Annotated in this window: 33 protein-coding genes; 19 read left to right on the forward strand and 14 right to left on the reverse strand. The window is 36.6% G+C overall.

Annotation, left to right across the window (positions count from 1 at the left end):
• Positions 1-137: 137 nt before the first annotated feature.
• On the reverse strand, positions 138-413 hold the full coding sequence (locus IM797_RS27705; protein ID WP_194130480.1) for a hypothetical protein: 276 nt from the start codon (positions 411-413) through the stop codon (positions 138-140).
• 520 nt (positions 414-933) lie between these two features.
• Between IM797_RS27705 and IM797_RS27710 the strand changes: the two genes are divergently transcribed.
• The 10 genes from IM797_RS27710 to IM797_RS27755 all read left to right on the forward strand — a co-directional run bounded on the left by IM797_RS27710 (position 934) and on the right by IM797_RS27755 (position 14,868).
• Positions 934-2,652 (forward strand): class I SAM-dependent DNA methyltransferase, encoded by a 1,719-nt coding sequence (locus IM797_RS27710; protein ID WP_194130481.1) that lies wholly within the window; start codon positions 934-936, stop codon positions 2,650-2,652.
• A complete protein-coding gene (locus IM797_RS27715) occupies positions 2,652-4,046 on the forward strand; it encodes a restriction endonuclease subunit S (RefSeq protein WP_194130482.1) in 1,395 nt (464 codons plus the stop codon). Before IM797_RS27710 ends, IM797_RS27715 begins: the two co-directional genes overlap by 1 nt.
• A gap of 46 nt (positions 4,047-4,092) precedes the next feature.
• Positions 4,093-7,107 carry a type I restriction endonuclease subunit R gene (locus IM797_RS27720; protein ID WP_194130483.1) on the forward strand — a complete coding sequence of 1,005 codons (3,015 nt, stop codon included), beginning with the start codon at positions 4,093-4,095 and terminating at the stop codon, positions 7,105-7,107.
• 9 nt (positions 7,108-7,116) lie between these two features.
• A complete protein-coding gene (locus IM797_RS27725; protein WP_194130484.1) occupies positions 7,117-8,043 on the forward strand; it encodes an endonuclease NucS domain-containing protein in 927 nt (308 codons plus the stop codon).
• Between the two features lie 14 nt (positions 8,044-8,057).
• Positions 8,058-8,756, forward strand: a complete 699-nt coding sequence (locus tag IM797_RS27730) for an FRG domain-containing protein (RefSeq protein ID WP_194130485.1) — start codon at positions 8,058-8,060, stop codon at positions 8,754-8,756.
• Between the two features lie 85 nt (positions 8,757-8,841).
• Positions 8,842-9,120 carry a transposase gene (locus tag IM797_RS27735; protein WP_194130486.1) on the forward strand — a complete coding sequence of 93 codons (279 nt, stop codon included), beginning with the start codon at positions 8,842-8,844 and terminating at the stop codon, positions 9,118-9,120.
• A 151-nt stretch (positions 9,121-9,271) separates the two neighbouring features.
• The gene (locus IM797_RS27740; protein WP_194130487.1) at positions 9,272-9,595 is read left to right on the forward strand and encodes a hypothetical protein; all 324 of its coding nucleotides are present in this window, start codon (positions 9,272-9,274) and stop codon (positions 9,593-9,595) included.
• Positions 9,596-9,829: 234 nt separating this feature from the next.
• Positions 9,830-12,928 carry a DEAD/DEAH box helicase gene (locus IM797_RS27745; RefSeq protein ID WP_228099173.1) on the forward strand — a complete coding sequence of 1,033 codons (3,099 nt, stop codon included), beginning with the start codon at positions 9,830-9,832 and terminating at the stop codon, positions 12,926-12,928.
• 237 nt (positions 12,929-13,165) lie between these two features.
• On the forward strand, positions 13,166-13,813 hold the full coding sequence (locus IM797_RS27750) for a DUF4433 domain-containing protein (RefSeq protein ID WP_194130489.1): 648 nt from the start codon (positions 13,166-13,168) through the stop codon (positions 13,811-13,813).
• Positions 13,813-14,868 carry a macro domain-containing protein gene (locus tag IM797_RS27755; RefSeq protein WP_194130490.1) on the forward strand — a complete coding sequence of 352 codons (1,056 nt, stop codon included), beginning with the start codon at positions 13,813-13,815 and terminating at the stop codon, positions 14,866-14,868. The genes IM797_RS27750 and IM797_RS27755 overlap by 1 nt, the downstream gene beginning before the upstream one ends.
• 154 nt (positions 14,869-15,022) lie before the next feature.
• On the opposite strand, the gene IM797_RS27760 is transcribed toward IM797_RS27755, so the two are convergent.
• The 8 genes from IM797_RS27760 to IM797_RS27795 all read right to left on the reverse strand — a co-directional run bounded on the left by IM797_RS27760 (position 15,023) and on the right by IM797_RS27795 (position 28,699).
• Complete coding sequence (locus IM797_RS27760; RefSeq protein ID WP_194130491.1) at positions 15,023-17,368, reverse strand: hypothetical protein; 2,346 nt, start codon at positions 17,366-17,368, stop codon at positions 15,023-15,025.
• Between the two features lie 14 nt (positions 17,369-17,382).
• Positions 17,383-20,160: a P-loop NTPase fold protein gene (locus IM797_RS27765; RefSeq protein WP_194130492.1), complete on the reverse strand. Its 2,778-nt coding sequence runs from the start codon at positions 20,158-20,160 to the stop codon at positions 17,383-17,385.
• Positions 20,161-20,774: 614 nt separating this feature from the next.
• Positions 20,775-21,083: a hypothetical protein gene (locus IM797_RS27770; protein ID WP_194130493.1), complete on the reverse strand. Its 309-nt coding sequence runs from the start codon at positions 21,081-21,083 to the stop codon at positions 20,775-20,777.
• 542 nt (positions 21,084-21,625) lie between these two features.
• On the reverse strand, positions 21,626-24,019 hold the full coding sequence (locus IM797_RS27775) for a UvrD-helicase domain-containing protein (RefSeq protein ID WP_194130494.1): 2,394 nt from the start codon (positions 24,017-24,019) through the stop codon (positions 21,626-21,628).
• 96 nt (positions 24,020-24,115) lie between these two features.
• The gene (locus IM797_RS27780; RefSeq protein WP_194130495.1) at positions 24,116-25,066 is read right to left on the reverse strand and encodes a DUF3883 domain-containing protein; all 951 of its coding nucleotides are present in this window, start codon (positions 25,064-25,066) and stop codon (positions 24,116-24,118) included.
• A gap of 70 nt (positions 25,067-25,136) precedes the next feature.
• Entirely contained in the window at positions 25,137-27,170 is a 2,034-nt protein-coding gene (locus IM797_RS27785) for an ATP-dependent helicase (protein ID WP_194130496.1), read from the reverse strand.
• A gap of 132 nt (positions 27,171-27,302) precedes the next feature.
• A complete protein-coding gene (locus tag IM797_RS27790; RefSeq protein ID WP_194130497.1) occupies positions 27,303-27,668 on the reverse strand; it encodes an HIT family protein in 366 nt (121 codons plus the stop codon).
• Entirely contained in the window at positions 27,668-28,699 is a 1,032-nt protein-coding gene (locus IM797_RS27795) for an HNH endonuclease domain-containing protein (protein WP_194130498.1), read from the reverse strand. The genes IM797_RS27790 and IM797_RS27795 overlap by 1 nt, the downstream gene beginning before the upstream one ends.
• A 279-nt stretch (positions 28,700-28,978) precedes the next feature.
• Between IM797_RS27795 and IM797_RS27800 the strand changes: the two genes are divergently transcribed.
• Complete coding sequence (locus tag IM797_RS27800) at positions 28,979-29,245, forward strand: hypothetical protein (RefSeq protein WP_194130499.1); 267 nt, start codon at positions 28,979-28,981, stop codon at positions 29,243-29,245.
• A 443-nt stretch (positions 29,246-29,688) separates the two neighbouring features.
• A complete protein-coding gene (locus tag IM797_RS27805) occupies positions 29,689-30,291 on the forward strand; it encodes an HNH endonuclease signature motif containing protein (RefSeq protein ID WP_194130500.1) in 603 nt (200 codons plus the stop codon).
• 230 nt (positions 30,292-30,521) lie between these two features.
• Here the strand turns inward: IM797_RS27805 and IM797_RS27810 are convergent, their stop codons facing one another.
• On the reverse strand, positions 30,522-31,517 hold the full coding sequence (locus tag IM797_RS27810; RefSeq protein WP_194130501.1) for a hypothetical protein: 996 nt from the start codon (positions 31,515-31,517) through the stop codon (positions 30,522-30,524).
• Between the two features lie 600 nt (positions 31,518-32,117).
• Here IM797_RS27810 and IM797_RS27815 point away from each other — a divergent pair.
• The 3 genes from IM797_RS27815 to IM797_RS27825 all read left to right on the forward strand — a co-directional run bounded on the left by IM797_RS27815 (position 32,118) and on the right by IM797_RS27825 (position 35,601).
• Entirely contained in the window at positions 32,118-32,735 is a 618-nt protein-coding gene (locus IM797_RS27815; protein ID WP_194130502.1) for a hypothetical protein, read from the forward strand.
• Between the two features lie 1,045 nt (positions 32,736-33,780).
• Complete coding sequence (locus IM797_RS27820) at positions 33,781-35,148, forward strand: hypothetical protein (RefSeq protein WP_194130503.1); 1,368 nt, start codon at positions 33,781-33,783, stop codon at positions 35,146-35,148.
• 3 nt (positions 35,149-35,151) lie between these two features.
• Entirely contained in the window at positions 35,152-35,601 is a 450-nt protein-coding gene (locus IM797_RS27825; protein ID WP_194130504.1) for a hypothetical protein, read from the forward strand.
• Positions 35,602-35,691: 90 nt separating this feature from the next.
• On the opposite strand, the gene IM797_RS27830 is transcribed toward IM797_RS27825, so the two are convergent.
• From IM797_RS27830 to IM797_RS27845, 4 genes are all read right to left on the reverse strand, one after another.
• Positions 35,692-36,297 (reverse strand): hypothetical protein, encoded by a 606-nt coding sequence (locus IM797_RS27830; protein WP_194130505.1) that lies wholly within the window; start codon positions 36,295-36,297, stop codon positions 35,692-35,694.
• An 87-nt stretch (positions 36,298-36,384) separates the two neighbouring features.
• Complete coding sequence (locus tag IM797_RS27835) at positions 36,385-36,789, reverse strand: hypothetical protein (protein ID WP_194130506.1); 405 nt, start codon at positions 36,787-36,789, stop codon at positions 36,385-36,387.
• Between the two features lie 30 nt (positions 36,790-36,819).
• The gene (locus IM797_RS27840; protein WP_228099174.1) at positions 36,820-37,536 is read right to left on the reverse strand and encodes a DUF2625 domain-containing protein; all 717 of its coding nucleotides are present in this window, start codon (positions 37,534-37,536) and stop codon (positions 36,820-36,822) included.
• Positions 37,537-37,568: 32 nt separating this feature from the next.
• A complete protein-coding gene (locus tag IM797_RS27845; protein ID WP_194130507.1) occupies positions 37,569-38,111 on the reverse strand; it encodes a hypothetical protein in 543 nt (180 codons plus the stop codon).
• 386 nt (positions 38,112-38,497) lie between these two features.
• On the opposite strand from IM797_RS27845, the gene IM797_RS27850 reads away from it, so the two are divergent.
• From IM797_RS27850 to IM797_RS28810, 4 genes are all read left to right on the forward strand, one after another.
• Positions 38,498-39,649 carry a hypothetical protein gene (locus tag IM797_RS27850; protein ID WP_194130508.1) on the forward strand — a complete coding sequence of 384 codons (1,152 nt, stop codon included), beginning with the start codon at positions 38,498-38,500 and terminating at the stop codon, positions 39,647-39,649.
• 160 nt (positions 39,650-39,809) lie between these two features.
• Positions 39,810-40,496: a hypothetical protein gene (locus tag IM797_RS27855; protein WP_194130509.1), complete on the forward strand. Its 687-nt coding sequence runs from the start codon at positions 39,810-39,812 to the stop codon at positions 40,494-40,496.
• Between the two features lie 379 nt (positions 40,497-40,875).
• On the forward strand, positions 40,876-41,160 hold the full coding sequence (locus IM797_RS27860) for a hypothetical protein (RefSeq protein WP_194130510.1): 285 nt from the start codon (positions 40,876-40,878) through the stop codon (positions 41,158-41,160).
• Entirely contained in the window at positions 41,126-41,359 is a 234-nt protein-coding gene (locus tag IM797_RS28810) for a DUF1573 domain-containing protein (RefSeq protein ID WP_194130511.1), read from the forward strand. Before IM797_RS27860 ends, IM797_RS28810 begins: the two co-directional genes overlap by 35 nt.
• Positions 41,360-41,428: the final 69 nt, after the last annotated feature.

A 41,428-nucleotide genomic window follows, 5' to 3' on the forward strand; every position in this document is an offset into this window, starting at 1 on the left:
GGATTTTGTTACCCCTTGCTAAGATTTTTATACGATTGAAACGTTCTCCTTTTTCATACGGTTGAGTAAAGTAATAGGCGGCATTTTATTCATCTGGTTGTTTCCAGTAAATGGAGCTACCTTTTGTAGGGTGGTAGCTAATTGCGATATCGTCTGATAATTAGATCCATTATATCAATCTCATAGTCAGAAAATGCCGAATCATCAAATTCTGCTATTGAATTGTGGTCAATCGTCTTATTCTGATCTTCAGTAAGCCAGGTTATGGGTACGCCAGAGTGGTTCATGGCATATTCATTTGCAAGTTGTAAAAGCTTACGGATTTTAATATTTGAGGGAGAAGGTATGCGATCCTGAAAATATTTAATTGCATTTTTTACTTTGGCTGCAGGTGTGCGATCTATAGTCATCATAACGGTTTTCTACAAGGATAGATATTACCTGTGCAACCTATTTGCATAGGTAAAGATATCTTATTTCCTACTTACCGGTCAAAAATACTTTGTAATTCTACGGTAAATATATATGGCAGGCTGATTTCAATGTCAATAATCGTGATTCTTATGGCAAAAGACTAATCTGGACCAAATATTCACACTGTTCTTCTCGGTACTGCAATTTTAGATGAAGTATAGTTGTTTATCATATGGGGTGTTGTGTTGATTTGTTTAATAAAATGGTACCCTTAAAATATTGTCTTTTTGTCTAATTATGTTGATGTTTTAGAATTTTTTTGAAAATTAATGGGCATATTGCATATACCTGAGAGTACAATAAAATACATACATATCTGTCTGTAGATCAAATGTAAAAGCAATTATGCTATGTTGGAACCTTTTTAAGGTTTCTTTTAACAAGATAATAAATTTAATTTGATAGGCTCATTGTAGTTTGTTAAGGTACCTTTGGACTAAAGTAATTTTTTGCGAAAAAATGAAGAATTTTAAAGAAACAGCCAATTTTATTTGGGCAATAGCCGACTTATTGCGTGGGGATTACAAACAAAGTGATTATGGTAAGGTGATACTTCCACTAACGGTATTACGGAGACTGGATTGTGTCTTAGAAAAAACGAAAGCTGATGTATTAAGAAAGTACGAGCAATCGACTGTTATGAAAATTCAGAATATCGATCCGATTTTGAATAAGGTTGCAGGTTATAGTTTTCATAACCGAAGTAACTTTGATTTCGACAAGCTAATTGCCGATCCTAATAATATTGCCGCAAACCTGCGTGATTATATAAATGGTTTTTCTGCTGAGGCTAGGGAGATTATAGAACAATTCGAATTCGAAAATCAGATCAACCGTATGGATGACAATAACCTCCTATTTATGGTGGTAAAACGTTTTCAGGAAATTGATTTGCACCCTGATAAGGTGAGCAGCATGGAAATGGGTTATCTATTTGAAGAATTAATTCGAAAATTTGCGGAGATATCTAACGAAACAGCAGGAGAGCACTTTACTCCTCGTGAGGTTATTCGCTTAATGATTAATTTGTTATTCTTAAACGATCACGATATTTTAACCAAAAAAGGAATTGTAAAAACCATTTACGATTGCTGTGCAGGAACAGGAGGGATGTTAAGCGTTGCCGAAGAATATTTAAACGAACTTAATCCCAATGCCCGTTTAGAAGTCTTTGGTCAGGAACTTAACCCCGAATCGTATGCTATCTGCAAATCGGATATGTTGATTAAAGGGCAAAACCCAATCAACATTAAAAAGGGAAATAGTATATCTGAAGACCACTTAGCTGGCGAACAGTTTGATTATTTGATTACCAACCCGCCTTTTGGAGTAAAATGGGAAAAGATAGCCAAAAAAGTGAAAGCCGAGCATGATGAAAAAGGATTTGGTGGGCGATTTGGTGCAGGGTTACCCTCAACAAGTGATGGCTCATTTTTATTTTTAATGCATCTTATTGCGAAAATGAAACCGGAGGGTTCTCGTTTAGCCATTGTGTTTAACGGTTCTCCAATGTTTTCAGGTAGCCCTAGTAGTACCAAAAATGAATCTAGTATCAGGCAATGGATTATAGAAAACGATATGTTGGAGGCTGTAATTGCTTTACCCAACCAATTGTTCTACAACACAGGAATTAGCACCTACATCTGGTTAATTTCTAATCATAAACCTAAAAATAGAAAAGGAAAAGTACAGTTAATCAATGCGGTCGACTTATTTAAAAAGATGAGTAAATCGCTTGGTAATAAACGTAACGAATTAGCAACAAACCACATTACTTCCATTACTGAAACTTATGGCGATTTTATCGCCAACGATTACAGCAAAATATTTGATAACAAAGATTTTGGATATTCGAAAGTCACCGTTGAAAGACCAGAACGTGATGCCAAAGGAAATATTAAGTTAGATAGAAAAGGTTTACCAAAAGCGGATAGTAGCTTGCGGGATACGGAAAATATACCACTGAAAGAAGATATCAAAGCTTACTTAAAAAGAGAAGTACTGCCTCATGTACCCGATGCCTGGATAGATGAAAGCAAAACTAAAATTGGCTACGAGCTGAACTTTACCAAATACTTTTACCAATACAAGCCCTTACGCAGTTTAGCCGATATCCGTAAAGATATTATGGCTTTAGAAAAAGAAACTTTGGGTTTAATTAATGAGGTGATTGCCTAATGAAGAGATACGAAAGTTATAAAGATTCTGGTATTGAGGGTATTGGAGAAATACCAAGTCATTGGGAAACGAAGAATTTACAAGCATTAGCAAAAAATGAAAAGTATTCTTTTACTGGAGGCCCGTTTGGCTCAGATTTAAAATTTGACGATTATACGGTGGAAGGAGTTAGAATTATCCAACTTCAAAATATTGGTGACGGGACATTCAACGACGATTATAAAATATATACTTCAAATGAAAAGGCTGATAGCCTTTCTAGCTGCAATATTTTTCCAGGTGAAATTATAATTGCAAAAATGGCAGACCCAGTTGCAAGAGCTTGTATTATTCCTAATACTGAATCTAGATTTGTAATGGCGTCAGACGGTATAAGATTAGTAGTTAATGATAATGTCTCTAATAGTCAATTTGCTACTTACTCAATAAATTCCAATTATTTTCGTAGTCAAGCAGAATTAAATAGCTCTGGGTCAACACGATTAAGGATTGGGCTTAATACCTTAAAAAAATTAAAATTTGTTTTTCCTCCACTTAATGAACAGATTATAATCAGTTCGTTTTTAGAAAAGAGAACTTCTGAACTGGATAAACTCATTGCTGATAAGCAAAAGCTACTTGAGTTATTAAATGAAGAGCGAACGGCTATGATTAACCAAGCGGTGACGAAAGGTTTAGATACCAATTTCCCGATGAAAGATAGTAGTGTCGAATGGTTGGGAGAAATTCCTGAGTCTTGGACAATAGGGAAACTGAAGTTTTTTTGTGAGTTGATTACTGATGGGTCACATTTCAGCCCACCGTCACTAGAATCTGGTAAAAGATACATATCAGTAAAAGATGTAAAAGAAAACACAATTGATTTTGAGAATTGTAAATATATTTCTGACGATGATTTTTTAATTCTGGAACGTAATGGTTGTCGTCCGAAAGAAAATGATATATTGTTAACAAAGGATGGTACTATTGGCAGAGCCTCTATTGTCCAGGAAGATAATGATTTTGTCATCTTGTCATCACTTGCAATTATTCGAGCGAAATTAAAATTCATTAATCCGTCGTACCTTAAACATTTTTTGGTAAGCAAAATAAACGTTGAACAAATGTTAAGTTCTCTCCAGGGGTCTGCATTAACAAGAATAACTCTCTCAATTATAAACAATCTTTATATAATTGTCCCACCAATTAACGAGCAAGAAAAGATACTTGATCATATCAAAGAACATAGCGATACTAATGAAAAATTAGTTTTAAAAGTTCAACAAGAAATCGAACTTTTAAAAGAGTATAAAATAGCATTAATTTCGGAAGTAGTAACAGGTAAAGTAGATGTACAACATGAAGTTATAGCTGACTGCGTTACTGAATCTGCGGAAACACTTATAAATATTTAGATAACGAATTCAATACACGAAGAAACTTAAATTAATAATCTCAATTATGACAAGCGGAATTCATACGGAACATACCTTCGAAGCAGCAATAGAAGAATCCTTAATAAAGGATGGTGATTATAGCAAAGGCTTTTCCACAGATTTCAACGTTGATTTAGGTTTATTCCCAACTTACATTACCGATTTCTTAAAAACATCGCAACCCAAGGAATGGATGAAAATCTCAACCATCCATAAAGACGATGTCGAGAAAAAAGTTTTAAGCCGCTTGCTTAAGGAGCTGGATTTACGGGGTACCTTAGATATTATCCGCAACGGCTTTACTGATTATGGCGTAAAGTTTAAAATGGGCTATCTAAAACCAGAATCTACCCTAAATACATCAGCGGCCAAACTTTACGATAGCAATCAGCTTACTGTAACCCGCCAATTATACTACGAACGTAAGGGCAATAACAGCTTAGATATGGTTTTAAGTTTAAATGGCTTGCCTGTAGCTACAATCGAGCTTAAAAACCAATTTACTGGGCAAAATATTAATGATGCAAAAAAGCAGTATGTGTACGATCGGGAACCAAGCGAACCCATTTTTCAGTTTAAAAAAAGAACATTGGTGCACTTTGCGGTAGATGCTGACGAGTGTTTGATGACGACTAAGCTCGCCGGTAAGCAAACCCGTTACCTACCGTTTAATATGGGTTTTAACAATGGCGCGGGTAATCCAATTAATAAAAACGGATATCGGACTTCTTATTTATGGGAATATGTCTGGACGAAAGACAGCTTAATGGATATTATCGGGAAGTTTCTGCATCTGAGCGTCGAGGAATTTGAATTTGATGGTATTTCAAAGAAGAAAGAAAGTGTCATTTTTCCGAGATACCATCAGTTAGAGATTGTCCGGAAATTAGAATTTGATGCACGGGAGCATGGCGCGGGGCGGAATTATTTGATACAACATTCAGCAGGTTCGGGTAAATCCAATTCTATAGCATGGTTGTCTTATAGGTTGTCTAGTTTACATGATACTAATAACGATCGAATCTTTGATTCCGTTATTGTTATCACAGACCGTAAGGTATTAGATAGTCAACTGCAAAATACAATCTATCAGTTCGAACATAAGCCTGGTGTTGTTACTAAAATTGATAAAGATTCACAGCAGTTAGCGGATGCCATTTCTACTAAGTCTAATATCATCATAACCACCCTGCAAAAGTTTCCGTTTGTCTTGAGCAAAATAGGGGAACTCCCAAACCGGAAATATGCTGTCATAGTAGATGAGGCTCATTCGTCACAAGGGGGAGAAGCTAGCAAGAAGTTGAAAGAGGTTCTTGCATATAAATCGCTTGAAGAAGCAGAAAAAGATGAGATTTATAGTGGTTTGGACGAGGATGCTGAGGATGAGATTCGTAAGTCCATGCAGGCGCGCGGAAGACAGGACAATTTGAGTTTCTTCGCATTCACCGCAACTCCCAAGGCCAAAACTGTTGAGGTTTTTGGAACTCCAGACGTGGATAGTAAACCTAAACCATTCCATCTTTATTCCATGAAACAGGCGGTAGAGGAAGGATTCATTTTGGATGTGTTAAGCAATTATACTACATATAAAACGTTCTTTAGGCTATCTAAACAAATCGAAGACGATCCTGAAGTTAATAAAAAGCAGGCTGCCAGCGCAATTGCCAGGTTCTTATCGCTTCATCCTCATAATCTTGCACAAAAGACTGAGGTCATGGTTGAGCACTTCCGACAAGTAGCATCAAAAAAGATAGGAGGGCAAGCAAAAGCGATGGTTGTGACCAGTTCGCGTCTACATGCTGTACGTTACAAAGAAGAGTTCGATAGATATCTGAAAGATAAAGGTTATTCCGATATAAAAACCATTATAGCATTCTCTGGTAAGGTAATTTATGATGTATATCCTGACGGAGTAACAGAAGTAGAGCTCAACGGATTCAAGGAGAAGGAGGTACCCCAGAAATTCAATACTCAGGAGTATCAATTATTATTAGTTGCCGATAAATATCAGACCGGTTTTGATCAGCCACTTCTTCATACAATGTATGTGGATAAGAAGCTATCTGGTGTAAAGGCCGTTCAAACGCTGTCGCGTTTAAATAGAATGCATCCTGGTAAGGAAGATACGTTTGTGCTTGATTTCGCAAACGAGACCGAAGATATTTTACAATCTTTTCAACCATATTATGAGCTAACCACCGTTGACAGTACCACAGATCCTAATCATTTACATGATTTGGAGTCCGAAATTAAGAGAGCACAAGTGATCTGGGATAGTGAAGTTGACAGTTTCTGTAATGTTTATTTCAAGTCAGTTCGTTCCTTGTCAGTTGGTGAACAGAAAAAGCTATATGCATACACAGCACCAGCGGTAGATCGTTTTAAACAACTTCCTATTGAAAATCCGAAGGGCGATGTGTTAACAGCAGGATCAACTCAAGAGGATTTTAAAAACTCAGTTCATTCTTTTGTTAAGCTATACGCTTTCCTAACTCAAATTATGCCCTTTACTGATGTCAACTTGGAAAAATTGTATACTTATTGTAAGTTTCTATTAAGAACATTGCCAAGAAATATTACTGACAAGTTTAAGTTGAGTGATGAAGTATCATTGGAATATTATAGACTCCAGAAGGTAGGAGAGACAAATATTATAATGGATTCTAACGGAGAGTACGGCCTGGATGGTAGTAACGAGTCAGGTATTCGAATGAATAAGGAAGAACGTGCTGCTCTTTCTGAGATTATTGAAGTGTTGAATAAACGCTTTGCTACAGAATTTAACGATGCCGACAAATTGTTTTTTGACCAAATAGAAGCTGAGCTTCTTGCCGATAAGAAACTATCTCAACAAGCGCAAAGTAATACAATAGAGAATTTCAAGTTTGGTTTTGAAGATGTATTTATGGACAAACTGATTGGTCGCATGGAACAAAATCAGGATATATTTTCGAAGATGATGGACGATAAAGAGTTTGGTGGCTTGGTTAAAGCCTACATGTTGAAAAAGGTTTATAACAAATTAAACGAATTGAAATAGTGTCTCATTATGAAGAACTACTATAGAATTATGCTTGGCAAAGGCAGTATTTATGCAAATGATTGCTTTACAGAAGGTTTTATTGGAGCCGATTTTGGATTTGAGTTCGATTTAAGCAATAATTTACCTGAGAACTGGAGGGAATTCAATAAAGAGTTCATCCCTTATTTTCTTAATAAATACCCGGAAAAAACAAAAATAGCGGCCGGCCTGGCTTGCGGAGCACTTCATACAATTGCAAAAGGCATCCATGTTGGTGACTTTATCCTTTCTCCTGACGGTTTTGGCTCTTATCATGTTGGTGAAGTCATGGGAGAATATTTTTACAAGTCGGGACAGCTTTTGCCACATCGTAGGTCTGTAAAATGGTTCAATGAAACTATCGATAGGTCGGAGATGAGCATGGAACTAAAAAATTCAACAGGGTCGATAGGAACGGTGTCTCTAATTACAAAATATGGCGTCGAAATAGAAAATTTTCTTATTACGCCTGATCTACCATCAATTGTATCGACTGATCCTTCGATAGAAGATCCAACTGTGTTTGCATTAGAGAAGCACTTGGAGGACTTTCTGGTGCATAATTGGAAGCAAACCGAATTAGGTAAGATTTATGATATCTTCGAAGACGAAGGTGAAATTGTGGGGAGACAATATCCGAGTGATACTGGCCCAATTGATATTCTAGCGGTCAGCAAAGACAAAAAGGAACTTTTAATTGTGGAGTTAAAGAGAGGGAGGGCAAGCGATCAGGTCGTAGGACAGATACAGCGATATATGGGGTATGTTTTACAAGAACTTGCAGAGCCTGGACAAACTGTAAAAGGCGTTATTATTGCTTTAGATGATGACCTTAAAATTAGAAGAGCTTTATCTGTTACAAATAATATATCTTTCTATCGTTACAAGGTTAGTTTTAAATTGTTTAAGAATTAAACATAGCGGGCTAGATGGAAAATAGGAAGAAAATTACAAACATAGATTCTGTAAACGATTTATTTGATTTTCTAAAAGAGAATGCTGAGTCTAAAAAATCAAAATTATATCGGGGTGTAAAATCATCTAATTATAAACTCATCCCAAGTGTTGGTAGATGTAAAAATGCTAACGGAATGGCGTTTACGCAAGAAGGTGAAAGAAAGATGTTACAGCTGTTTAGGCAAAAGTCGTATCCTTTTATTGACAACGTATGTAATGATTTAGAACTGCTGGCGTTAGCCCAACATCATGGATTGCCAACTAGATTATTGGATTGGACTTGGAATCCAATAGTTGCCGTGTTTTTTGCAGTTAAAGATGAATGGAATAAGCATGAAGTTGTTACAGATAGTTTATTGTATGTTTGGGATAAGGATATATCTGGAGATTTAGATCCGATATTTGAACCTTTCGACATTAAAGAAATCACACTTTTTTTGCCTAAGCATTTAACAAAGAGAATAATTGCTCAATCGGGATTATTCACCGTCCATCCAGATCCAAATACTGAAGTGGAATTAAAAAATCTTGAAGTAATTAAGATATCAGCTGATTGCCGAAAGAAGTTGAAAAAGGCCGTTGAGCATTTAGGTATTCATCAATCAACTATGTTTCCTGATTTGGAAGGGGTAGCGCAGTATGTAAAGTGGTTGAGAACTAACAATCATTGATTTTGAAATATGTGTGTGATATAATACTCCCCAATATTAGGTCGATGATTTAAGGTCTAAAAAAAAACCGTAAATTTATTGACAGATGAAAAAAGTTAGCAGAAAGAAGTTTAGTGCAGAATTCAAGGTGAAAGTAGCTATAGAGGCTTTAAAAGAGCAGAAATCGATAGCTGAATTAGCCTTGCAGTATGATATTCATCCTACCCAGATATCGAGCTGGAAGAAGCATTTTTTAGAAAATAGCTCGGCAGTATTTTCCGAGAAGCAAACCGATACTAAGGAAAATGAGGCTACTGAGGCCCGCTTATATGAGCAAATAGGCAAACTTCAGATGCAGAATGAGTGGCTAAAAAAAAAGTTATAATGAAGTACTGCATTGCAGAACGCAGGCTGATGGTTGTAAAAGATGACCAGTTCAGTATCACAGATCAGTGTAGTATGTTGAATATTCACAGATCTGGATTTTATTATAAGCCTCAGGGAGAGAGCGATCTAAATCTAGAATTAGCTATATAGTGGAACGTGCAGATAAGGAGACAGGTCTGATTAATGCAAGTAAACGCATAGAGAACAAGAATGCTGCAATGCAACGTTTTTGGGTGGGTTCATCCAAAGACGCCAATACTTCAAAGGCGATGTTTTATGTAGAAGCGATAAACAAGGACTTATCTGAGGTGAAAATTACATTATATGAAGGGGCTGAAACAAGTTCAAATGGGTATTGGAGAACTGTGAATAAACAGACTAAGGAACAAATGATTTATGAACTGAAAGTTTGTCAGGAATGGTTCCAAAGCTTGAATGCTGAGATTGAACGAAGGAGGGCTTTGTTGCAATAGGTGAACTTATGATTATTAGCCGTGGAATAGATGTTCATTTAAGAACTTAAATACTTTTATTGTTGTCAATTTGAAATCTTGTATATTAGCAATTGAAGAATTTCTAACCATTATTCTTAATACCTGGGATGCCTCGTAAATGCATGCCAGGAATGTAAAACCAAATCTAACGCTATGACTCAACAAACTAAGCTAAATCTTCCTATTACATTTAATGTCGACCTGAAAAAGCCTTTGTTTTTTACTCAAAAATCACTAAAGTCTGGCGAGCTTCTCCATATTGCTGTACCCAAAGGGAAGCATCAATTCACAGGGATTGAGCAGCAAGATAGTGTTTACAAAATCTCGTCAGCACATAATGTTGATTTCTTTGCTAAATTGAAGCATAATAAAGGACAGTATCAATTTATCAGCTTGGCAGATATCAAAGATGCGCCCAGCAAGGATAGTTTATTTATTGAAGGAATAGGGGCAACTGGATTGTCTTTAAGAAAGGCACAAAAAGGAGCTGTTTATGGCTTATTGCCACATTGGTCCTTCTCAAGGGATCCTGCAATGGTCGTTTTACCAACAGGAACGGGCAAAACTGAGACCATGTTTGTTTCTGCACTGGCCGATAAGGCCGAGCGAACTTTGATTATTGTACCAACTATAGATCTGAAATTACAAACAGCAGAGAAATTTGCAACCTTCGGTAAATTAAGGGAACTTGGGGTTATTACACACGGTAAGCCAAACCCGATAATCGCTGTCTTGAGTAAAACTTTGACTGAGGTGAATGAGTTGAATGATGCACAAGTAGTAGTTTCAACACCTGGACTCCTGGCAAGGGCTGCTCTGGAAGTTCAGAATAAGCTAAAGAGTATTTTCTCCCATGTATTTTTTGATGAGGCTCATCATATTGAGGCCTCTGAATGGAAATATTTAAAAAATTTGTTCGGTAAGGCTAAAATCGTACAGTTTACAGCGACACCTTATCGAAATGATAAAGCACCAGTTGAAGGTGTAGTTGTATATAATTATACACTCAAACAAGCACTTGCTGATGAAGTGTTCTCTAAAATATCTTTAATTTCGGTAGATCAGCGTTATCCAAAACTTAAAGACCAGGCGATAGCAGATGCGGCTATGGCTCGCTTAGCAGAAGATCGTAAAAATGGTCTAAAACGTCATAAGGTTATGGTTCGCACTGAAAAGCAAAAGCACGCCGAGGAACTATATCTGAATTACAAGGAGTGGTACCCGAGTGAACGAATCGCGTTGGTGCATTCGGGCACCAAAAACAAGAAGAAAGTCATCGATCAAATTAAAAACGGTGATTATGATATCGTAATCTGCGTAGATATGTTGAAAGAAGGTTTTGATTTTCCCGATTTCAAGATTGCGGCAGTTCATAAATTGCACAAATCGCTCGGAGTTTTGCTACAATTCATAGGTCGTTTTGCAAGAACACAGCCTGGACTGGGTGAAGCAGCTTTTATTGTAAACTTTGCGGATGAAAACTTAACAATTGATCTGGAGAACCTGCTTCAAGAAGGCTCAGGATGGGAATTTGTAATCAGTCAAATTGCAGATGCAAAAAAAGCAGACGCAGAGTCACTATTAACATTTTTACAGGGATGCAAGCCATTTTCTGGCTTTGATTCTGCAAACCTGGAATTGAATCCAAAATTGGTATACCCAGCGCTCAGTTGTGTTTGCTTTAGCTGTGAAAAAGTGGAATGGAAGCATTTCAAGGATGCTTTCAATATAAATCGATATGCATTGACCCAACCGTATTACAATCAAAGTGAAAACGTATTTTACTTCAGCACTCAGAAACGCGAAAAAGTGAAATGGGCAAAGACTGATAAACTTCGGGACCAGACCTGGGATCTTATTGTTATGCATCACGATCCGGAAAGTCAATTATTATATATCGGTTATACGGAAAAGCTACTGGATGTGGAGAAGCTTGTTGAACTCGTCAGTGGCAAAAAGCCAATCATGTTGAACGGAGACTGTGTGTTTCGCGCATTTGATGCTATTAAACGCCTGAGTATTGTACATGCCGGGATATTTAAACCGGCTAATCACTTGCACAGATATTCAAGGTTAAGTGGTGCAGACGTAACTACTGAACTGAGTCGCTGGAAAGAAGGAAAGAGATGTCAGAAATCGGATTTTGTAGGCATTGGTTTCCGGGACGGTTTCCCAGTGAGCGTTGGGGCTTCTGTAAAAGGAAAAGTCTGGAGCCCGGCCCGCATAGGCGATTTGAAACAATGGAAGACCTGGTGTCTGAATGTTGGCAAACTAATCACAGATGAAACGATTGACTCAAACCAACTTCTGGAGAATTCAGCTGAGAAGAAACAGCTTGATGTTTACCCAGAGGATATTGTCTTGGCTACTGATTGGTCAGAGGAATTATATGTTCGCATCCATAAACTCATGCTTACTGTTGACTCAAAGACATCGGTGATGTTGTCGGAATGTGTTTTAAAGAATGTGGCGGTAAATAAGGAGCATGCCGATTTTGTCCTGACCGTTTTAGATAAAGAAATACCTTTCTCAATTCATTTAGGGGGAGAGCGCGGACATAGCATCACTGGCCTTGACGATAGTAAAATAATGATTGAAGGCCTGAAGGCTGATCCCGTGTTCCTCAAAAGGTTTTTTGAGGAAAATCCACCTACTATGTTTCTTTTGAATGGTTGTACAATTTCCGGAAGCATTCATACCAATTACAATGTTTCCCAAAATGTAAAGATTCCAAAAGACAGAATTCATATATTACCTTGGGATCAGGTGAACTATCAGACCGAATCAATGTATATGAAAGGTCAAGTAAGAGAAAATTCCGTGCAGGAATATATGATGAAGAAATTGGTTGATGCTGGAGCCACAATTGTTTTTAATGACGATAATTCAGGAGAGTCTGCCGACATAGTGGCAATTTTCCATGAAGACTACCTTATTAGGTTTGAATTGATTCATTGCAAATATTCAAAACAGAAAGCCGGATCGCGTTTAAATGATCTGTTCGAGGTATGTGGCCAGGCTATTGTATCACTTCGTTACAAGTGGAAACCTGAAGAGTTGCTAAAACATATGGAAAGGAGAGATGGAACAGGTGTATTGAAAGGTAAACGATTTTATTATGGTCAGAAACAAGATCTTGAAAGAATCCGAAAAGCTATCCGTTATACAAACACAACTTTTGAGTTTGCGATAGCTCAACCAGGTGTGAAATCATCGAGGTTAACTGACGAGATGATGGATTTTCTAGGGTCAATTTACGGTACAGTTGTAGAAATGACTGAGACTAAACTGAAATGTTATTTTAATAATTAATTTTAGAGGGAAATGTAATCTTGCGACTCAGTTCTTAGACTATGTTATCCTCAAAAATTTGCATCTTATGGATCGTAGGATTGCAAAGTTTATCTTGATCGTTTGGATTTGGGTTGGCGAACGAAATTCTGTTTATTCAAAGGAAATTGACAGACTTAACTCAAATGCGTTGATTCTCGCTAAACGTCTTTTTGAAGTTTGTTGCTTTTCCAAAGTTTGATTATAATTGTACCAAAAATGCCAGGTAAACCTCCAAATATTGTAAAAATCTATCGTATTGTTCATATTGATAACATTGAGTATCTGCTGACACATGGCCTTTTTAATCGTGAACATGAAAAAGCAGATCCGAATTATATCAATATTGGAGATAGTGATTTAATACGCAATAGACACGACTATCCCGTTGGCATCAATCCTCCTGGAGGTTCTTTGGGCGAATTTATTCCATTTTATTTTGGAAGACTTTCGCCAATGTTATTGAAAATAAAAACTGGTGGTAGTGGTGTAAATCGTCTTCCTCAAGAAAAAATTGTGTATATTGTTTGTAAAGTTGATGACATTGTTAATCAGTGTGAAGAATGGTGTTTTACAGATGGCCATGCAAAAAAAAAGATTTCAGCGTTCTATAATAAATTGGATGATCTTGATGAAGTCTATTGGGATAAAGTAGACCTTCGTTATTGGAACAATACAGAAGAAGATTTTGATAAAATGCGACATAAACAAGCGGAATTCTTGGTTAGATTTCATGTGCCGGTAAACTGTATTCTTGGGCTAGTTACTCATAATAAAAGTGTAGCTTTGCAAATTGAACAAATAGTTGAGAGTTTAGGTTTAGAAATTCCAGTTCGGGTAAATCCTAGTGGTAACTATTATTATTAATGAGATTTTTAAAAGGTAATTTACTTACAGCTAAAGCTCAGGCATTAGTGAACACTGTCAATACCGTTGGTGTGATGGGAAAAGGTATTGCATTGCAATTTAAAGAACAGTTTCCTGAAAACTACAGACTGTATGCAGCTGCATGCAAAAAGAAAGAATTTAATATCGGTGATCTTTTAGTAGTGAAAGAGACTTCAATGCATGGTGATCGATTAATTATTAACTTCCCAACTAAAACTGAGTGGTTCAAGAAGTCTCAATATGATTTTATCGAAAAAGGATTGCAAAGATTAGCTGAAGTGATCGTTGATTACAAAATATCCAGTATAGCAATACCGCCTCTAGGTTGCGGTAATGGAGGGTTAAAATGGGAAAAAGTTAAACCTATGATTGAGCAACACCTAGGTCACCTATCTGATGTTGATATCCAAATCTTTGAACCAAATGAGGCGGTTAAGGAGTTACTTAAACAACAAGAGGTAAATAAGGATGTAAAACTAACGTCGGCGCGAGCGATGCTATTATATGCTATGTTTTATTACGATTCTCTTGGTGAAAACACTAGTCTTTTTGTGGCCAATAAACTAGCATATTTCTTGCAGCGTTTAGGCGAAAAGTCATTGAATAAGTTAAAATTCACTGCTAGTCATTACGGTCCTTATAGCGTTGGAGTGGAACATGTCATACATGCATTAAACGGAAAATATATTAAAGGTTTGGAGCAAATGAGCGCCAAGGCTTTTGAACCTTTGGATTTGCAATACGACAAATTAGAGGAATTAAAAATCTATGTGAAAAAAGAGTTTACTGCCGAACAGAAAACAAGACTCGCGAATCTAGTTAAATTGATAGATGGCTTTGAGTCAGCATTATCTTTGGAAATATTAGCTACAGTTGACTTTGTTAAGAAAGAAAATCCTGGCATAGATAGACAAGGAATAATTTCAAAAATTGCGAAATGGTCTGAGCGTAAACAAAAATTGTTCAAGCCTAGGTACGTCGATATCGCTGACCAACAATTGTCTGAATATAAGAGTACATTCACATTAAATTAACTGTTTTACTTTTTAGGCGTCTAAAAAGGAGATAGTTGTCTGTATCTGAAAATAGGAAGGCTAAATAGCCCCAGATAAACAGAACAAAATTTCAACAAAAGTGGCAGTCTCAAATAAATGAGATAGCATTTATTGTTAAAATCGACGAGGACTATTACGAAAACTTGAATTGCTGACTATTTTTATAAAGTTTATCCATTATTTGGTCTCTATCTGCTTCGGTACAGTGTTTTTGTTCGTTCAAATGACCATAAATATTTGCATATTCATTGTAGATATTGGTAGCAAATATTCCGGTATCATCAGATCCAAGAACTATTTTTGGTATAGGGTAGCCTTCTCTTTCCCATTGAATCCATCTAAAAAAATGATAAGTCGAAAAGTCCTTATGTATGCCAATCCTCACATTGCTCGTAGGTAGGGTTTCGATTATGATGCCTTTTTCGCACATCATTTTTAGGATATCTAACTGAAGTTTTGTTATCTTATCTCTATCAAAAATACCTTCCGTCTCGATTTCAGTAATCATTTCATATTTTTTTCTATATGGTAATTCATGATATTTTTGGAAAAGTAAAAAGGCAGTACTTTTGCGATCTGTTTTACTCTCGATGTAATCCCATTCGTTTTGATTGAAGTGTTTAGATTGTGACGCTTGCAGATAATTGTCATAATTGGCATGCACGGGACATATATCTCTCATCAACCAAGATGCTTCGTAGTCATCAATACTATGATTCTTGCCATAAATTTTTAGTAGTAAGTCCAAAATTTCAGTTTCGATCTTTTTTATAGCTGGTAATAAGGTTGTTAACTGTTTGCTGTTGATTAGATAACGGCAAAATACAAGGTTGTCCAAGTATTCACCTTGCGGAATCAACATTTTTTTTCCAAGGAGGTTGCACCATTCACTTGCAGATATTCCAGTTGCTGTCGCATGACCAATCCTGTCATTCTCTTCGAGCCCACAGAAAGTTATCGCTTCGAAAATAGCCCTTAGTCCGCTTATCAGGTGATAAAAATCTTCACCAGCATGAAATGTTCTTTTGGGAATAGTTGATTTCTTAACCATTCTAAATGCTGGAGCGAAAACTTCTGGTGGTGTATCAAATTCACTTGATGCCGCATCTAGGCCAGTCAGTTTATCCTTAAATTTTCCAGATCCTTCCAGTAGGTTAGAAATTGCTCTGGACTCGCCAACTAACCTACCTCTTAAACTTTTGTGCCTGATATATTCGTCCAAATCCCTATCAGCTTCCTTGATATAGTGTGCTATCAATTTTAATGTACTTTCCGTTATTGGTTTAGGCACCTTATATTTTTGATTGATGACTTCGTTTTGGAAACTTTCCCAACCACTAAAAATCTCGCTGGTCATTTTTAAAAGCTCAGTGCCGTCTTTTTTGGGAGCAAAACGCCCCTCTAAGAATTTTAAGTGGCAAAGATTGTTTCCATGAAACTGAAAAAATCTGCGAAAATAGGTTTTTTCACTAGCTTGTCTGAAGCTGTTAACCGTGATCTTCTGGAACTGTTCAAAGCCATGCTGGTGTACCTGCTGCACTAAAAATCTGTTTGTAAGTCCAAGTATCAGTAGATAAAAATGGAAAAGTCCCGCGAGTGTTTCATCTCCTCTTTCCTTCAGTTTGTCAAGTATCAGTATATACATTAAGCATTCTACAGAGGGTAAATGGACAAATTTTTCACTTTGATCTTCATCGATCACATATAAAAAAGGATGTCTGTAGTCATAGTTAGTTTTTCCGTTGTCAACTTCTTGAATTAAGTAAGTTAACTTCGGCGGCGGTTGACTCTTTCCTCGTGGATACACAGAATTGTAGAAGACTTCTCTAAGATGTTGGGCGATCCTAAGCAGACGTTGATATTTCTGAGGTTCAAAAAGGGTGGACTCCTGTTCAAACTGTTGCTTAACCTTTTCTTTTTTGTCAAACGCTTTTTTTATTTCTCTACGGACATAATCCGGATCAGCTAGGAAATCCTGCCACACGGTGTCGGTTTCAAGAGAACCGTTCAGATGGATATGCAAATCGTATAGCCCACCATCGTTTTCTATGTACGAATTGATTTTAGGTATACGTTCACTTAGAATTGCAGTATATCGATTATTGGGCAATATGAAATCGTGGAAAAAGGTTTTTGGATCATCACCTGGCTTTAGAGACGTAAATAATTTTCCTGCCTGTAATACTAACGGTGTGAGATATGTTAGGAGCTCTTGATAAGAGGTCTGCATATCATTTAAAACAAAAAGCCTTTTATTGTCCTCTCCTATAAATTGATCTGATATTAAAGGCAGGCCTTTGGTAAAGACCTCTGGTACACTTTCTATCTTGGAAAACGCCATTTCGACTTGCAGGAGGAGATGGCTATCAGTAATTCTGTAATCCGTTTTTCGGGCAGATTTTACCAGCCGTCTTTTAATTCCGGCTAGGTCTACGTCTTTTGCATGGAGATAGCTCTCTAGTGACTCCTCATCATTCATTAGATACTTTAACATTAGTCGGTCAAACCTAGTTTTTTTAATCGGGTACGTAAGTCGCGGGCTTTTGTAGAGTAACTTTCATTATGTGGAAAAAGGTTTGGCACAGCTCTTTTCAGTTCATCATTTCTTCTAGCCATTTCACCACGGTTTTCAACTTGGATTAGCGGTAGTATGTTGCCAAGTTCTACCTTTACCTTGTTTACGAGATATTTTTCGTTGCCCTTGTTTGCCAGTTGATCATTCGATAGTCTCCTTCTACTTAATGTATTTTCTTCTCGATGTTGATTTCCTTCAAGTGCAACTTGGTTCAGTAGAGCTGCAATTGAAAGGAAAGCCTCGCATTTTGTATCGCAAAATTTCTCCAAAGCCTCTGTCAACCCACTCTCCTTATCATCACGAAGGTATCCTCGAAGAATAGGACATGATAGCATCCATTTTGAGTAAGCCAAAACCTCTATTTTGGAATGAATGTCTTTTTGGTTGAATGTCTTTTGGATATTTGAAACTAGTAGCTTATCGGAAAAGTTAGTATTGTTGATGTTCAGATAGCTCGAATCTGAGAGGTTCTCCCGTATGTCTTCAATTAGTATGGCATTCATCAAAGCTACTGTTTGGTAATGGAACAATTCACCCAAAGGCAGACCAACTGATCTTCGATCAAATATATTTTGAAGTGCATAGTAAAAACGGGTAGATATTTTGCCTAGTACATGGGGAGTAATTGCAGTTCTCGGAATTTTTTCTAACCAAGTAGTCAATGCGGTAATGAAATCATTAGTTTCTTGATCCGTTTCACTTCCTGAGCTTAAATCGTCAAGGTCAATTTCCTCTTCGAGGTCCTTGTCTTCATTTGGATTGTTCACGCTTCCGCCTGTCCTAAAATCTGGAGCTGGATATTGACGATGTTGGGAAAGCTCCATGAGCGTTGAGCATAATTGTAACCTTAGATGACTATTATTAGGAAGGTCTAAGTGGTTTTCGTATACCCTAACCAGCTCACCGATTGCAGCAATCACTAGATAAATCGAATAACCTACCGTAGAAGAGTTTTTAAAGCTGAATACAGCTGAATATGATGGAAGCGTTCCAAGGATAGATTTAATCGATGCAGCATTTGAAAAAACGTAATCTAATCTATCAATGTTTTTTCTTTTTGCGGGACCGTTTAATCCTAATAGGCTGATGTTGAATAAGGTATGGTCAGTTCTATAGCTCCGTGATTGTGTGCTGCCAATGAGGTAAGCATTCATTTTGCCTACGGTGTCCCTTAATACTCCGTCATGATAAAGCCCACTTTTTTCACAAAGGTCATTAAGGCTCGGCTCGTTACCTCGGTTACGTTCATTTAAATGGTTTAGTAAATTGCGTGTATAACCTATCTTTATTAGGTAATCAAAAGAGAGATGGAAGCTGACGTTTAATAAAGATCTAGAAATCAATAAATTGAGCGATAATAAGCAAGCGTTCAATGAACTGTCTGTAGTGGAAGGCTGAAGTTGATAAAGATCTTTCAACTGATTGCGTTTTAGGAGAAACCTTAGTGCAATGCTATTGAGGAATTTAGAAGTACTATTGGCAAGGTTAACGTCTATCTCTTGTTCTAAAAGGTCTGATAGAAAGATATCTGTAATTTTCTCACTGTTACTCATCATACTTAAATCATTTGAGTTAGATGTGTTCAGCGCATTACCTAGGATTGAAGCAAATTGTATCTGCGTCCTGAACGGCTGACTTAGGATGAACGTATTGAATACTTCGGTTTGCCCTATATTTCTAATGCCGAACCGATTGAATATCTGACTGTAAAGTTCTTGTATCTCATTACCTTTTTTATCATTGGTATTTTCCCTGACGATGATTTTAGGAAGCTTGTTCATAAGCTTTTTTTCTTGCAGGGATAACAAATGAATGCGAAACTTTGGTTGCATGATTTTCTGAAGGTACTGTGATTCAAGTTCGGTCACCATATTATTGAAATATGCCAATTTATCTGGATTTTGTCCTTCATACTTTAATATTTCGGATCCGAAATTTTTCCATTTCTTCTGCCTCACGACTAAAGAGTACAATTTTAAGTCTCCACTAAGTATCGTAATCAATCGGGATGTAGTGAAATACTTTCTGATGGTCTCTAAAACCGCCCACCCTTTTGTCGCATCCACATCAATGTCATCAAAAATTAATAGGAAGGATGTTTTCTCAATAATGCCTAGGGAGATTTTCAAGAAATGATCGAAGCTTTCAGCCAGTTTTAGTGCAGAATAGACATTTGTTAGACCTTTATCTAAGACATATTCTGGGTCCTGCCAACTTTCCTGTGGTGTATTACTCATGCCATCGATGGATGGCAAGCCAGCTGCCAATGCCATTAGGGAATTTCTCCATTGTTTTCTTAGTTCCCTGGTTTCTTCATTCTGTTCCTTCAACTCCAATACTTTGAAAACTTCACTTCTGATAGCCGCAATTATATTTACAAACACATGCCCTTTGTCTTCAATAAGGGTAGGGTCTATAATCTGTAACACTTTTAATTTTTCATGTGCCTTGTAGGCTTGTCGAAGAGTCAATAGGAAAGAGGTTTTTCCACTTCCTCTAGTACCTAAGACAGTGATGGTGTTGTGTAGATACTTTTTGCTTTTATCTTCCAATATTTTTGGGATCAAATCATTGATAAACTTGGTAATTTGATTGTATTCGAATCTATGGATAGAAGTTTCTTGCGTGAAATTTTTAGCATGGCTACTGTCTTCCAGTACAATGTTTACTTCCGAGGATACGGTCGTTGGAGTCATATTTAGAATAATTTTGAGATGTTCTTTTACGAAATAGCCTTTCCCTTTGATTGCCCAATGTTAAAAAATGTCTTTTCAAGCAAAAATACATAGGAAGGGAAAAGAGGGTATGGAGCGACAATTCAGTTATTTATTTAATTAGCTAATATACTCGAATTTGTCATTAGCTGCAATAGCTATCGGAATCGTAATATCTACTTCGATGTCTTTTTTGAGATCAAACTCTAGGCCCAAGTTCTTCATACCATAAAGCACATGCATGATCCAGTAATCTTTTTCGACCAGGGCCTCAAGTATGCCTATCTCGGAAGATACTGCACTACTCAGGCTTTTAAAATCCTACGCAGATGGGGGAATGTTGTAATCATGTGTTTGTGTCAGTAGTGGGGCAGGAGGTAGCCGTTAGTTTTCTTGTTCTTGGTGTACCATATTTCTCAATAGCATGCCCTAGGGAATGTTTATTTAAGCTCATCACTTTTTTTAAGACCTTTTCAAGTATTTTCGGTTGATCTTTTGCTAGGTAATTCAGGTTATTGATTAGGTCAACTACCAGAAACTCCTTGCTACGCTTCTTTGGAAAGGCCGATTTTTTTTGAAAGTGAACAATTTGTTGCCTAGTCTAATATCTTATTATACAGCTGTGTAGTTCCCACATCTAATGCGTTATAGGAATTGAAGGAGGTAATCAGAAAATTGTCGTTGTCCAAAAATTTCTTGATCAGCAACTGATCCGCAGGCGGTTCAAAACCGAAAGCGTTTTTCTTCGGAAAGTGATATAGCCCCGGGCCAACCTTTTTTAAAACACCATCGCCAGTAAGCTCAGAAAGATGTCTATCGATAGAGCTTGACCACTTTTGTAGTTCATCCCTCTTATAGATAATTCCTTTCCTCAAATGACTTTTTAACTCATCTAATTTTGACATAAAATTGTCCTTTCAAACACAAAGTTCGATACAATAGCTAAGTTTTGCATAAATTTTAGTCAAAAATCATGCAAAAATACTTTCAGAAAAAATCAGTGGACAGTAACTTATCTGTCTGTTGGGTGAAAATATATCGTGCGCATCATTTTGAGATTTTAATTGAAGACATCTTATTCTCTTTAACTATATCCTTATGTTAGATAGCTAACCTCTTTAAATACAGTATATTTACAATAATTGTCAACATTGCCGGCTAGATAACTACGGATGTTTTTTGATGAAACCAATATGTTGCTTTCGCTAATTAAGTTGTTGAATTATAGCGTTTTATAATTTGTGTATCGCAAATAACCATACTAAATAGTCCGGCATAAGACTACAGAAGGAATCTAATTAAAAGCAATACAAATGAGGCTACTGAAATTATAGTTATACTAAGTAGCTCCAGTGCCATTTCAGACAGGGATGCACCTTTCATTTATTTAGGAAACTTGTTCGGAATTTTGACAGTTCAGGCACCTATGCCCCTAAGAGACACTAATTCACTCTGCTAAAAACCCATCTGAAATAAGCTCATCAATAAACTTACTTGGAGAAGTCTTATTGTACAATAAATACACCTTATGTCGTGCTCTGGTCAAGGCTACATAAAACAAGCGTCGCTCTTCTGCATTTTCAAAATCATCACCTTCCTGGAGCAGATAACTTAAAATCGGATCATCGACCATCTCTGAGGGAAAACCGTAAACGCCAGAATCTAGATCTATAAGGATTGAATAGTCACACGTCAGTCCCTTAGAGCTATGCGCTGTCAAGTAGGAGATCGTGTGGTTCGGGTATTTTTTCTGAAGTTCTTTCAGGTCAGGCGGGATATTATAGTTATATCTACCAATAATGAATATTCTTGCTGATTGTTTCCTGAGACTGATTCCTGCGATGATTTCACTGAGTATGTCCCATTTAAGTAAAGCCTGATTAGCTAAGGATCCATAGACATTCAGCGGGCAGAGTTCGAAAGAAGGATGTAAAGCCTCCATTTCTGAGGAAAGCGACTTGGTAAGCTGTGAAGGGTTTTTCTGAATAAATCTACTACTTAGATCGAGTATTTCGCGATTAAACCTGTATGTTTTAAGTACCTCAGAATTTGCGCTCACCCCGAAGTGCGATGAGAATTCGGTTATAATCGAGATATCACTTCCTGTAAAGCGGAATATCGACTGCCAATCATCTCCAACTGCATAAAGCTTAGCCGAAGGGTTAGCTTTCTTTAATGCCTTTAGCAACTCATATCTGCCTAGTGACATATCCTGAAACTCATCTACTAGGATGTATTTATAGTTTGTTTTATATTCACCAGAACTGATATGACGAGCAGCTGAATTGATCATATCATTGAAATCAATGCTATTATCGGTGGAAAGTTTCTGTTCGTATTTTAAATACAATGGCGTAAATACATCCAAAAATATCTGAAGCCTTTGGTCGCCCTTGAACTTCTTAAAGTTCTCTGGCCTTGCATTATTTGACTTCATCAATTGTAGAAACGTATAGATTAGAGCCATAAAATTCTCGTAATGCTCTGTTTTCTTTATAGCTGGAAGTATTTGATCGATTGGCATGGGATTTAACTCCACTCCAAATTCCTTAAGCTGCTGTTTCAAGTATGACAAGAGTTTACCTCTTTTGGCATGAAAGGAGTAGGTCTTGATAAATTTGGTCTTATATTTTGCATGGATGCCATCTTTCCATTGCATGCCATGACGATATTGTTCGGTAGCGTTCTTAAAGGGAGGTTTATATCCAAACCAACTTGGTACTTCGCCATTCTCATCAATTCCGTAATGTTCATAATATATTTCATGATCTGCGAGATAAAAATCCGGGGCATAGCTCTGATACTCGGGGTTAAGATCCTCCCTCATTAAGGGGAAATTCTGTTCATAGATAAACTGGATTTGGTTTAGAAACAGAAAGTTCGCGATCTGTAGTTCTTGATCACTTCTCAGCTTTATCCCATTTAGCGATGTGTTTTTATATGCTTTTTGATGTTTGGAATATTCAATAGCGGTTTTAAACTCGCTTTCATCAACATATGGCCTATTAAAAAATGTGATAAAGTTTGTAGCTTTTTTTGCAAATTCCTTATCATTAAGAAAAAGCTCGTCAAAGCTGTTTTGTAGAAATATCTTGCAAGCATAATCATTATCGAAAGCCAGTTTAATGGGCGTGTCAGTACAAGATCTGCAGACCATATTGCCAAACCCGTTAAAGGTACGTACCATGATCTTTTCAGCATCTGGATGAGACGAGCAGAATTCAATTGTTCTATTGTACATCTCTTTTACTGCATTTTGAGTAAAGGAGATAATCAGCATTTCCTGTGGATTAGCAATTCCTTTTTCCAGGATGTAAGCGACTTTTGCACTGATGGTGGTCGTTTTTCCGGTTCCAGCTCCAGCAATGACAAGATTATTGTCCTCATCCGTAACTACTGCTCGCATTTGATCCATAGATAGTGGATATTCTTCAAGTCCAGAGAAAAACTCCTTGTACTTTTCAATCTCTTCTGGAACAAATCGCTCGTTGTACGCTGTACGGTGAGCTGAAAGATCATCAACAATATTGATGAATTTAGCTACTATTTCCAACTCCTGGTCTTCCAGTCCAATGGAATTAAATCCTGAAGGTATCGCTTTGCGCAGGGGGGAGAATTTTACTTTGAAGGCCTGCATTGCAAAGTTAGAGAAATACAGATCGAGATTGGTAAGCGCAGAAAATTGCTTAATTCCAGATTCTATTTCGCCAAGTCGTTTTCTAATTTCCGCCCTTTTTTTCTTGTTATAAATCCAAACCTTATAAATGTAGATCAGGCCGAGTGCACTTATAATGCTTGCTATAATATTAACCCAGGAAATTCCATTTGACCCCCCTTTCATTTAGATAAAATAGAGCGTGAAAGTTTAATGGATTGATAATCGATTAAGCAACAGTGTGTTTTTATACAGATATTGAATTTTGAGCGCATTTAATTATTAATTAGACGGTGTAGATTTTTCTATTTTAAATGCCACCACATTCTTCACAAACTCCCCAGCTTCCAATAACCTCGCTATATCCTCAATCCTTTCAATACCCACGTCTTTAGATGTTACCTTATTCACCAAATAAATCTTATAAGCTTTACCATGCTTAATTGCTGCAGTTAACTCATTAATCGTAATGATAAAACTAGGGAAGGAGGGAGCACTAGTCGCTTTCACCTCTATGTATACAGGATCACCATTCAAATCCGTGTAAGAAATGTCGTAGCCATCCTTCTCATTTTCAATGGCATGATGTCTTAGTGTATCAGCTTCAACCTCTGTCAAAGTGCTCCGAAGATATTTCATGACCAAATATTCGCCTTGGTTACCATGAAGCAACGCTTTTTTAGGATTACCATAAGCTAGTGAGGATGAACCAATCTGATCTCCTTTAACCTTAGCTTTCGCCGTTTTCAACAACGAAGCAGGAGCAAGGGTGATATTTACTTCTGAAATAGGAGGCAGCTCCGTTACTGCAATTGGCACCTCTTCATTTGATGACTTAACTAAATTTAACCCACCTAACTCCAGTATTTTGTAAAAACGAGCTTCACTAATCTCCCTAACGGAGTTTTGTCTGAAGTGATTGGAGGTTCGGACCTCTTCTAGGTACTCTCCGCCAGGTTTGAAATCTACAGACTCATTAAACTGTATATATTTACTGATGTCCGCATAGTAGTCAGTAGCGCTGTTGGGATCAGGGTAGATACTGGAAATCTCGCCATAACCGAAATAACTCGGAGCGCTACTCTTGGTTCTTCCTTTGTAATAAATAAACTTCATCCCAGCTTTGAGTCGATTGAAGTATCTACTTTTTGGGAAATGGTACCGTATACCGGTCTCATCATTCCATGCCGATTCTTCATTCTCAACCAGTATTCTATAATTATTAAGAGCCATAACCAAAAATATGGTTATAAATCCAAAATTTTGATATTACTTCCAATAATTTGCTGAACTGTTCCTGAATCTAAAACATTCGATCTATAGCTTCTGGAGAAATTTCCCTAATAAAGCTGGATTCATTGCCCTTTTCTGTAATGAGGAAAAGTTGATCCTTTGCCCGAGTAATTGAAACATAGAATACTCTTCGTTCCTCTTCCAGAAGTAAGTCATGATTTGCCATTTTGATTACGTTTAGTATTCTATCATCAAGCCGAATGTATGGAAAGCCACCTTTTCCTTCCGTTAAACCAAGAATGAATACCACCTTAGCTTGTAATCCTTTTGCTGAATGAATTGTCCTAAATGAAACGGCTATTCTTTGCTCCTTGAAAAAGCTACGATAAGTTTCTGCCATTTTGTTATTTCTGAATAGAAATAGAATGTCGTCATTCTTTAAACCATTACTCAACAAGTCCAATATCTTATTTGCACAGAATTCGACACTTTCATCTTCGCAACTTCCGCTAAACACGATCACCTTATCATCTGATTGTTTTGATGACTCAATACTCTTGTCAACTTTATTCTTATTATTGCGAATCACATCGTTACTAGCTTGTACAATATGCTGCGTGCTTCGGTAGTTTGTATCAAGCTTGATCAGTTCCGCATTAGGGAAGTGTTGGTCAAAATTAATGGTATAATCCACATTAGCTCCCCTAAAGGCGTATATACTCTGCCAGTCATCGCCAACGCAAAATAATTGAGTTTGCGGAGTGATCAATAAATTTATCAATTCAACTTGTAAAGCGTTTACATCTTGGAACTCATCAACTAAAATGTGCTGGAATTGACTTTTATATTTATTAAGCGCATCAGGGTAATTTTTAAATAAAGAAATACTACGCGAAATCAAATCATTGAAATCCAAATAGGACTTGTCTATGCAATAATCTAGATAAGCCTTTATAATTGGCCCCGCTAGTTGGTAAAAAGATCTAACCCTTTCATGTTGGTCGTTCTGACCATTTTCTAACACCTTGTCTAGCTCTAAATTGTAGACCTTAATCCTGTCACTTACAAGAATGATTTTATCAATAAATCTGTGTAAATGATTATGATAGCCCCCAAGTTCTTCGTTGAAATTCAGCGAAGGTGTATCCTTGTACCCAGTTGGAAGTCGGTTTTTTATGATTTTGTCTAAAGCGTGATTAAAAACTGCGGTATCCCTAGTAATGCTTTCATCTGTCTTAACGAAGAGCAGATCGCTCTGTTTAAACTCACGCTCCTTATTGGCAATGGGATGGCTTAAGTTGGAGACATGCTCTAAATAAAGGTTGGCTTCTGTGATAAAAAAGTCTGGATGAAAAGCAAATTTTGTTGTTATGCTCAGCTTTGGCTCATACTCAAATTTAATGTTCCGTCTATATAGCCAATCGGCTATAAATTGTTCAGATTTTGAACGAACTCTAGTTCCATTTAAAGAAGTATATTTTTTGTCGTGATTATTTATAGCTGTCTCCCTTTCCTCATAAGATACGTCAACATAGTAATCAAGGATGTAGCGTTTAAGCTGTAGTAGGAAATCTATGTCTTCGCTAAGGTTGCTTAACAACTTCTGTATGGCTTCCGAAACAAATTCACCTGCTTTATTTGCAGAAAGCTCATCATTAGAGTTGTATTTTTTATTAGTGATAATCTTGAACTGGTTATCGAATTCGTTCACTCCTGAATTGCGAAGGACGTTATAGCAAAAGCTGTGGAAGGTTTTTATGGTTAATCGATCAATCCACTTGTGCTTTTTTTTATAAGCGATTCTTTCTTCATCAACATTTGTCGCATCATTTAGAATTTCCTGATACTTTCCTGTTTTATCTGCCTTAAGAATTAACCTGTCGATAATTTCATTGGCAGCATTATGACTAAATGTAATGGCTAGGATACTGCTTGGAACTGCGCCTTTCCTTTCTATTAAATGGTTGATTTTATGTAATAAGGTTTCTGTTTTACCAGAACCTGCAACCGCTAAAACTAAAATGCGCTTACCTTCACTGTTAATGGCATCTTCTTGGGTCTTACTTAGGCTTATCGCTGACGGCTTATGTGGATTTACTTTCATTAGGGATAGAGAGATTAACCCTAATTTATAAAATTTTTGATTAAAATCGCAAATGAAGTGGTTGAATTGACTTGCCAGTCAGTGTATTACCATCATGAATGACTAAATTGATCTAGTTTATTCGCTATGTGCCTAATAATTCCCCTTCTCCGGAATTGCGTGCCGCACGCCACCCCTTGGATTCTTCATATCCCCATTATACCTCGGTATCAAATGGCAATGGAAATGAAACACCGTCTGTCCTGCGGCTTCGCCGCAATTCATGCCAATGTTAAACCCATCTGGATTATGCTGCTTTAATACAATCTCCTTAGCAATATCAATAGCGCCAGTAAGCGCATGTTTTTCCTCATCGGTCAAGCTAAAATAATCAGCTCTTAAAACATTAGAAATAATCAGCAGGTGTCCTGGAGAAACCGGGAAAACATCTTCAATAATGAAGAAGTAATCATTTCTGTACAGGATCTTATCCTCGGGTATGCTTAAAAAGTCTTTCATTAAAAATTGCCTGGTAGTTCTACTTTAGGTTGCCATTTATGGATAGCCAATTCAGATGCTAAGTTGTATTGCCTCTCCAAAAAAGATATCCTTTGCTGGCGCGTAGCGCCAGTTTGATTAATAATAGTTTCGGCTAAAGGGTGCTTACTTTCGATGTAGAACTCATTTCTGTTAAAAAGTCGATCTAAAAACCTTCTTTCTGGTACCCTTGCACTTTTTTCGCTATTGACTTGCTTGTCCGCGAGCACCAAATTCCAAACACCATTCACATTTGCACCTTCACTATGATGATGACGCTTATGCAAATGCGGCAAAAAATGGTCTACAGCACACACCTGTAAACCATTATTTTTACTGATAGAAATATCCTGAAAGGAGTAGAAGCACTTGCCCTTTTGATAGCCATTGAGAGCATCACGCACAGATGTGATATTTACTCTCCTCATGAAATTGTCCTGAATAAACAATAATGAATCCTGCTCATTGTATTGAACATCAATTACGTTCTGGTTAATGTTTAAACTCCAGGCTATTTCTACCAGTTTCCATCTGGCTTCAACCTCTTGGTTCAGATTCTTGAATTGAAAGGTGTCGAGTAGTTTTAGTAGGTTATCTGTGATCACGATTTCCTTCTTACCAGCAACAAAGTTCTTTTGATAAAAAGGATCAGGAATGATACCACCATTTACATTTTGAAAGGCGTCAATCACATTGACAAAGCCGAATCTTTCTGTATCTCGGTAAAGTTGATCTTGATCAAGTTCATTGTTTATGAAGGCTCTACAGCTATTTAGAAATTTGCTGCTCTGGGAGCTACCTTGTTTATCGCTAACTTTTAAATGCGCTATAATGTGATTGGCAAAAGGAACTGATAAATCGGCCAAGCTTACCGACGTTGTTTGCGAGTCGATGAGATCGATTAGAGATTTTGCAAAAGCAAACTTATAAGTGGCTGAATTCTTTCCAAATAGAATTAATGACCTCCATTGAGATTCTAGAGAAGGGTCGTTAATTTGAAACTTTGTACTCATGGCGATTCAAGGTACAAAATTTTGTAATTAGTCTCAGAATTTTGACGAATGTATTAATCGCCTTTGTTAAGCTTCATTAGTGTTGCATAACACGCTATTTACTTTCAAAATAGTGATCCAGAGTTTCTTCGCACCTCGCATTAGTAAATTTTACAAGTAACGATATTAAATTATGATAATGAAAAATCCAATTAGACAACAATTTTAGCAGATTACGGTATACCAGAATTTTAACATTTCAAATAGCTATACCTTAATTGAAATTTAAATAACAGAATTATGGGAACAACAATTGGAAATGTATTGATATCATATGATGTCAATAAATCACATGCACAGGTAAAAGCTGGTTTAGAAGCTTTAAGCTATTATGATTACTTTGTAAATACAGGGGAATCGAAAAAAGAAATGCCTAACACAACCTTGTGGCATCAGCAGAAATCAACTGATCAAGCAATAAACGATTTAAAAACGGTTTGCAATAGGGTAGGTGCGTTACTCGAAAAGGCGGTTGCTGTGAAAGCCTCTGAATTTGTAGGAATTTAATTCAATGGTTCACAAACAGTGAAAATCATTTACTTGAGCTATGTTGTAAATTAAAAAAATAGATTTACAACATAGTTTGGTCTTCTTCAGAATTTGAAATGAGCTTTGGTGGGTGGGATTAGTTCTTTCCTTGCCTATGTGTTTGTTGTCTTTTTTATGGTGCCTGGTTGTCGATCTGGTGATTTGGATTGTTGTATTTAGTGGGGTTTTATATTCCTAGGGTTCTCATATCGTGTTGTCGGCTTTTCTGTTGGGGCGTTTAGCTTTTATTTAGGTGAGGGAGTGTTTGAGAGGCATTAATTTTTTAAGTTTTTTGAAGGGTTTTTCGTTTTGGCTACTACGACGTTTAATATAGTTGGAAGTAAAGTGTTTTTTTTGAAAGGTAATTTCGTCGGAAAAAAGCTGAAATTTGAGGTAGTCATTTAATCTTAAAAGAGCTGATTTTGAAATCTGTTAAAGAATTGTTTCACATTGACGGAACTGTTTGTTTGGAAAAGAAAACTGTTGCGAGTAAGGCTAAGATTGTCAAATACTGGGAAAATATAGCACACCGGTACCTGGGTTGTGAGGTTGAAGTAGATTTACCGGGGTGTTGGGCATGTGGGTATGATGGGTTTAGGGAGGGGGATGAAGGATTTGATGTTTATAAAATCTGGGATAGGCAGCGTTATTTGGAGAGGTGTCATATTGTTCCCAAGGCGCATAATGGCTGTAATTGTGAGGCTAATCTGGTTTTGTTGTGCCGGAAGTGCCATAAGGCAAGTCCAGATACGAGATCTGCTGAATTATTCGTGAGGTGGTTGAAGGGAAGAGAAAGTTGGTGGGCAATAACTTATAAGGAGATGGGCGTTGCTGCTTCGGAGTTGGATTTTTCTTTTGAGAATTTTGATCTTGATTTGTCTGTTTATAAAGATGAGTTTCAGCAGTATTTGAGGCTTAATGCGGTACCGGTTGGTGGAAGTTTGGCTAGAAGTACTTTTTTAGCTTGCTTAATTGAATTTTGGGAGTTAGTTAGGGAAGATTCTTCTTCCGGAAATATTGATTAGGCTCTGTTGCTTTACATGGAGTTGTGTTTTTTTTACAAGTAAAGTCTTTGTGAAAGGATAAGGTCTACAATCAATACTCAATTAAATTAGCAATTGTTTTTATTAAGAGCGTTAATTAAAAACCGTACTCGTCACCTGATGAGTACGGCTTTGTGTCTTTATGAGCTTTTTTAACTGAAAAATATTTGAGAACGTTATCTTATAACAGAAAGCAGTTTATATATAAGCATTTATCTATATATGCACTCAGTCTTAAAAGTTCTGAAAGTGAAGGTTTGCGGTCTGTAAGTTGATTTAAGTACGACTTCAAAAATTGTGTTCTGACCGGGGTTTAGTTCCACCCACTTAATCGTACTTGCAATTGACCTGTTGCCATCATACATATGAAAAGCAATGTTATTACATCTTGCGGTTCTATTGCTTGTATTTGTGGCTTTTACTGTTAGTGTGGCACAATATATTCCGGTCGATTCTTCGCAGAAGGAGATACCTTCAGTTTTTAATACTAAAGCATCGGCAGCAGCATAAATTTCAGGTGGGTTAATTACTTGTGGTGGAAGTGGTTGTGTAATGGTTGGAGGATTTGGGGTTGGCGTGTCGGTTATGCAGTTCGGTATATTAATCCAACCGGTTTGAAGATTTTCATCACCAGATTTGGCTTTGATTCTCAACCTCATCTTGGTTTCTCCCGTTGCATTAGGAACCCTCATGATGGAATAGCCTTTCCCTTGTCTCTTTATTTCAGATATGGCCGTTTGATTTGATATTTCATAAGTGATGTCATAATTAGCTTCATACTTTGAAAGATCAAGTTCACCAACACCAACCTGGCTAAATATAACTTCGTAAAGGCAGGTTGCTTTTCCTTCGATCTCTGGGGAAAATGTGTTTTTATTTTTTAGTGACCATTCTATTGGATGGTAATTTACGAAACCGCCTGTTTTTATAAGTGCCTGTGGATTGGTTATGGTAAGACGGAATTTATCAGGCCCAAGCCGCTCCAGTTTAAATGCATTTTCAGGTGCAACACTAAAGACGTATTCTATTGTCCCACCTGGGATAACCAAATCGAAGGTTCGGCCTTGTAACTTTGAAACCTCTGATAGCTTTGTTTTTTCAATGGCTTCCTTTAAGGCACTCCAGCCCTCTGGATCATTCCAGCCGGAAAAAAATGAAATAAATAAGGTAATTAAGAATGCGAAGGTTAATTTAGTATAGATCATCATTAGTTAACAGTTATCAATTGATGTTCACCAACCCGGGCGATTACAGATCTCAGCGTCAACGAAAAGCATTTACTAATATAAATTTATTTTATCATCCTGTCAATTAACTAATTGTTTAAAAAAAACAGTTAGGAAGATTGATGCTAAATATCGAAAGACGGGGCGGGTATAACAAAATGGAAGTGATATGATTATCAGATTTCATTTTACCACTCACACTGATCGGATATCCTTGAAAGTCGTTGGTAATAGGATATACATAGGGTGCAAACATTTAACGACGGTGCTGTTAGTCTAAAAAAATCGAGACTATGGAATCATTTGAAATACAATTGTTAGAGAGTACGCTGACTATCCAGCCGCAGGAGAATGGTACTTACCGGGTGATGGAAGCTGAAGAAAAGCTGGGTGTGATTTAGCCTGAAGCGCTTTATGATCAGATTACCTGGAATACGCAGGATGAAATGGATATAGATTTTGTACAGCAGATCGGGGAGCTGATCACCGCATAATATGTAATTTTAAATTTGTATTATCTTTTAACAGGACTTGAGTATCCGCTGATTACTTACACGGCGGAATAACTTATAGATTTTAGGTTTGAATTTGGTGTTTGATATAATTATTTTCCGTATTTTTAATCAAATCAAAATAATGTACAGCTCTCGAATTATACTTTACTTCCTATTATTGACTTTGTTAGGTTGCCGTAATAAAGAGCGTTCTGAATCATCTATTATCAATCCTATAGCATCTTCTTTAAATAAAAGTGATCGGATTTCGGATGATACTAAAGAATCTTTTGAGGAATATCCAGATGGTGAATATTGTGCTTCTATCGATTATTATAATCCAAATACCGGAACTCAGTCAACCTATACATTAACAGTGGAAGTTAGTGGTGGGGCCTTAGTTATTATTCATTGGCCAAGCGGAGGGTGGTTCGATGACTCTCATTTTAACCCACCAACTTTGGAAAGTGGCGGTTCTTGCGAATTTACTTCTTATGATGGTAAGCATTATAGCATTCAAATTGAAGAAGAAGGGAGTTGCGGTAATTCTTCAACAGCACCTACTATTGGAGAAGACAACGAAGATGAAGAGAGCTTGTTGGAAAATACTGAGGAAGTGGGAGAGGAAGATAATGCTGTTGTCAACTACAGTAGTCTAATGCCAATAGATCTATGTCAAATCGTTAGTATTTATCATCCGCAATAGGAATTTTTTCTCTTTTAACAGATTTAAAAACAGGTAATCCAGATGCATGGGAAAGTTGGTTTGGACCGCAAGACAAAGTTGGACAGATTTATAAAGACAACACGAAAAACGTATATTTTGAAATTACCAAAAAAGTAGAAACCAAGAATGCTATGGGAGCCGTAATATATGCAGAGATAAGCTATACAGTAAATGCTTGACTACATTTGGAACGATGATGAAAATAAATATATGGATGTTCAAAAACTTGGTAAAGTTACTGAAGATATTGACGTCGCTAATATGACTTCTCAAATCATCTATTTTCACTTAATTAACTATTGTTATGCAGAATGATATAGATTTGTTTTTTAACGAGTACTTCAGTGGCGATTTAAAAGCAGTCCGATCGATCAAATGTAAATGGATAAAGTTCTTATTGAAATAGTTTTTTAATAATCATTAACGTAAAAAATAGCAGCATCTGCAACGGAAAACGACGTGTTGGCGTAAAGTTTTTGTTGGGACAGTTATAAGAAAGTACCTTACGGCAAGATTATAAAATTATGATTAACTCTTTAAGCGCAGCAAAGGATACTACGTTACTTAGTCTTTGTTTGACCCCAAGCATTTTTAACTTAAACGGATGTAAAAAAACGGAGAACATTGACTCCGCCAAAAGCGCCCGACTTAAATGATGATGAAGACCTTAAAATAGGCCAATACAAAAGTCTGGAATGGTTAGCTTGTTTATTACCGTATGGCACCGAAGCCAGCAAAATCGGTATCGCTGCTATTCTCAACCTAAAATAAAAATATAATTCATCCGATTATTGACAATGCCATATCTTTTAAATACGCTTGGCTTGTTTACAAAGAGTTTCACATCAGTAGTAATTCACGAAACGAACTTGGGATTTAAATATACAATCCCATAAATGGTTATGGGAATTCGACATTACCACATGCTAGACAGTCGTGTAAAAATGGTGATGAACTTAATTCTTAATTAGATTACTCTAATTGGTTGTGCTGGATATATTATGATTTTCTAAGAAAAAATATAATGAATATTAAAAATATTAAAAAGTTATTATTGCCGTTAATTTCTATTGTGGTTTTGTCTTTTACATTAAATTCCTGTAATAAAAAAGATCAAGAAGATCCTGAAGAATCAATGCAGCAATTGTCAAATGAGGATATATTTTTTAAGTGGGGACAATCTCGTAATGGACGTTGGCTACCATATGTATTGAAGAAAATTAACAAGGAGTATCCTAATCTTAAAAAAGGGGAGATGTTAGGTGTATTGAATAGTTACCTAAGGCCAATTAATGAGGCAAATGAATTTTATGCCAATAGTGCAGCCAAAGGTGAATTAAGTACAGCAGATAAAATCCAATTGGCTTTGGATGTATATTATAAAAAAGAATATCATAATATCAACAACAGTCTCAAGGAAATCAAAACCATGGATGCGATTTATGAACAATATAAGGAGCTACAAATCAGGAATAAAATAAGAAAAACTAGTGCTGTCAGAAAATTAAGTTTTACGGATCTTGATGGAGTAACAATTTTTGCATGCTCTATTACTGAGGAATTGAAAATATTTGTATATAATACCTTTGGCCCTAACGCATTTAGAGATGGTGTGATATCGTGGAATCCTGATCCAAGAGTATCTCCTGTATGCGCTGGTTTTTTAATGCAGATGAGGGATGCGGTTATAGAATTTGCACAAAATAGTAGAGTAGGAAGTCCATCGGAGGGACTCTGTAGAATGTGGGTAGATGAAATTGAGAGGAGCTGGCATGATTATGGGGCATGCCAAACCCTGTTTCCAGACACTCCTATAGAATCTCCTGAGGATCCCTATCCTCCTGAAGGGGGAGAAGGAAGTATCTCTTTACCGGATCTGGATGTCTCTGGATTGGACAATTATCCTAAATTCAAGGCGTTAGTAGTTGACCTGCCAAATTTTCTAAAAAAATATCCGAATATATTAAAGGCTTTGAGCTATACTACAGGTTTTACAGAGGCAAAAATTACTGAGCTTATGCAACCAGGAAAAGGTCCGAAAGTTGTTGTAGTTCAGAATCTGAAAGATAGTAAAGGACGCGATGTTTTAGGGCATTTTGATGAGCAAACAAAAACACTTCAAATTGATGACGGATATGTGAATGGCATTGATATTGTTCAATCACCGATCAGATATCAGGCTATAGGATTGATACTAACTGTTACAACGCTTCATGAGTTTGTACATTTTGGCCGGGATGTCAATATGTTGGCCAATAAAATTGAAGTTGGAAGCCACAAATATGAAGCAGGATGGTATTTTGAAGGCGCAATTGCTCCTGATGGTGTAGGACAATTAGGACCGGACACTGCTGTGGAATGGTTAAACTACTATACAGTTAAAAGTAAATAGAGGATGATAAGAAAATTTATGGTGGTGTCTTGTGCTTTGGCAATAACCCTTATTGCATGCCACAATAGTGACACCAAATATTTATCGGGTAAAGACAGTGCTGATATTTTGAGAACGGTACTGGACAATAAGGATTTCAAAAGGGAACTGGAAACTAAAGATGATACTGTATATATTTTAAAGACTGAAAAGTATAATAAAAGCTGGCCCTCAGCTACTGAAGCGTTTAATATCGAATATCTCGAAGACTCGAAGGATAACAGAATGGTTAATAAAGGGCCTGGTATGCCTTATGATAAAAGGGTAAGGTTAAGTATTCCCTCTTTTGATAAAAAAACTGATACAGTCTTCGTGTCTGTTTTTGACGAGGGATACGAAATGTCTTTTTACTTTAAACTTATTCGGAAGCATAACATCTGGCAGGTTGTGGATCAGAGGCATGGGATGAATTAATTTACATAATCCTTTTGCAACAAACGGTATAGCTAATTAGTAAGATGACATGGGCATTTATGTGGGGTTAAATAGGAGAGAACGACTTGATTACGATATCCGTTCAAACTCAAAATCCTTACCAATGAAATAGCTTTCTCCAAAGAAAAGTAATTTCAAGTCTTTTTCCTCGGCTGGGTAGTCTCCCATGTAATTGGCCTGAACGTCATGTTTTTCCAGACATTTTTTATATTGTTCAAGCATCTTTTTTGGTCCCCTGGCAAATAAACCAAATCCAGATTCACAAAGTTTAAATACGCCATCTGGACCATTGATGTAAGTTTCAAGCATACCATCATTAAATGGACGGTTGTGTAACTTGTACAAATCTTTGTACAAATGATAAGGATTTTTAGATTTTCCCTTGAAATAGAGTTCAGTATGAATGTCGGTGTAATCCCATAGTAATTCATGGTCCGAAAACAACTGCAGTGTATGTGTGTAGGTTAAAACTATTCGTTCTGCTATATTGCCCGTGATTTTGATGATCCATTGTTGATCATTTTTGTCATCAGATAAACGAAGCTTAAAACAAACTTTAAGATCTTTTCCTGATGTTTGGATGCTATCGATAAACAGGCCTCCATTCTCTTCGAAATCTAAGCTGCTAAATGTCTTTTCCAGTTCGCCTGGCAAGCTGTTGTTGAGTTGTCTCATTCATCTATATAATTTACAATTCTGTATCGGGTTAAAAAAACATCAGCTACAACACATTATAATCATTAAAAAAGCTTCTTTTTCCCGTTATCTGGCTTTCGTTGGATTAATGCCTAAATCAAGTACCTCTATAACCTCACACATTGCTACACGTCTTGGGCCTTCCATAAAATAGCCAATTAAACCTACTTTGATGTTATCAATATGGGAAGTTCGCCATTCTGGATCCAGCACCCACATTAGTGCTATTCCAGAAGCATGAACGGATATTTCATTATCCAATATTATTTCCCCATGCTCATTTATAAACTCTGGCCAAATCATGAAGATTTGATTGGTCTGATTATGCTCAGGATGGGAATACCAAAAATCTGAACGGTAACCCTGGTAAGGCATTGTTTGCCTGCCGCCTTCTTCAGCAGTATAAAATCTATATTTGACTTTAAAATCAGCATCATGTTGTAAATGATCTTTATAGGGTTTATGCGCCATTTTGTTTTCATGTTCTATTATTTAATAGAGTTATTTCCCCCTCAACTCCATATTCAACCGATACTGTTCTTCAACCGGAACAGCTTTTCTAGAGTTCTTATTGATATTCTTGCCTTCTTTAGTCCAAAGAGCGGGTACGAAATTAAACACCTGATTGCCATCAATCTTTTTCACATCCGCTTGCCAGCTGTCCCATCTCAGGCCTTTATAAAAAACATTCAGGTCATTGTTAAAGCAAAAGTCTAGAAACTGCGAATAGGTGATGTCCAAGGCTTCATACTCCAAACCATCCGGCGAAAAATAATATATGTTGCCTAGATCCTTGCCTAAGCCACCACCATTTAACATAAAAAAGCCGCCAACAACGTCATCTGCTATCAATAGAAAACCAGCACTGCCTGCAGTTTTGTTCCAATCTGATAAAGACCGGTCAAGTTTTTTGCTACCCGAGCCCAGAATCCTAATCCAGCCTCCATCTACTAAGATGCCGCCAGAGCTATATATAATGGCACCCATTGGTGAACGTGTGGTAACCTGAGTGGCTATCAATGTCTTTTTAGCCCTTTCAGCATCAGCTGGAAGAACTTCTATTTTGTTTTTAGCTGTTTTGATCCATTCTGATACCAAGGGCCAGCCTGGGTCATCTGTATTAACGAGTTCCTCAAATGATTTCATATTGGATTGACATAGTGCTGTTGAGTAGTAGGATATCGTAAAAATGAAAAATAAGAAAACGTACTTATTCATGGAGTGGTTTTTGATTATTTCAAATATTTGTATCAATTTCGCTCTGGATCATAGATCTTCAATACTATAGGCGGTTTTAGCCGTCTAAAATTATACAATTTTCCATGGTGAATAAACATCTTTATTGAATCTGCAGTCAATAGAAGCGTATCTCTACGCTGTTCGTAATGTCCATCCATAAAAGACCATGACGATCCAGGATGAAAGCTATAGGACATGTTAAAATTATTGGACTTATTTGATTTACTTACTCTGAAGGTTGTATCCTGCAAATCAAACACCCAGATGTCATAAGCAGCATTTGCTTGCTTAGTCATCTCTGAAGTAAACAACCAACTGGTTATGACAGATGCAACAATACAATTGATAAAAAACATGCCGCTGTAAGCTCTTTTAGCAAAGAATAGCACAGCGCCAATGATAATATTAAGAATGAAAACGAAAGGTACAAGTATATAGAGGTACATTGCCGCTCCATTAAGATCTTCATTTTTGACCCAGATCCATATCAATACCAGATCTAGCAGTGCAAGAATTACAGTTCCTTTAAGGGTTTTGGAGATCGAAAATTTCATATTGGGTTAATTATGCCGTTAGTGACATAAATTAAATACCAGCCACCACACAATATAATCATTAAAAAAGCGTCTTTATATTTGAAAGCGTTAATTTAGATAAGCGGTGAGTGGTCGGAAGATCGTTCACCGCTTCTTTTTTCTGCAACAATAGCGTTCTAAATATAAGGGAAGCGCTGAATCTAATATGTGATTGCCAGATTTACGATAGATAAATTAACTTTATTCTTTTTATAAGTTCTATTGGGTAACTTCTCCACGATTTCCAGATCGTAAAATTTGTAGATAATAATTTCAAAAATCCCCTTCTATAGGTATTGTTTGTGATGGTGTGTTGTTTGTAACTTGCTATCTATAAGTGAATTCATCTAAATTAGCTCATCAAAATGAAAAAAGTATCAATTGCAATTATGCTTGTGTTTTCTCTTGGACAAGCCTTTGCCCAGGATCAGAACCCTAACCTCAGCTCAGGAGCTGTAGTTGACTCATTAAAAAAACGAATTTCAAACCTGGAAGAATCCCTCTCTGTATCCATTAAGGAGTCTGTTGTGGGTGAAAAAAACAAGACAATTGCAAAATACAAGGAAGGATTGCTGTCTATTAGGAGTGGCTTGGAAAAAGGTGCAGAAATAGAAATGATCGTTCCTTACACCTCAAATTTATTGGCATTAAAAGATCTAAGTGAAACTCTGGCGTTGATTAATAATCCTACAGCTAAAAGTGTAGGCACAGCTTTTACTGACATGGTTGTTCAATCTGCTACCGAAAATCTGTTACCTAAATATACTAATCCAGTAGAAAACACTACAGCAAAAAGCAAATTCTCATCCGTCTTAAATGCCATTTTTAACGGTCCGATAATCCAATCACTCATTAATAGTAATCCTATATCAAGTACAATTAATGCGGCTATTCAGCAAGCTGGTTTCTTTCAAAAACGAGAAACAACGGCCAGTTTAAGTAAGCAGCAACTAAACAGTATTAATAGTCATACATCTGCCTCTATAGCTGTTAATTTGGGTAATCCCGATGGTCCAGCCTTTGGAGATGTCGAAATAAATAAATTTAATGCCTCGCTTCAGGATCGAGTGAATTTTTATTCAGAGTTAAATGATTATGGTGTTAAACAGAGCCTTGAAACTCAAAGGCTTTATACAGAGCTTGGGACTATTAAGAAGACATTGAAAGCTAGTAAGACTGAATTGTGTAAGGTGTTAAGTATTTCGCCTAACGACGTTTCCATAGCCCTTGATGCAAAGTATAACCCAGATGGTTTGGACATAGATAGAATGAAAGGTTATTTAAATAGTCAGGAGTTTAATCGTGCGATAGTTTTATCCAACTATGCCAAAGACCAGCTGCCTGATGTAAAGGATTTTAACAATGCAGTTATCGATGCATTAATAGAGTATATCAACGGTTATATCACAATTTTAAACAAGCACGCAGGTATAGCAAATGCTAAACTTGACAAAGCCTTGGTTGCACATCAAGTAGCTAAATTAGAAAAGATTAAAAGTAATCTGAAAAAGTTGTGATTGGTAATGGAATTTGAGTCATGAAGATATTTCTTAGCAGTAGCTGAGGTATCCAGAAATACTCTTTTTAGGGTATTTTTATAATCTTCATTTTATATTATTTTTGAGATATGTTCTGCTCTTAGAACATTGAAAATTACGCTTTTAATTAACGATCCAAATGAAAAAAATCTTCTCTCTGCTCATTATTCTTGGTTTTGGAGCTAAGCTCCAGGCACAAACTGTTAAGCCGTTATCTTTAACTGAATATCTCAAAGATGGAACACGACTAAATGCTGTTTTTAAGGTGGAATCTGCAAAGGATATTTTGACAATTTCTGGTTATGAAGGAAAGGACACTGTTTCTACTTCAAAACAGGTAGTTTTAGCCAGGGGAGAAGTTCTCGGAATTAATTCTTTTAAATTTTTGCCACCTACGGTTTCCATTTTAACAATTCCGGTGAAAGTTAGAAATAAAACAGGGAGTCTGCCTTCAAATGCTACATCGGGCTTAACTAATATTGGTCTTAATTTTACTTTTCCTGAATATACAATAGACCGCTATTTTTCAAGCGGGAATAAGTCAACGCATAAATTTGCAGCAGGAATACATTTTGCTCCCTCCGTAGAAGAATTGTCTCCAGAGAATACAAATAATCAGGTGCTTGTTAAATCCAAGCAGTTGTTTCTAAGTTCTGGTATTACTTTAACTTATACTTATAATAATATATCCCTGGCACTCGTACCGCTGGGATTTGATTTTGCGACTACCAGCCTCGGAAAACAGTTTGTTTATAATAAAAAGAGCTGGTGGGGATTTGGGATTGGGATTGAGCCTAAGTTGTTTTTTCCTACTGCTAATAAATAGTAGTAAGTTGATATATTCTGCTGCTACTGCTAAAACGAATCAAAAAGATCTTGCCTTAGGAAAATATATATGAGTAGCCATAAGAGTCGTTAATTATTGTTAATGGTCTAATGTCGTACTTATTATTTTAAAATAACAATTTAAAACTATGATGGTAAGCATTATAGCATTCAAATTGAAGAAGAATGTAGTTGTAGAGTATTCATCTGACTGATTATAAGCAAGCGTTAGTTTCATAACACAATAGAAAGCAATCGGTAATTTTCTTTGGAAAATAAACTCCCTCATATTTTCTATCTTAGTCTGAATATTAGCCAGGAAACGAAAGCAGCCGCCAATTTTGCAGAGAAGACCCTTAAAAAGTTAAAGCAGGTAACTAATGGATATAAATATTAAGAATACATTTAAAGTAACGGGTAGAAATTTTTTTGTAATCATAACAGATGCAGATTACAATGATCTGATAAATATAAAATATGTTTTTGACATGCAGAGAAAGTTTTCTTTTCCTGTTTATTCAGTAGAATGGGTGAATCTCTTAAATTCAAGTATGCCAGGTATTATTTTAAAATATGAAAAGGACGAAGATTTAATATTATTAGAAAAAATGGCTGAGAATTATGTGATAGATGTTATGCCTTGGAAACAATCCTCAAATATTTAAAGTTCAACCAGACTGTCATTGTTCAACTACTAAGTGGAGCAAACTTCCTGTTTTCTCGGGGGATTCGTCCGAAGTTAGAATCTTATATAAGCCAAAGGTATTAGGCCCGACGACTCAAAGATTTTATTTATATACAAGTGCACAAAAAGACCCCGAAGTCCTAGCTTTTAGAGCAGTTGTTGTTAATACTTTAAAATAATTTTTTTAGGGAATATTGGATTATGAGAATCATAATAAGAAAAATATTTTTTCTTATTAGTTATTTGAG

Source organism: Pedobacter sp. MC2016-24 (assembly GCF_015223055.1).
In the GTDB taxonomy this organism is placed as follows: domain Bacteria; phylum Bacteroidota; class Bacteroidia; order Sphingobacteriales; family Sphingobacteriaceae; genus Pedobacter.

Coding starts and splice junctions, on each gene's coding strand:
- IM797_RS27830 (WP_194130505.1), bottom strand. CDS start 36,297: ATGAGACAACTCAACAACAGCTTGCCAGGCGAACTGGAAAAGACATTT.
- IM797_RS27855 (WP_194130509.1), top strand. CDS start 39,810: ATGAAAAAAATCTTCTCTCTGCTCATTATTCTTGGTTTTGGAGCTAAG.
- IM797_RS27765 (WP_194130492.1), bottom strand. CDS start 20,160: ATGACTCCAACGACCGTATCCTCGGAAGTAAACATTGTACTGGAAGAC.
- IM797_RS27735 (WP_194130486.1), top strand. CDS start 8,842: ATGAAAAAAGTTAGCAGAAAGAAGTTTAGTGCAGAATTCAAGGTGAAA.
- IM797_RS27750 (WP_194130489.1), top strand. CDS start 13,166: ATGCCAGGTAAACCTCCAAATATTGTAAAAATCTATCGTATTGTTCAT.
- IM797_RS27715 (WP_194130482.1), top strand. CDS start 2,652: ATGAAGAGATACGAAAGTTATAAAGATTCTGGTATTGAGGGTATTGGA.
- IM797_RS27800 (WP_194130499.1), top strand. CDS start 28,979: ATGGGAACAACAATTGGAAATGTATTGATATCATATGATGTCAATAAA.
- IM797_RS27860 (WP_194130510.1), top strand. CDS start 40,876: ATGGATATAAATATTAAGAATACATTTAAAGTAACGGGTAGAAATTTT.
- IM797_RS27760 (WP_194130491.1), bottom strand. CDS start 17,368: ATGAATGATGAGGAGTCACTAGAGAGCTATCTCCATGCAAAAGACGTA.
- IM797_RS27835 (WP_194130506.1), bottom strand. CDS start 36,789: ATGGCGCATAAACCCTATAAAGATCATTTACAACATGATGCTGATTTT.
- IM797_RS27730 (WP_194130485.1), top strand. CDS start 8,058: ATGGAAAATAGGAAGAAAATTACAAACATAGATTCTGTAAACGATTTA.
- IM797_RS27790 (WP_194130497.1), bottom strand. CDS start 27,668: ATGAAAGACTTTTTAAGCATACCCGAGGATAAGATCCTGTACAGAAAT.
- IM797_RS27795 (WP_194130498.1), bottom strand. CDS start 28,699: ATGAGTACAAAGTTTCAAATTAACGACCCTTCTCTAGAATCTCAATGG.
- IM797_RS27840 (WP_228099174.1), bottom strand. CDS start 37,536: ATGAATAAGTACGTTTTCTTATTTTTCATTTTTACGATATCCTACTAC.
- IM797_RS28810 (WP_194130511.1), top strand. CDS start 41,126: ATGTTATGCCTTGGAAACAATCCTCAAATATTTAAAGTTCAACCAGAC.
- IM797_RS27710 (WP_194130481.1), top strand. CDS start 934: ATGAAGAATTTTAAAGAAACAGCCAATTTTATTTGGGCAATAGCCGAC.
- IM797_RS27780 (WP_194130495.1), bottom strand. CDS start 25,066: ATGGCTCTTAATAATTATAGAATACTGGTTGAGAATGAAGAATCGGCA.
- IM797_RS27850 (WP_194130508.1), top strand. CDS start 38,498: ATGAAAAAAGTATCAATTGCAATTATGCTTGTGTTTTCTCTTGGACAA.
- IM797_RS27755 (WP_194130490.1), top strand. CDS start 13,813: ATGAGATTTTTAAAAGGTAATTTACTTACAGCTAAAGCTCAGGCATTA.
- IM797_RS27720 (WP_194130483.1), top strand. CDS start 4,093: ATGACAAGCGGAATTCATACGGAACATACCTTCGAAGCAGCAATAGAA.
- IM797_RS27820 (WP_194130503.1), top strand. CDS start 33,781: ATGAATATTAAAAATATTAAAAAGTTATTATTGCCGTTAATTTCTATT.
- IM797_RS27775 (WP_194130494.1), bottom strand. CDS start 24,019: ATGAAAGGGGGGTCAAATGGAATTTCCTGGGTTAATATTATAGCAAGC.
- IM797_RS27810 (WP_194130501.1), bottom strand. CDS start 31,517: ATGATGATCTATACTAAATTAACCTTCGCATTCTTAATTACCTTATTT.
- IM797_RS27705 (WP_194130480.1), bottom strand. CDS start 413: ATGATGACTATAGATCGCACACCTGCAGCCAAAGTAAAAAATGCAATT.
- IM797_RS27770 (WP_194130493.1), bottom strand. CDS start 21,083: ATGTCAAAATTAGATGAGTTAAAAAGTCATTTGAGGAAAGGAATTATC.
- IM797_RS27785 (WP_194130496.1), bottom strand. CDS start 27,170: ATGAAAGTAAATCCACATAAGCCGTCAGCGATAAGCCTAAGTAAGACC.
- IM797_RS27825 (WP_194130504.1), top strand. CDS start 35,152: ATGATAAGAAAATTTATGGTGGTGTCTTGTGCTTTGGCAATAACCCTT.
- IM797_RS27845 (WP_194130507.1), bottom strand. CDS start 38,111: ATGAAATTTTCGATCTCCAAAACCCTTAAAGGAACTGTAATTCTTGCA.
- IM797_RS27725 (WP_194130484.1), top strand. CDS start 7,117: ATGAAGAACTACTATAGAATTATGCTTGGCAAAGGCAGTATTTATGCA.